Annotated in this window: 54 protein-coding genes (1 of these 54 running past the window's edge); 23 read left to right on the forward strand and 31 right to left on the reverse strand. The window is 62.6% G+C overall.

Annotated features, from left to right (window positions below; genetic code table 11):
• Positions 1-305: 305 nt before the first annotated feature.
• Positions 306-1511 (reverse strand): tyrosine--tRNA ligase, encoded by a 1206-nt coding sequence (tyrS, locus tag ACZ6WW_RS09960; RefSeq protein WP_465274058.1) that lies wholly within the window; start codon positions 1509-1511, stop codon positions 306-308.
• A gap of 185 nt (positions 1512-1696) precedes the next feature.
• On the opposite strand from tyrS, the gene ACZ6WW_RS09965 reads away from it, so the two are divergent.
• A complete protein-coding gene (locus tag ACZ6WW_RS09965) occupies positions 1697-3133 on the forward strand; it encodes an OapA family protein (RefSeq protein WP_281851373.1) in 1437 nt (478 codons plus the stop codon).
• A 10-nt stretch (positions 3134-3143) separates the two neighbouring features.
• A complete protein-coding gene (locus tag ACZ6WW_RS09970) occupies positions 3144-4265 on the forward strand; it encodes an anhydro-N-acetylmuramic acid kinase (protein ID WP_465274059.1) in 1122 nt (373 codons plus the stop codon).
• A 276-nt stretch (positions 4266-4541) separates the two neighbouring features.
• On the opposite strand, the gene ACZ6WW_RS09975 is transcribed toward ACZ6WW_RS09970, so the two are convergent.
• From ACZ6WW_RS09975 to ACZ6WW_RS09985, 3 genes are all read right to left on the reverse strand, one after another.
• Positions 4542-4820, reverse strand: a complete 279-nt coding sequence (locus ACZ6WW_RS09975) for a hypothetical protein (RefSeq protein WP_281851371.1) — start codon at positions 4818-4820, stop codon at positions 4542-4544.
• Positions 4821-4898: 78 nt separating this feature from the next.
• Positions 4899-6191: an AmpG family muropeptide MFS transporter gene (locus tag ACZ6WW_RS09980; protein WP_465274060.1), complete on the reverse strand. Its 1293-nt coding sequence runs from the start codon at positions 6189-6191 to the stop codon at positions 4899-4901.
• On the reverse strand, positions 6181-6951 hold the full coding sequence (locus ACZ6WW_RS09985; protein WP_281851370.1) for an exodeoxyribonuclease III: 771 nt from the start codon (positions 6949-6951) through the stop codon (positions 6181-6183). The genes ACZ6WW_RS09980 and ACZ6WW_RS09985 overlap by 11 nt, the downstream gene beginning before the upstream one ends.
• Before the next feature lie 45 nt (positions 6952-6996).
• On the opposite strand from ACZ6WW_RS09985, the gene ACZ6WW_RS09990 reads away from it, so the two are divergent.
• From ACZ6WW_RS09990 to ACZ6WW_RS10000, 3 genes are all read left to right on the forward strand, one after another.
• Complete coding sequence (locus ACZ6WW_RS09990; protein ID WP_465274061.1) at positions 6997-7494, forward strand: GNAT family N-acetyltransferase; 498 nt, start codon at positions 6997-6999, stop codon at positions 7492-7494.
• Between the two features lie 26 nt (positions 7495-7520).
• On the forward strand, positions 7521-8168 hold the full coding sequence (gene pyrE, locus ACZ6WW_RS09995) for an orotate phosphoribosyltransferase (RefSeq protein ID WP_465274062.1): 648 nt from the start codon (positions 7521-7523) through the stop codon (positions 8166-8168).
• A gap of 96 nt (positions 8169-8264) precedes the next feature.
• Positions 8265-8918: a DUF4124 domain-containing protein gene (locus ACZ6WW_RS10000; protein ID WP_465274063.1), complete on the forward strand. Its 654-nt coding sequence runs from the start codon at positions 8265-8267 to the stop codon at positions 8916-8918.
• A gap of 90 nt (positions 8919-9008) precedes the next feature.
• Here ACZ6WW_RS10000 and ACZ6WW_RS10005 read toward each other — a convergent pair whose 3' ends face one another.
• The 3 genes from ACZ6WW_RS10005 to ACZ6WW_RS10015 all read right to left on the reverse strand — a co-directional run bounded on the left by ACZ6WW_RS10005 (position 9009) and on the right by ACZ6WW_RS10015 (position 12360).
• Positions 9009-11315 (reverse strand): phosphomannomutase/phosphoglucomutase, encoded by a 2307-nt coding sequence (locus ACZ6WW_RS10005; protein WP_465274064.1) that lies wholly within the window; start codon positions 11313-11315, stop codon positions 9009-9011.
• Between the two features lie 70 nt (positions 11316-11385).
• Positions 11386-11874 (reverse strand): dUTP diphosphatase, encoded by a 489-nt coding sequence (gene dut, locus ACZ6WW_RS10010; protein ID WP_465274493.1) that lies wholly within the window; start codon positions 11872-11874, stop codon positions 11386-11388.
• 75 nt (positions 11875-11949) lie between these two features.
• Positions 11950-12360, reverse strand: a complete 411-nt coding sequence (locus ACZ6WW_RS10015) for an SRPBCC family protein (RefSeq protein ID WP_465274065.1) — start codon at positions 12358-12360, stop codon at positions 11950-11952.
• Positions 12361-12651: 291 nt separating this feature from the next.
• Between ACZ6WW_RS10015 and ACZ6WW_RS10020 the strand changes: the two genes are divergently transcribed.
• Positions 12652-14613, forward strand: coding sequence for a sigma-54-dependent Fis family transcriptional regulator (locus ACZ6WW_RS10020; protein ID WP_465274066.1), 1962 nt, complete (start codon positions 12652-12654; stop codon positions 14611-14613).
• A 216-nt stretch (positions 14614-14829) separates the two neighbouring features.
• Here ACZ6WW_RS10020 and ACZ6WW_RS10025 read toward each other — a convergent pair whose 3' ends face one another.
• From ACZ6WW_RS10025 to coaBC, 7 genes are all read right to left on the reverse strand, one after another.
• The gene (locus ACZ6WW_RS10025; RefSeq protein ID WP_465274067.1) at positions 14830-17187 is read right to left on the reverse strand and encodes a TonB-dependent receptor; all 2358 of its coding nucleotides are present in this window, start codon (positions 17185-17187) and stop codon (positions 14830-14832) included.
• A gap of 77 nt (positions 17188-17264) precedes the next feature.
• Positions 17265-17840, reverse strand: a complete 576-nt coding sequence (gene gfa, locus ACZ6WW_RS10030; protein ID WP_465274494.1) for an S-(hydroxymethyl)glutathione synthase — start codon at positions 17838-17840, stop codon at positions 17265-17267.
• A 25-nt stretch (positions 17841-17865) separates the two neighbouring features.
• Complete coding sequence (locus tag ACZ6WW_RS10035; RefSeq protein WP_465274068.1) at positions 17866-18975, reverse strand: S-(hydroxymethyl)glutathione dehydrogenase/class III alcohol dehydrogenase; 1110 nt, start codon at positions 18973-18975, stop codon at positions 17866-17868.
• Positions 18976-18990: 15 nt separating this feature from the next.
• Positions 18991-19764 (reverse strand): c-type cytochrome, encoded by a 774-nt coding sequence (locus tag ACZ6WW_RS10040; protein WP_465274069.1) that lies wholly within the window; start codon positions 19762-19764, stop codon positions 18991-18993.
• Positions 19765-19773: 9 nt separating this feature from the next.
• Entirely contained in the window at positions 19774-20607 is an 834-nt protein-coding gene (locus ACZ6WW_RS10045; RefSeq protein ID WP_465274070.1) for a transporter substrate-binding domain-containing protein, read from the reverse strand.
• A 75-nt stretch (positions 20608-20682) separates the two neighbouring features.
• On the reverse strand, positions 20683-22482 hold the full coding sequence (locus ACZ6WW_RS10050) for a methanol/ethanol family PQQ-dependent dehydrogenase (RefSeq protein ID WP_465274071.1): 1800 nt from the start codon (positions 22480-22482) through the stop codon (positions 20683-20685).
• Positions 22483-22982: 500 nt separating this feature from the next.
• Positions 22983-24188 carry a bifunctional phosphopantothenoylcysteine decarboxylase/phosphopantothenate--cysteine ligase CoaBC gene (gene coaBC / locus ACZ6WW_RS10055; RefSeq protein ID WP_465274072.1) on the reverse strand — a complete coding sequence of 402 codons (1206 nt, stop codon included), beginning with the start codon at positions 24186-24188 and terminating at the stop codon, positions 22983-22985.
• Positions 24189-24367: 179 nt separating this feature from the next.
• On the opposite strand from coaBC, the gene ACZ6WW_RS10060 reads away from it, so the two are divergent.
• Positions 24368-25567 (forward strand): M20/M25/M40 family metallo-hydrolase, encoded by a 1200-nt coding sequence (locus ACZ6WW_RS10060; RefSeq protein WP_465274073.1) that lies wholly within the window; start codon positions 24368-24370, stop codon positions 25565-25567.
• A 78-nt stretch (positions 25568-25645) separates the two neighbouring features.
• On the opposite strand, the gene ACZ6WW_RS10065 is transcribed toward ACZ6WW_RS10060, so the two are convergent.
• Both ACZ6WW_RS10065 and ACZ6WW_RS10070 read right to left on the reverse strand, forming a co-directional pair.
• Complete coding sequence (locus ACZ6WW_RS10065) at positions 25646-26545, reverse strand: SDR family oxidoreductase (protein ID WP_465274074.1); 900 nt, start codon at positions 26543-26545, stop codon at positions 25646-25648.
• Positions 26546-26621: 76 nt separating this feature from the next.
• Positions 26622-27362 (reverse strand): SDR family oxidoreductase, encoded by a 741-nt coding sequence (locus ACZ6WW_RS10070; protein ID WP_465274075.1) that lies wholly within the window; start codon positions 27360-27362, stop codon positions 26622-26624.
• A gap of 122 nt (positions 27363-27484) precedes the next feature.
• Between ACZ6WW_RS10070 and ACZ6WW_RS10075 the strand changes: the two genes are divergently transcribed.
• Entirely contained in the window at positions 27485-28384 is a 900-nt protein-coding gene (locus tag ACZ6WW_RS10075) for a LysR family transcriptional regulator (RefSeq protein ID WP_465274076.1), read from the forward strand.
• Between the two features lie 4 nt (positions 28385-28388).
• Here the strand turns inward: ACZ6WW_RS10075 and ACZ6WW_RS10080 are convergent, their stop codons facing one another.
• The gene (locus tag ACZ6WW_RS10080) at positions 28389-28538 is read right to left on the reverse strand and encodes a hypothetical protein (RefSeq protein WP_465274077.1); all 150 of its coding nucleotides are present in this window, start codon (positions 28536-28538) and stop codon (positions 28389-28391) included.
• A 183-nt stretch (positions 28539-28721) separates the two neighbouring features.
• Here ACZ6WW_RS10080 and radC point away from each other — a divergent pair, with 183 nt between their 5' ends.
• Positions 28722-29393: a RadC family protein gene (radC, locus tag ACZ6WW_RS10085; protein WP_465274078.1), complete on the forward strand. Its 672-nt coding sequence runs from the start codon at positions 28722-28724 to the stop codon at positions 29391-29393.
• A 62-nt stretch (positions 29394-29455) separates the two neighbouring features.
• Positions 29456-30295, forward strand: a complete 840-nt coding sequence (locus tag ACZ6WW_RS10090) for a hypothetical protein (RefSeq protein WP_465274079.1) — start codon at positions 29456-29458, stop codon at positions 30293-30295.
• A gap of 29 nt (positions 30296-30324) precedes the next feature.
• Here ACZ6WW_RS10090 and ACZ6WW_RS10095 read toward each other — a convergent pair whose 3' ends face one another.
• Positions 30325-31044 carry a hypothetical protein gene (locus tag ACZ6WW_RS10095; RefSeq protein ID WP_465274080.1) on the reverse strand — a complete coding sequence of 240 codons (720 nt, stop codon included), beginning with the start codon at positions 31042-31044 and terminating at the stop codon, positions 30325-30327.
• A 10-nt stretch (positions 31045-31054) separates the two neighbouring features.
• Here ACZ6WW_RS10095 and ACZ6WW_RS10100 point away from each other — a divergent pair, with 10 nt between their 5' ends.
• The gene (locus ACZ6WW_RS10100; RefSeq protein ID WP_465274081.1) at positions 31055-31549 is read left to right on the forward strand and encodes a hypothetical protein; all 495 of its coding nucleotides are present in this window, start codon (positions 31055-31057) and stop codon (positions 31547-31549) included.
• Between the two features lie 338 nt (positions 31550-31887).
• On the opposite strand, the gene ACZ6WW_RS10105 is transcribed toward ACZ6WW_RS10100, so the two are convergent.
• A complete protein-coding gene (locus ACZ6WW_RS10105) occupies positions 31888-32691 on the reverse strand; it encodes an SDR family NAD(P)-dependent oxidoreductase (protein WP_465274082.1) in 804 nt (267 codons plus the stop codon).
• Positions 32692-32739: 48 nt separating this feature from the next.
• A complete protein-coding gene (locus ACZ6WW_RS10110; RefSeq protein ID WP_465274083.1) occupies positions 32740-33168 on the reverse strand; it encodes a MarR family winged helix-turn-helix transcriptional regulator in 429 nt (142 codons plus the stop codon).
• Positions 33169-33718: 550 nt separating this feature from the next.
• On the opposite strand from ACZ6WW_RS10110, the gene argS reads away from it, so the two are divergent.
• From argS to ACZ6WW_RS10125, 3 genes are all read left to right on the forward strand, one after another.
• Positions 33719-35422 carry an arginine--tRNA ligase gene (gene argS, locus ACZ6WW_RS10115; RefSeq protein WP_465274084.1) on the forward strand — a complete coding sequence of 568 codons (1704 nt, stop codon included), beginning with the start codon at positions 33719-33721 and terminating at the stop codon, positions 35420-35422.
• Entirely contained in the window at positions 35423-36145 is a 723-nt protein-coding gene (locus tag ACZ6WW_RS10120; protein WP_465274085.1) for an SPOR domain-containing protein, read from the forward strand.
• Positions 36146-36252: 107 nt separating this feature from the next.
• Entirely contained in the window at positions 36253-36711 is a 459-nt protein-coding gene (locus ACZ6WW_RS10125; protein WP_465274086.1) for a hypothetical protein, read from the forward strand.
• A gap of 8 nt (positions 36712-36719) precedes the next feature.
• Here ACZ6WW_RS10125 and ACZ6WW_RS10130 read toward each other — a convergent pair whose 3' ends face one another.
• From ACZ6WW_RS10130 to speA, 4 genes are all read right to left on the reverse strand, one after another.
• Complete coding sequence (locus ACZ6WW_RS10130) at positions 36720-37583, reverse strand: NAD(P)-dependent oxidoreductase (protein WP_465274087.1); 864 nt, start codon at positions 37581-37583, stop codon at positions 36720-36722.
• Positions 37584-37799: 216 nt separating this feature from the next.
• Positions 37800-39005 (reverse strand): DUF3734 domain-containing protein, encoded by a 1206-nt coding sequence (locus ACZ6WW_RS10135; protein WP_465274088.1) that lies wholly within the window; start codon positions 39003-39005, stop codon positions 37800-37802.
• Positions 39006-39009: 4 nt separating this feature from the next.
• A complete protein-coding gene (locus ACZ6WW_RS10140) occupies positions 39010-39795 on the reverse strand; it encodes a 3-hydroxybutyrate dehydrogenase (protein WP_281851338.1) in 786 nt (261 codons plus the stop codon).
• A gap of 218 nt (positions 39796-40013) precedes the next feature.
• Positions 40014-41900: a biosynthetic arginine decarboxylase gene (gene speA, locus ACZ6WW_RS10145; RefSeq protein ID WP_465274089.1), complete on the reverse strand. Its 1887-nt coding sequence runs from the start codon at positions 41898-41900 to the stop codon at positions 40014-40016.
• A gap of 274 nt (positions 41901-42174) precedes the next feature.
• Here speA and speE point away from each other — a divergent pair, with 274 nt between their 5' ends.
• On the forward strand, positions 42175-43026 hold the full coding sequence (gene speE / locus ACZ6WW_RS10150) for a polyamine aminopropyltransferase (RefSeq protein WP_281851335.1): 852 nt from the start codon (positions 42175-42177) through the stop codon (positions 43024-43026).
• Positions 43027-43162: 136 nt separating this feature from the next.
• Here speE and ACZ6WW_RS10155 read toward each other — a convergent pair whose 3' ends face one another.
• Entirely contained in the window at positions 43163-43360 is a 198-nt protein-coding gene (locus tag ACZ6WW_RS10155) for an antitermination protein NusB (protein WP_281851334.1), read from the reverse strand.
• A gap of 208 nt (positions 43361-43568) precedes the next feature.
• Here ACZ6WW_RS10155 and ACZ6WW_RS10160 point away from each other — a divergent pair, with 208 nt between their 5' ends.
• The 5 genes from ACZ6WW_RS10160 (at position 43569) to ACZ6WW_RS10180 (ending at position 48503) form a co-directional block, all read left to right on the forward strand.
• The gene (locus tag ACZ6WW_RS10160; protein WP_281851333.1) at positions 43569-44600 is read left to right on the forward strand and encodes a hypothetical protein; all 1032 of its coding nucleotides are present in this window, start codon (positions 43569-43571) and stop codon (positions 44598-44600) included.
• A gap of 234 nt (positions 44601-44834) precedes the next feature.
• Complete coding sequence (locus tag ACZ6WW_RS10165; RefSeq protein ID WP_465274090.1) at positions 44835-45467, forward strand: nucleotide-binding protein; 633 nt, start codon at positions 44835-44837, stop codon at positions 45465-45467.
• 39 nt (positions 45468-45506) lie between these two features.
• Positions 45507-45980: a SixA phosphatase family protein gene (locus ACZ6WW_RS10170; protein ID WP_281851331.1), complete on the forward strand. Its 474-nt coding sequence runs from the start codon at positions 45507-45509 to the stop codon at positions 45978-45980.
• Between the two features lie 29 nt (positions 45981-46009).
• The gene (locus ACZ6WW_RS10175) at positions 46010-46561 is read left to right on the forward strand and encodes a YceI family protein (protein WP_465274091.1); all 552 of its coding nucleotides are present in this window, start codon (positions 46010-46012) and stop codon (positions 46559-46561) included.
• A 43-nt stretch (positions 46562-46604) separates the two neighbouring features.
• Entirely contained in the window at positions 46605-48503 is a 1899-nt protein-coding gene (locus ACZ6WW_RS10180) for a phospholipase D-like domain-containing protein (protein WP_465274495.1), read from the forward strand.
• Positions 48504-48507: 4 nt separating this feature from the next.
• Here ACZ6WW_RS10180 and ACZ6WW_RS10185 read toward each other — a convergent pair whose 3' ends face one another.
• Positions 48508-49791, reverse strand: a complete 1284-nt coding sequence (locus ACZ6WW_RS10185) for an acetyl-CoA C-acetyltransferase (protein WP_465274092.1) — start codon at positions 49789-49791, stop codon at positions 48508-48510.
• Positions 49792-49909: 118 nt separating this feature from the next.
• Here ACZ6WW_RS10185 and ACZ6WW_RS10190 point away from each other — a divergent pair, with 118 nt between their 5' ends.
• Complete coding sequence (locus ACZ6WW_RS10190; protein WP_465274093.1) at positions 49910-51043, forward strand: hypothetical protein; 1134 nt, start codon at positions 49910-49912, stop codon at positions 51041-51043.
• A 167-nt stretch (positions 51044-51210) separates the two neighbouring features.
• Here ACZ6WW_RS10190 and ACZ6WW_RS10195 read toward each other — a convergent pair whose 3' ends face one another.
• From ACZ6WW_RS10195 to ACZ6WW_RS10205, 3 genes are read right to left on the reverse strand one after another with little or no spacing between them, the layout of a single operon-like run.
• Positions 51211-51675, reverse strand: coding sequence for a GNAT family N-acetyltransferase (locus ACZ6WW_RS10195; protein ID WP_465274094.1), 465 nt, complete (start codon positions 51673-51675; stop codon positions 51211-51213).
• Positions 51676-51687: 12 nt separating this feature from the next.
• A complete protein-coding gene (ntrC, locus tag ACZ6WW_RS10200) occupies positions 51688-53061 on the reverse strand; it encodes a nitrogen regulation protein NR(I) (protein WP_465274095.1) in 1374 nt (457 codons plus the stop codon).
• Between the two features lie 21 nt (positions 53062-53082).
• Positions 53083-54093, reverse strand: a complete 1011-nt coding sequence (locus ACZ6WW_RS10205; protein WP_465274096.1) for a two-component system sensor histidine kinase NtrB — start codon at positions 54091-54093, stop codon at positions 53083-53085.
• 358 nt (positions 54094-54451) lie between these two features.
• On the opposite strand from ACZ6WW_RS10205, the gene ACZ6WW_RS10210 reads away from it, so the two are divergent.
• Together ACZ6WW_RS10210 and ACZ6WW_RS10215 are read left to right on the forward strand one after the other, a co-directional pair.
• A complete protein-coding gene (locus ACZ6WW_RS10210) occupies positions 54452-55204 on the forward strand; it encodes a V4R domain-containing protein (protein WP_465274097.1) in 753 nt (250 codons plus the stop codon).
• Between the two features lie 35 nt (positions 55205-55239).
• Positions 55240-55983: an MHYT domain-containing protein gene (locus ACZ6WW_RS10215; RefSeq protein ID WP_465274098.1), complete on the forward strand. Its 744-nt coding sequence runs from the start codon at positions 55240-55242 to the stop codon at positions 55981-55983.
• A gap of 113 nt (positions 55984-56096) precedes the next feature.
• Here ACZ6WW_RS10215 and pgaD read toward each other — a convergent pair whose 3' ends face one another.
• Positions 56097-56576 carry a poly-beta-1,6-N-acetyl-D-glucosamine biosynthesis protein PgaD gene (gene pgaD / locus ACZ6WW_RS10220; RefSeq protein ID WP_465274099.1) on the reverse strand — a complete coding sequence of 160 codons (480 nt, stop codon included), beginning with the start codon at positions 56574-56576 and terminating at the stop codon, positions 56097-56099.
• A protein-coding gene (pgaC, locus tag ACZ6WW_RS10225; protein WP_465274100.1) for a poly-beta-1,6-N-acetyl-D-glucosamine synthase crosses the window boundary here: on the reverse strand, positions 56573-56834 show its final stretch. Its footprint extends 995 nt past the window's final position; the window shows 262 of its 1257 coding nt (coding positions 996-1257); its start codon lies beyond the right edge, outside the window — the gene reads right to left on this strand; the stop codon is at positions 56573-56575. The genes pgaD and pgaC overlap by 4 nt, the downstream gene beginning before the upstream one ends.

A 56834-nucleotide genomic window follows, 5' to 3' on the forward strand; every position in this document is an offset into this window, starting at 1 on the left:
CTCAATCACTTGCGTCCGATTTCTCGATCCGCTTCGGAACATTTCGTCCCGAGTGAGCCGCCCATATTACATCGTTTTTCCTGTCCGTCAACACCCTGAAGAAGATGAATTTCAGCGGGGGAGTTGCCGTTGCAGGGGATGCTGCGGCGGGAGGCGAATAATAGGGAGGGGCCCCATTTTTGACAAGCGATTTTTCGAAAATTTCTCGAATTTTTTTCACTTGCTTCGCTAAGCGCTTGTTCTCACAAGACACAAGCATCGAAGCGCGCGACACACACGTCGCGCACCCCATGGATCAGTGCTACTTACTTGAGCAACACGCGCGCAAAGTTGCGCTTGCCAACCTGCAGCACCGCTTCGAAACCGGGCACGAATACGCGCTGCGCGTCTTCGACCACTTCCGCATTGATGCGCACGGCGCGCTCTTTGATCTTCTGATTGGCTTCGCTGTTGCTCGACGCCAGACCCGCAGCCTTCAACAGCGCGGCCAGACGCAAGCCTTCCGCGGGCACGGATACTTCGGTAAGCGGCAACAGGCTGGTGTCGCCCTCCCCGCGCACCACTGCGTTCCAGCCGGCAATCGCCTGCTCCGCCGCCGCGGCATCGTGGAAGCGCGTGGCCAGCTCGCGCGCCAGGCGCATCTTGGCGTCGCGCGGATTGAGCGCGCCGCTGGCGATGTCCTGCTTCATCCGAGCCATTTCCTCCAGCGACACGTCAAAGCTGAGCAGCTCGAACCAGCGCCACATCAAGTCGTCGCCGATCTTCATCGTCTTGGTGACGATATCGATCGCCGGCTCGTTGATGCCGATGTAGTTGCCCAGCGACTTGGACATCTTGTTGACGCCATCGAGGCCTTCGAGCAGCGGCATGGTCAGTACGATCTGCGGCGGCTGGCCGTGGTGCTCCTGCAGCGCGCGACCCATCAGCAGGTTGAACTTCTGGTCGGTACCGCCGAGCTCGACGTCGCACTCAAGCGCGACCGAGTCGTAGCCCTGCACCAATGGATAGAGGAACTCATGGATCGCGATCGGTTGCTGCGCGGCGTAGCGCTTGGCGAAATCGTCGCGCTCGAGCATGCGCGCCACGGTGTGCTGCGCGGCCAGCTTGATCATGTCGGCCGCGGTCATCTTGCCGAACCACTCCGAGTTGAAGCGCAGCTCGGTCTTGTCGCGGTCCAGCACCTTGAAGACCTGCTCGGCATAAGTCTCGGCATTGGCCAGGACATCCTCGCGGGTGAGCGGCTTGCGTGTCACGTTCTTGCCGGTCGGGTCGCCGATCATGCCGGTGAAGTCGCCGATCAGGAAAATGACCTGGTGCCCCAGATCCTGGAACTGGCGCATCTTGTTGAGCAGCACGGTGTGGCCCAGGTGCAGATCCGGCGCGGTCGGGTCGAAGCCCGCCTTGATCCGCAACGGCCGGCCACGCTTGAGCCTCTCGACCAGTTCTTCCTGCTTGATGATTTCGTCCGCGCCGCGCGCAATCGTGGCCAGCGCCTGGTCGAGCTCGTTCATGGTGTCCTCTATATGTAACGCGGCGCGCTGGCGGGCGCCGGCGCGATCACGAAGGTGAATAGGGTTAATTGTGCGTTAACCCAAAACATAGCGCAAACCCTTGATCGAAAAGGCGTTGACGCCGTTTGCACAGGGCCGTTATGGTACGCGGCATTACATAATTTGTACCGCGGGGCATACAGGGCATGGGTGAGGGCAGCAAGATCGCGCGCGCGGCGCGAAAAGAAGCCATTCGTCGCAAGGCGCAGCGCCGTCACTCTCACTTTTACGAACGTGTCTCGCATTGGTCTTTCGGTCACCACAGCGAAGAGCCGATCCATTGGCATCGTGAGCGCTGGGTCCTCGCCGGCACGGCCGTGCTGATTACCGCGCTTTCCGGTTTCATCATTCCCGCATGGGCGAGTGCAATGCGCCCGCCGGCCGTTCCGGCCGCCCATTCCCTGCTGCCGTTGGCCCTGCCCAAGGCCGATACGGTGGTGCATCAGACCCCGACCGTCGAAGACTGGCACATCGTGCAGGTGCAGCCTGGCCAGACCCTGTCCGACATCTTCCAGAGCCAGGGCCTGAGCCTGACCGACCTGCAGCACGTGGTGGACCAGGCCGGCGATGCCAAGGCGCTGCACAACATCAAGCCCGGCCAGGAATTCGACTTTCTGCTCGGTAGCGACGGCAGCCTCAGGGGCATTCGTTTCGACAAGGACGAAAGCAGCCGCGCAACGGTCCGTTTCGATGGCGCCAAGCCCACGATGGTCGCGCAGACGCGCGAAGTGGAGCGTCGCGAACATATCGCCCACGGCGTGATCGACAGCTCGCTGTTCGCCGCCGGCTCCAAGGCTGGCATGAGCAACGCCATGGTGCTCAAGCTCGCCGAACTCTTTAAATACGACATCGACTTCGTGCAGGACCTGCGCGAAGGCGACAGCTTTACCCTCGTCTACGACGACGTGTATCGCGACGGCGCCTATCTGCACGAAGGCGACATCGTCGCGGCCGAATTCGTCAACCAGGGCAAGCGCTACACCGCGTATCGCTTCAAGAAGGACGACGGCAACTACGGCTGGTTCAGCGAGGATGGCCGTCCAATCCAGAAGTCGTTCCTGCGTATTCCGGTCGATTTCACGCGTATCTCCTCCACCTTCAGCGCCGCGCGCTTCCACCCGATCCTGGGCAAGATGCGCGCGCACAAGGGCGTGGACTATGCTGCGCCGACCGGCACGCCGATCCATGCCGCGGGCGATGGCGTGATCAAGTTCAAGGGTTGGATGAACGGTTACGGCAACTTCGTGATCATCCAGCACAACGGCAGCATCAGCACCGCCTACGGTCACATGTCGAAGTTCGCCAACGAGAAAGTCGGCCAACGCGTGACCCAGGGTGCGGTGATCGGCTTTGTCGGCATGACCGGCCTGGCCACCGGCCCGCATCTGCATTACGAATTCCGCATCAACAACGAGCAGCGCGACCCGCAGTCGGTCACCTTGCCCAAGCCCGAGCCGATGAGCGGCGTACAGCTGGCGAAGTTCAAGGCGCAGGTCGTGCAGCCGCAGCTGGCTCGCCTGAAGACGCTCGACGCCAACATGAAGATGGCCCGCGTCGGCAGCTCGTCGCGCAACGACGACTAAGCTTAAGCACGTGGATGACGCTTCATCGCTCTATCTTGGGCTGATCTCCGGCACCAGCGCGGACGGTATCGACGCCGCGCTGGTTCGCTTCGAAAACGATCGCCCGCAGCTTGTCGCCGCACTCACCCATCCCTGGCCTGACGATCTGCGCGAACGCATTCTGCGCGTGGCGCAGGATGAAGAGCGGCTGGATCTTGATGCCTATGGACGACTCGATGTCGCTATCGGGCAGCAGTTCGCGCATGCCGCGCTGGCGGTGCTCGGACAAAGCGGCGTGGACGTGGCGACCGTACGGGCCATCGGCTCGCATGGCCAGACCTTGCGTCACCGCCCGACCGGCACGCAGCCCTTTACCCTGCAGGTAGCCGACGCCTCGGTGATCGCCGAGCGCTGCGGCATCGATGTGGTCGCTGATTTCCGCCGTGCCGATGTCGCCGCAGGCGGCCAGGGCGCGCCCTTGTTGCCTGCCGTCCACGCGATGTTGTTGTCGGTGCCGGGACAATGCCGGGTGGTGCTCAATCTGGGCGGTATTGCGAATATCACCGTGCTCGGAGCGCACGGTGAGGTGTTCGGCTTCGACACCGGGCCGGCGAACGGCCTGATGGATGCCTGGCATCTGCGTCATCGCGGCACGGCGTTCGATCGCGATGGCGCGTTCGCGGCAAGCGGGCACGTGGACGCTGCATTGCTCGATGCGTTACTGGCCGATCCGTATTTTGCATTGCCGCCACCCAAGAGCACGGGGCGCGAGCATTTTCATCTGGCCTGGCTGGACACGCATGCACGCGTCGCCGGTTTATCGGTGGCCGATGTCCAGGCCACCTTGCTGGAGCTTTCCGCGCGTAGTGTCGCCGATGCGATCAAACGCCATGCGCCCGATGCGGTGGATGTGCTGGCTTGCGGCGGCGGCGTGCACAACGGTGCGCTGATGCGTCGGCTTGCCGAACTGCTGTCACCCTGCGCGCTGCAAAGCACGGCCGCTTTCGGTGTCGATCCGGATTATCTGGAGGCCACGGCGTTTGCCTGGCTGGCTCGGCAGCGATTGCTGGGATTGCCGGGGAATTTGCCGGTGGTTACCGGGGCGCGTGGGGCGCGGGTGCTTGGCGCTGTTTATCTTGCGCCAAGAGAATAAGCCGCCCTTAGTTTGTAGGAGCGACTTCAGAGAACCTCTAAAAACCTTCCCTATTCGTCATTCCGGCGAAGGCCGGAATCCATTCCTCAGCGCTGATACTTGCCACAGGCTGCCTGACAAGCGGCAACTGAGGAATGGATCCCGGCCTTCGCCGGGATGACTGTAAAAACTGAGGCTTTTCGAGGCTCCCTTCAGTCGCGACCCACGGTTACGTCACGGCTGGTCGCGACTCAAGTCGCTCCTACAAAATAGGTGGTTCATCAGAAGACTTATCGACTACTTCTCCGCCAACGTACTCGACGGCGCCACCGACAATGCCTGCACGGCCTCCTGAAACGCGGCTTTCTCCTCCGCATCCCATTGCCCGCTCAAGATAGTCAGGTCACCCGGATCGAGCATCGTCTCGGCAAACACATTGCCGGCCACGGCCATACCAAGGCCATGCCGCAGCGCGTGCAGCACCACGTCATTGATCGACCACTGACGCTCCTTGGCCAGCTGCTTGATGCGGTCGGCCATCAGGCTGTCGATGTGGCGTATGGTGAGATCCGGCACGACTCTGCCCCGCGTAACTGACTGGGCCCCTGTGGGCAACATGGTGGCACAGGTGGGCGTGGGGTATGCAAGCGCCCTTTAGCCGGTTTTGAGCTTGTCGTCGTAACGCGGCCACAAATAAAGAAACAGCGCGCCGGCCGGCAGCAGCGACAGCACCGTGATGATGAAAAACATGCCGTAGCCGGTGGCCATGGCGATGCCGCCGGCAAAAAAGCCAAGCAGTTTCCCAGGCAAATTGACCATCGAGCTCAACAAGGCGTACTGAGTGGCCGTGTGCTGCTTGTTGACCAGCGACGACAGGAAGGCCACGGTCGGCGGCCCGAGCACACCTAAGGTCAGGTTTTCCCCGGAGATCACCAGGGTCAGCACCACGATATTGCCGGGATGGGCAATCAGGAACAGATACAAGAGGTTACTGGCACCGGCCAGGACGATCGCCGCGCCCAGCGGGCGCCATGCGCCCCAGCGAGCCACCGCCGCGCCGCCGATAAACGTGCCGACGATGCCGATCCAAATGCCGTAGATCTTGGTCACAGTCGCAATCTGGGTCTTGTCGAAACCCATGTCCCGGTAGAACGGGCTCATGACGCCACCGATGGTGGCCTGCTCGGGAATCTTGAACAACAGGATGAAGGCCAGCGTGACCAGGGCCAGCGCCCAGCCGTAACGACGAAAGAAATCGGCAAACGGGGCGACGATGCTCTCGCGCATCGCCTCGCCCCAGCTGCGTGGCGCGGTGCGCAGGACCTTGGGCTCGCGCGCGATCAGGGTAGTGGCGATCGGAATCAGCATCGCCACCGCCATACCGAGATAGACCACACGCCAGGGGAAGTGATCGGCCGCAATCAGGGCAAGCGCGCCGGCTACGATCAGGGCGATGCGATAGCCGAGCGAATACGTCGCCACCAGCGCGCCCTGCGCCTCCAGCGGCGCGATCTCGATACGGTACGCATCCACGGCGATGTCCTGCGTGGCGCCGAAGAACGCCACGACCAGGGTGGCCGCAACAAAGAGCGGAAGCTGGGCCGGCGTAAGCAAGGCCATCGCGATCAGACCGGCGGTGACGCATAGCTGCGCGAACAATAGCCAGCCGCGCCGCTGTCCCAGGCGCGCAAAACCCGGCAACCGCCAATGATCGAGCAACGGCGCCCAGACGAACTTGAACGCGTAAGTCATGCCGGCGCTGGCGATCATCGTGATGTCCTTGAGCACGATGCCGTTTTCTTTCAACCAGTACGCCAGCGTGCCGGCGACCAGCAGGAACGGCAGGCCCGAGGAAAACCCGAGGAACGCCATCGTCCACGCCGAAGGCTGGGTAAACGCCTGCCAGATCGAAGGCTTGCTGGGCTTCGCAGCCGGCTCAGTCGGCATAGTCGACGATATAGGGCGCGTGGTCGGAGAAACGTTCGTCGCGGTAGATCGAGCAGGACTTCAGGCGATCGCGCAAGGAAGGCGTCACCACCTGGTAGTCGATGCGCCAACCCACGTTGTTCGCACGCGCCTGGCCACGATTGGACCACCAGGTGTATTCGACCGCGTCCGGCTTGATCGCACGGAAGCTGTCGACCCAGCCGCGCTGCTGGAACAGCAGATCCAGCCACGCGCGCTCTTCCGGAAGACAGCCGGAGTTCTTCTGGTTGGAGCTCCAGTTCTTGATGTCGTTCTTGGTGTGGACGATGTTCCAGTCGCCGCAGATCACGTAGTCACGGCCGCTCTTGAGCCACTCGTCGAAGATCGGCGTGATCCATTCCATCACCTTGAACTTGAACTGCTGGCGTTCGTCGCCGGACGAACCGGAAGGGACGTAAAGCGATACCACGCTGAGATTGCCGAAGCGCGCCTCGATATAGCGCCCTTCGCTGTCGAACGGCTCCCAGCCCAGTGAGGTACGCACTTCGTCCGGCTCGCGTTTGGCGTAGATCGCCACGCCGCTGTAGCCCTTCTTGCTGCTCGCATCGCGATAGAAACAATGATGTCCATCGGGCCGGAACATCGGATCGCTGAGCTGGTCTTCCTGCGCCTTGGTTTCCTGCAGGCAGACCACGTCGGCCTTCTGCTTGCGCAACCACTCGAACACGCCCTTGGTGCCGGCCGAACGGATGCCGTTGGCGTTGAGGCTGATGATGCGCATGCACGCTCTCCTGCAATCACAAAGGAATGCGTCATCATACCAACCATGTCCAGCCCCCCTGCCATCCGCGTGATGCTCGCCGAACCGCCGTTGCACGCCGAGCTCCTGAAGCTGCGCGTACGGCCGGATCAGGACGAGTTCGTCAGCCCGGTTGCCGTGACCTTGGCCGATTCCCTTGTATGCGAAGGCAGCGAGCCCATGGCGATCCTGCTGGGAGACGAGCCGATCGGCTTCTACCGGCTCGAAGAAAGCGTGCGCAGCATTGCCGGGCACGACATGGACTATCCCGCCTTGGGCCTGCGTTCGTTCTTTATCGACCGGGATTGGCAAGGCCGTGGCTGGGGCCGCGCGGTGATGACCGCGGTGATCGACGACGTGGAAACGCGGCACCCTGCGATCGAGGCACTCGTTCTTACCGTCAATTGCCGCAATGCGACGGCCTTGGCGTTGTACCTGCGCGCGGGCTTTGTCGATACCGGCGAACTGCATCTGGGCGGGCGATCCGGGCCGCAGCACCTGCTAGTGCGTAAACTACGCGCCTGACTATTCCACTTCCGGCGAGACCATCCGTGCACGACTACCAGCGCGACTTCATCGAACTCACCTTGCAGCGCGATGTGCTGCGCTTTGGCGAATTTACGCTCAAATCGGGTCGCCAGAGCCCGTATTTCTTCAATATGGGACGCATCGATTCGGGTGCGGCACTGGCCCAGCTGGGACGTTCCTACGCGGCGGCCGCGGTCAATTCCGGCGTGGCGTTCGACATGTTGTTCGGCCCGGCATACAAAGGTATTGCCCTGGCTGCGGCCACGGCCATCGCGCTGGCCGACGGCCATCAGAAAGATCTGCCCTGGGCCTATAACCGCAAGGAGGCCAAGGATCATGGCGAAGGCGGCGTCCTGGTCGGCGCGCCACTGAAGGGTCGCGTCCTGATCGTCGACGATGTGATGACTGCCGGTACCGCGGTGCGCGAGTCGCTCGCCTTGATCCGTGCCCAGGGCGCCACACCCGCCGGCGTGCTGATCGCGCTGGACCGGCAGGAACGCGGCCAGGGCGAACTGTCCGCCGCACAAGAAGTTACCGCCGAATTCGGCATCCCGGTGATCGCCATTACCGGCCTGGACAATGTCCTGGCCTATGCCGGCGAGCGCCCTGAGCTGGCGGCCGAGCACGTGCGCCTGATGGCCTATCGCGAGCGCTACGGCGTCGCAGGCTGATTTGAACCGCGTCACAAGCCACGGCCGACCGCCAGCGACGAGGTAGGTCGGCCTTCATCCCGATGGCTATACTGGCTGCGATCCAAGGGGACACGCATGCGAACGATCTTTGCCGCCATCACGATTGCCGCCGCCGTGGTCAGTGCGCCGGTGCTCGCTCAGCAAAAACAGAACCAGAGCGCCTATCGCTATCGCTGGACCGACGCGCAAGGCCTGCCGCATTACAGCGACAGCCTCAGCGCGGATGCGATGAAATACGGCTATGACATCGTCAACGACCGCGGCCTGACGGTCGGGCACGTCGATCGCCAGCTCAATCCGCAGGAACGCGCGGCCGCACAGAAAATCGCAGCGCAGAACGCCGCTGCGAAACAAGCGGCCGACGACCAGGCGCGCAGCGACAGCCAGATGCTCGCCGCGTACAGCTCGGAGGCAGCCTATCAAGCCTCTCTGAAGCAGAACCTCGACACCATCGACCAGCAGATCAACACCACCAAGATCAATTTGCATAGTCAGGAAAAAGCGCTGACCGATCTGCTGGCACGCGCGGGCGAAGCCGAACGCGCCAAGCAGCCCGTGCCCAAATCGCTCAACGACAGTATCGCCAAGCAACGCAATGTGGTCGCCGGTCAACGCGATGTCCTGCTCAAGCAGGAAACCACGCGCGATGCCGCCGAAACCAGGATGGTCGAACAGATGGCGCACTACCGCCAGGTAAAGGCCGCCGCGGAAAAAGACCGCGGCGAATAAGTTATCGCCGCGACGCTATCGCGGGATCGCTGACAGGGCAGGTACTTGAGCCGATAGCGGTACCTCTGGATACCGCTATCGGCTTTATGCTCAGAACGGCAACTTCAAATCCTTGTTTACCGCGAGCAGTTGCTCACGATAGACATTCTGGATTCGCTTCAGTGCTGCCGGGTTGTCCGCATCGAAACGCAACACCAGGATCGGCGTGGTGTTGGACGCACGTACCAGACCCCAACCATCCGGCCAGTCCGCGCGCACGCCATCGATGGTAGTCAGCGTGGCGTCGCCGAAGGTGGCGGTCTGACGGAATTTGTCCATGAACTTGTAATGCTCGCCTTCGGCCATCTCGATCTTCAGCTCGGGCGTGGACACGCCCTTGGGCAGCGTCGCGAAGATCGCTTCGGGCGTGCGCTCTTCCAGGTCGCCGGCAAGAATCTCCAGCAGGCGCGCGGCCGCATAGATACCGTCGTCGAAGCCGTACCAGCGCTCCTTGAAGAAGAAATGGCCGCTCATCTCGCCGGCAAGTTCCGCATGGGTCTCGCGCATCTTGGCCTTGATCAGCGAGTGCCCGGTGCGCCACATCATCGGACTACCACCGGCGTCGAGAATCTGACCGCGCAGATGGCCGGTGCACTTGACGTCATAGATGACCGTCGCACCCGGCTGGCGCGACAGCACATCGCGCGCGAACAACATCAACGTGCGATCCGGGAAGATGATCTCGCCATCGCGCGTCACCACGCCTAGACGATCGCCGTCGCCGTCGAAGGCAATGCCCAGGTCGGCACCGGTCTGCTTCACCGCAAGGATCAGGTCCTCCAGATTGTGCGGATCGGACGGGTCCGGGTGATGGTTCGGAAAGCTGCCGTCGACGTCGCAATAGAGCTGGATCACATCGCAACCGATGCCTTCGAGCACCTGCGGCGCCACGGCGCCGGGGATGCCGTTGCCGCAGTCGACGACGATCTTGAGGTTACGCTCGGCCTGGACGTCCGACGTAATGCGCTCGATATAGTCCGGTACCACGTCGATATGACGGATGCCGCCCTGCCCGCCGCTTTCGAGCCGGTTGCCGGCAATGCGCTGATACAGATCCTGGATCGCGCCTTCGGACAGCGTCTCGCCGCCGACCACGATCTTGAACCCGTTGTAGTCCGGCGGATTGTGGCTGCCGGTCACCGCCACGCCGCTACCCGTATTGAAACGGTAGGCGGCGTAGTAGACCACCGGTGTCGGTACGGCACCGATATCGATCACGTCGATACCCGCTTCACGCAAGCCGTCGGCCAGCGCGCCGGCCAGTTCCGGACCGGACAGGCGGCCGTCGCGACCCACCACGATTTCGCGCAGGCCTTTCTCGCGCATCACCGTGCCGATCGACTGGCCGAGCAAGCGCGCCACATCGCGGGTCAGCGATTTGCCGACCACGCCGCGCACGTCGTAGGCGCGGAAAATCGTCGGATCCACCGCTGCCGGCGCAGGCGGCGCCTTGGGTGCGGGGCGAGCAGCAGGCCTGGGCGATTCGGGCTTGTTTTCGACCACGGGGGGCAAAGGCAACTCTTCTGGCTCTTCTGGCGCTATCTCCGGTTCCGGGCGGCTACGCCACCACAGCAGGAAACCGCCGCCAACGATGCCCAACAGCGCCAGCAACCCGGAAAGCAGCGCCGAGCGCGGCAAGACGACATAAGCTTGCGGTACCGCGGCAACCACGCTGAAGGCGCTGCCGGGCACGGGCTTGCCGAGCACTTCGCGTTCCCCGCTGCGGGCTCCGCTTGCCAATAAGGAGCGGTCGATACGGTCGTCTTCCTGATGAAGCTCCAGTCTGCCGTCGGGTACCCGAATGGACTCGAAGCGTTGTTGCAGCCCCGAGAAGGGAAAGGCCAGCCATACCCACGCACGCGGTTTGGCCGGCGCCCCCAGCGGCAACACCAGGGTGAGCTGACGCGCGGAACCGTCGGACACGGTCTGCATCAAGGTCTGGCCATCGGCCGTTTGCGCGGCCAGCAACTGAGCGGCCTTGCCGTAGCCGAACTGGCGATAGTCGGCGTGCACGACTTCGTCGAGGCTGCCGGAATAGATTTCGATCCGTGTCGCTTGCGGCAGTGCCTGATGCAGCTGCGCGATCAGCAGATCGTGGTCGACGGACGGGTCGATACCGGTCAGCGCCTGCTGGATCTTGCCGCGCTCGATCGCGATTTCGCCCTGCAGGCTCTGCACCGCCTCGTTCTGCGCCGCATGCAGGCGCTCCTTGGCGCCGTCCTCGTCGGCGATCAGCCAGGTCTGCCAGGCGCAGAAAAGGCCGAGCAGGATCAACAGCGTGCCGGCCGCCAACGGCAGCAAACCGCGCAAGTCGACATTGGGCGCGCGCATCCGTCTGCTTACCGTGGTTTTCGCCATGCCTCTCCCCCTTTGATTAGCCGGCTTGCCGACCTGTTTTACTGTTGCGAACGCACCCGCACGCGCAAGATTAGCTCACGCCCGTGGATCCGAAGCCGCCCAGCCCCCGCTGGCTCGACGTCGAGAACGATTCCACGACCGTAAACGCCGGGCGCACGATCGGCACGAACAACATTTGAGCGATACGATCCCCCGGCTGAATGGTAATGCTCGCATCCTCGCCCCCGACGCCACTGCGCGGTGGGTTCCGGTTCCACACACTGACAAAGCATTCGGCCATGTAATCGGCATCGATCACCCCGGTGCCGTTGCCCATCACCAGGCCGCGCTTGTGACCCAGGCCCGAGCGCGGCAGCACCAGGGCGCAGAACTCGTGGGTATTCATATGCATGGCCAGCCCGGTAGGAATCAACACCGAGGGCGCCTGGGGGGCCAGTACCAGCGGTTCGTCGATACAGGCGAACAGATCGATACCGGCAGCCTGGTCGCTTTGATAGGTGGGCAGACCCCAGGTGCGCAGACGTTCGTCGAGTATGCGCAGTTCGATGCTAGGCGCGATGTTCAATCCCTATCCTTCCAAGAACGCGCCGGGACGGCGCTGGATTGAGGGATTGTACGGAAAGCTTACCGCGTGTCAGCCATCCAGGGCGGCAGCGAGCGCTGCCAGGCCCTCCATATAGAGGTTGCGTAAGGCGTCTTCGATGACCGATTCGGTGGCCCCTACGGGTTCGAACACGCTAGACCAGATCACCGTGCAGCCCTGCTTGCGCGCGCTGACCTGCAGCGTGGCGCGGCAGTCGAGCATCGGCAGGGCACCGTCGACCAGCGCGTAGACGTAACGACGGCTCGCATCGCTGCGTGTTTCCAGTCGTTCCACCGCGCGGCTGCCGTCGGCGTAATGCAAGGTGCGGATGCGCCCCTCCCAGGAAAGGTCCAATCCGTGGACCAGCGGATGCCAGCGATGCAGACCGCCGAAATCGCCGATCAGCGCCCACACGACGTCGGCCGGATTGGCCAGCCGCTGCGCCACCCGAACCTCCGCCATAGTCTCCCTCCGCGCTACCCAAGGTGTGGAAGCTTTCGGTGCGTTCTTTCAATGCGTTAATGCAGGCAAGAGGCGCGCCAAGTTCAAGCCGCCGAAAAGACGCAAAAACACACGTTCCCGATGTGCAATTTCCGTGAACGCTGTTGCTGTTCCGGGACAGCGCCGGTGACACACCGCGCCATATGCTGCACTGCGGTTTGCTCCATGACTCGTTAAGGACCATCCTCGTCAACGGGTATCACGGATGGCGTCACAGCTGCACCGCCTGCATCCTGACTTCAAGACGCTTCGATGCCGTGGATCACCTTCGCATCCATGGAGCAACGTATGCGCAGTGTGTTGTCCAACACCTCTTCGACCCGCATCGACAGCATGCTGCGTGAGCGGCTGGGCGACGTAAATGTCGCACCACACGTCGCCAAGTCCTGGCTGCGCTGCATCGAGGAATACGGCATAGACGCCGACGCGGCACGCGACACGCCCGTGCTCGATGCCGCCTCGATCAGCGAACGTCAACAGCGTTTTGGCGAGCTGCTGAATGTGGCGCGGGCGGAGATGGAGAATCTTTACGAACAGATTGCCGGCTCGGGTTATGCGGTCATTCTGTGTGATGCCGAAGCGGCCATTCTGGGCGCCATCACCGATCCGTCGCTCAAGCGCGAATTTCGCGGCGCGGGCTTGCGCGTCGGTGCTGTATGGAGCGAGCGTTACGAAGGCACCAACGGTCTGGGCACGTGCATCGCCGAAGGCGGTCCGGTCACCGTCTATCGCGAAGAGCACTTTCGCCACTTCAACATGGATCTGTCGTGCTCCGGCGCGCCAGTGCTCGATACGCAGGGCGAAGTGCTGGGCGTGCTGGACGCGTCTACCGTCAATGCCGCCGACACCCGTCTGATCCAGCGCCATACGATGGCCCTGGTCGCCATGTCGGCCAACCTTATTTCACGCTGCCATTTCCTCGCCGAATGCCGTGACAAATGGATCCTGCGTTTTCACAGCCGACCCGAGTTCGTCGGCCTGTTGCACGAAGCCCTGCTGGCCGTGGACAGCAGCGGCGTCGTGCGGGCGGTCAACGAAAGTGCGCTGACCCAGCTCGGCATGTCGCGCGACAAACTGGTCGGACAGTCGCTGGAGCGAATCTTCCCATTCGATTTCAACACTCTGGAAAAGCGTGCCTTCGCCGACGCAGCGACGCTGTGGCCGGTGCGCGACGCCGCCTACGGCCGCCGCTTCTTCGCGATGGTGCGGCCCCCTTCGGTGATCACTAACGGCGTAACGCTATCGGCGCCCGTGGCCAGTCCGACACCGACACGCCAGCACGTCGGCGGCGATACGCGCATGCAGCACAATATGAATTGCGGCCGCCAGTTGTTCGGCCGCCGCGTACCGCTCTTGCTGCAGGGCGCAACCGGTACCGGCAAGGAAGCCTTTGCCAAGGCGCTGCACCTGGCCAGCAGCTGGGCGGACAAGCCGTTTATCGCGGTCAACTGCGCCGCCATTCCCGAGCCGCTGATCGAAAGCGAGCTGTTCGGCTACACCCGGGGCGCATTTACCGATGCCTCGCGCGATGGCCATCTGGGCAAGATCCGCCAGTCCAGTGGCGGGACGCTGTTTCTCGATGAGATTGGCGATATGCCGTTGCGCCTGCAGACACGATTGCTGCGCGTGCTGGAGGAGCATGAAGTCATGCCTCTGGGTGGCGAGCGCGCAATTCCGGTCGATCTGCACGTCATCAGCGCCACCCATCAGGATCTGCAAAAGATGGTGCAGGCGGGCGAATTTCGCGAAGACCTGTATTACCGGCTCAATGGCATCACGCTGCAATTGCCGGCGCTGCGGGAGCGCACGGATAAACTGGATCTGATAGACACGCTGCTGGCGGAGGAATCGCAAGGGCTGGCGCGGCCAAGGCTGTGCGACGATGCGCTGCGTCTGCTGCTCAATTATGCGTGGCCGGGCAATATCCGCCAGTTACGCAATACGCTTCGCACGGCCGCGGCGCTTTGTTCCGATAGCGTGATTCGGCCATGCAACCTGCCGCAGGAAATCACCGGTTACAGTGCTGCCGAACCCGCCAACGCATCCGTCGCGGGCAATGGCGATGCGCCGTTGCGTACCGCCGAACGCGAGGCCTTGTTGCGTGAGCTCGAACAGATGCATTGGAATATCAGTCGTACTGCCAGCGCATTGGGGATCAGTCGCAATACGTTGTATCGCAAGCTGCACAAGCATGGGATTGTGTTGCCGGATTGAGTTGCAGCGACATTGGAGAGCTCCTCACAACCCCCTACTCGTCATCCCGGCGTAGGCCGGGACCCAGTGGCTTTGCGGTGGGTTGTCGCGAGAGTCATCAAGCATTTGCTCTACCGCGAAAACTGGAAACCGAAGTCACTGGATCCCGGCCTACGCCGGGATGACGAGTAGGAGGCGGAGCTTCAACATTTGGTGAGGCTGCACGCACAACGCTTCTTAGAAATGCAAGCGCACCCCCACCGTAAACAACCGCGGCGCACCGGGCGCCACGAACAAGGTCGACATCTCCTCCCCCGGCGCCACCTGCGGCCGGATCAGGTGGCCGTCCGGCAACGCATCGTCGGCAATCGCACCATAGGTCTCATAACGACGGTCGAAGGCATTGTCCACGCGCGCGTAGAACTGCAAGGCATCGTTCCATGCAAAGACCGCACGCAGATTGACCAGCGCGTAGCCACGGGTACCCCAGTTGGCGCGCACATCGGGATCATCGTCGCTGATGCGCCCGTCTTCGTTGCCATTGCTGACGCTGCCGGAGAAAGCCAACAGATCCGCGCCCAGCGTCAGGCGCGAAGTGGCATTCCAGTCCACGGTGAATTTTGCACTGTGTCGCGGCAGGCCCGCGATACGGGTTCCCGGCCGCGTGTCGATCGTGCGTTCGCCGGCAAGCAATTGGCCATACGATTGATACGTAGCCAGCAGCAGGTTGTAGCCCAGGTGCCAGGACCACGCGCCTTGCTGGCCGCCGACGTCCAGGTCCGCCCCCTGATAGCGCGTACGCCCGACGTTGGCGAAGTAGCCCTGCTGCGTATTGGGTGCGCGCAGAAACAAGATATCGTCGCGGTTGTCGGTGCGGAACAATGAAGCGCTTGCGTTGAGACCGCCTTCGTTCTTCCAGCGCGCACCCAGCTGCCACGCACGCGATACGACCTGACGCAGCGGCGGATCGGCCTGCAGCCCCGTGGGCAGGCGACAGGGCTCGGTCGGATCGGCACAGCCCAGTTCGATCACCGACGGCGCGCGGTTGCTTTGCGACGCGTTGGCGAACATCACCCACGACCCCAACGCCTGGGTCACGCCCAGCGACGGATTGAGCTTGCGATAGGTATTGTGCTGACCGGGCTGTACGCCGTCGTCCGCACTGGACAGCACGCTCAACAAACGCAGATCGTTCCAGCGCAAGGAGCCGGTCACATGCGTGGTGTCGGTCACCGCCCAGGTATCGGTAGCGTATACACCCCAGGAGCGGCTGGTGCCGTTGACACCGGAGAAGAATTCCACCGGCGCGGCCGGATCGACGATCGTGTCGCGACTGCCCTCATCCAGCGTGGCATCCTGCGTGTATTGCGCATAGCGCACGCTGCTGCGATCGAACGTAGCGCCGAACGCGAGTTGATGGTCGCCCGCATGCGTGCTGAAGCTCAGGCCACCGCCCTGCCCTTGCTGGCGTGTATAGGTACTGTTGAGCACACCGGTAGCCAGCGCATCGGCCTGGGCACGGGAGACATCGCAATCGCCTTCCAGCGGCTCGCCATCGGCACCGTAGCCGGCGCCGCAGGCGTCGATGAAATCATCGTAGTCGTCGTTGATGTCGCCGTTAACCGTGTCGCGCCGCGTATGTCTCGTATAGAGCAAGGCAGTCAGCTGCGTGTCCGCATCAAAGCGATGCGTGTAGTGCGTCGTCAGCTGGGTGGTTTGCGTGTGTGTTACATCGGGTGCGGTATAGATCGCACGACGGTCCTGTTGGTACAAGCCGGGCTCGAATACCTGGGCGTCATCATCGTAACGCGTGCCGGGCAGCAGGCCGTTGCCGACCAGCCGGCTGCTGCCATGCATCACTTCGATGTCCCAATCGTCAGCTGCTGTATGTCGACCGAACTTCAAGAAGCCATTGCGCATGATGCCCGGCGAATCGCGGCGCCAGCCGTTCTCGTCGAAGTATGTCCCGGCAACGAAGAGATGCCAGCCCTGTGCATTGCTGATGCCATACGACAGGTCGGTCCGGCGGCGCGCGTAGCTACCATAGGAAACATCCGCATCGAAACCCGGCGATGTCAGTCCCGACTTGGTCGTCAGCACCAGCGCGCCACCGAGTGTATTGGGACCGAACACCGGGTTGGCGCCAGGCAGCAAGGTGATCGACTCCAGCGCAAATTCCGGAATCATGTCCCAGCTGACAATATCGCCGAAGGGCTCATTGACACGCACGCCATCGAGGTACACCGAAATGCCTTGGGCGGCGCCCAGTGTCGGCGAGGCGCGAAAGCCATGAAAGGTCACGTCGACCTGGAACGGGCTGCCCTGAACGTCATTGATGTTCACGCCGGTCAGGCGATTGTTCATGACGCCGACGAGATTGGCACCGGCGACATCGCGCTGCACATCATAGCGAAGGCTCTGCACGGCGTATGGCAAGCTGGCCGCATCAATGCCCATGCCCGGTAACGGTGTCGGCACAACAATGATCGGCGCAAGATTGGTAACAATCGATGGTGCATCGGCAGCATGCAAATGGCACGCGAACAGCAGGATCGCCCATGGCGCACCACCGCCTCGAATGCGCCATCCCGCCATATGCCCTCCACTTCATCGCGCAAACGGCTCCGATCGCGTTCAGCTGCGATCGGAGCCACCCCAACGCCACCCAAGGTTCAAGCCTTCAGCACACCCGATGCCTGAGCGATCTTGGTTGCCATGAAGTCCATCAATGGCGGCGACAGACAGTCGTACGGCGGCAGGCCCAGTTCGTTCAAACGCGCGCGCACGGCATCCTGGTTATTCGGATCGGCACCCGATTCGATGATCGACGACACGAACGCAGCGAATCCCGGCGCCGACCAGCCGGTTTCGGACGAAAGCTCGGTGTGGATGAAATCCAGCCCATAGAACGGATGGCCCTTGTTCTCGATGCGTCCATACATGTGCACGCCGCAACCCGTGCAGGCATGCCGCTGGATCGCCGCTTTCTCGTCGACAATCTTCAGCTTGTCCGCGTTCTGGGTCACCTCGACCTGTTCGCGCGGCACCACCGCGATCATCGCGAACAGCGAGCCATCCGGCTTCCAGCATTTCGTGCAGCCGCATACATGGTTGTGCGCCGACTGCGTGCCGACGCTGACCTTGACCGGCTTGTCCTTGCAATGACAAACCAGCGTGCCGCCGGAGAAGTTCTCGGCGCCCGGCTTGACGCCTTTGTCGACCGATGGGTGAATGGCAACAGTCATGATGTGCTCCTCAGCATACGGTGGAGATTCAATAGACGATGACCGAACGAATGCTCTTGCCTTCGTGCATCAGGTCGAAGGCATGATTGATCTCGTCCAATCCGAGGGTGTACGTAATGAAGGGATCGATCTTGATCTCGCCGGACATGTAACGGTCGACATAACCCGGCAGCTGGCTGCGGCCTTTCACGCCACCAAATGCCGTGCCACGCCACACCCGCCCGGTCACCAGCTGGAACGGTCGCGTGCTGATCTCCTGCCCGGCGCCGGCCACGCCGATGATGATCGACTCGCCCCAACCGCGATGACAGCATTCGAGGGCCGCACGCATCACGTTGACATTGCCGATGCACTCGAATGAGTAATCCACGCCACCGGTCAGTTCGACGATGACCTGCTGGATCGGGGTATCCGGATAGGCCTTCGGATTGATGCAGTCGGTGGCGCCCATCTGCTTGGCCATCTCGAACTTGTCCGGGTTGGTGTCGATCACCACGATGCGCCCGGCCTTGGCCATGACCGCACCCTGCACCACGGAAAGGCCGATGCCGCCCAGGCCAAATACCGCCACGGACGAACCCGGCTCCACCTTTGCCGTATTGAGCACGGCACCGATGCCCGTGGTGATGCCGCAGCCGAGCAGGCATACCTTCTCCAGCGGTGCGGCCTTGTTGATCTTCGCCAGCGCGATTTCCGGCAGCACGGTGTAGTTGCTGAAGGTGCTGCAGCCCATGTAGTGCAGCAGCGGCTTGCCGTTCAACGAGAAGCGCGAGGTGCCATCGGGCATCAGGCCCTTGCCCTGCGTGGCGCGAATCTTTACGCAGAGATTGGTTTTCTTCGAAAGGCAGTACTCGCACTCGCCGCATTCGGGCGTGTAGAGCGGAATCACGTGGTCGCCGGGTTTGAGCGTGGTCACGCCCGGGCCGACTTCTTCCACTACACCACCGCCCTCGTGTCCCAGGATCACCGGAAACTCCCCCTCCGGGTCGGCCCCGGACAAGGTAAAGGCATCGGTGTGGCAGACGCCGGTGGCGACGATGCGCACCAGTACTTCGCCGGCCTTCGGGCCGGCCACATCCACTTCTTCGATCGATAAAGGTTTGCCCGCTGCAAAAGCGACGGCTGCGCGTGACTTCATGACATGTCCTCGTGATCAGTCCTGGCTCGATGGCGGGCGCCCGGGTTGCACCAGATCCAGCTGACGCGCCTTGACGTAGTCGTAGATGGCGCGCAAATCGTTCTCTTCGAAAAAGCCCGCCCAGGAAGGCATGCCTTTCTCGGGCCGACCGGCCATCGCCGTGCTGAGAAAGGTGTCCCAGGTCATACCCATCTTCAGCGAGTTGCGCAGGTCCGGTGCGAGATCGCCGCCGACCGCATCGCCACCGTGGCAGCGGAAGCAGTACGAGTTGTAGTTTTCGTAGCCCTTGAAAACATCGTCGGTAACCTTGGGCGGCTTGTCGTTGAGATAGACCTGAAAGTCGGTCGTGACCGACTGGCCGCCGGCGGTCTTGTAGGTGTGGGTTGCACCGGCCGCCGCTGTACTCTTCGCTGGCGCACCACCACCGGTCTGCGACAACACATAGTCCACCGCGGCATGCAGATCGGCATCGCTCAACTGCGGATGCGGCGTCATCGGTATCTGACCCCATACGCCGCTGCCGCCTTCCTTTACCTTCTTCATCAAGGTGGCAACGATCTGCGGTTGCTGTGAGGCGTATTTCTTCGCAATGTCCTGGTACGCCGGACCCACCACTTTGTGATCTATCGCGTGGCAGGACAGGCAATCGCTGCCTTTGACTACGGTTGCGCCCTTGCTCGTATCCGGAGCGATGGCGGCCCATAGCGGCATCGTGATGAAACATAGCGACGCCGACATCGCGACCCGCCACAAACCCGTCAAAACCTGCTCCGATACGTTTCTACGCATGACGCCTCCTTACAGATTGGCCATCTGACTGGCCGATGCGCTATCGCCATCGCCGAACAGCTGCACGCCATGCTGGTGCAGCACGCCGGTCAAGGCGGACTTCTGTTGCTTGATGACGTTATTGAGCTTGTTGCGCAACGCGTCGTCGCCTTTGCGCACCGCCATCGACATCGGGAAGGAATACATTTCAGGCGAGCCCGTGGCGCGCGTATTGGGCAAGGCCACCGTGGTCAGCTCGGGATAGTCGTGTAGAAATGCACCGACGGCCGGTTGCCAGGTGATCATCACGTCGATCTGTCCGGTCTGTACCGCATCGAGCGTGCTGCGCGGCGACTCGCCGGAGGACCCGCTGATATCGAACGACCTGGCCGACGTCACCAGGCCGCGCAGCTGCAGGCCCGCCTCTACCGGCGTGTCGCCTTCGAAGCCCAGCTTGAGCTTGCGCAGGTCGGGCGAATTCATGTTCTCTATGGTGTAGCCCTTGTCCTTCTTGAACACGAAGACATAGGACGACACGTAGTACGGATCGGTGGTCAGCTCCTCGTCGTTGCCGTAAGGCATGCTCATCACCACGTCGCATTTGCCGCTATCGAGATTGCGCGAGAGATACTCGGGAAAGCCGCCGTGCCCGCGCATGTCGGCCCAGACATATTCGAGCTTCGCGCCCATGGCCTTGGCGACCGTTTCGGCGACCGCGTTTTCGAAACCCTGGCCGGCGCGGTTGGAGTACGGCAGGTAGTCGGGATCCGCGCAGACTTTCAGCGTGCCCGCCGCATGGGCGGGCAAGGCGCCAGCGAGAGCGATCAACAGACAAGTCGCGGTCAACGTGTACAGCTTGCTCATGGCATGAGGTCCTATGCGATGAAGACGCCAGAACGCATCCGCGGCGCCATCAATGCGCCGCGGACGTCCGTTCGATCAGTCGAGTGCGAACACCAGCAAGGTGCCGCCGAGGTTGGTGTAGTCGCTCAGGCTTGCGGTCGCACCCACTGCGCCCAGACCTTCGGTCGCCTTGGTGAGGTTTTCAGCCAGACCGATCGCCGCCCAGCCGCCGACGCCGCTGAGAATCGCCACGTACTGCTTACCTTCGTACGTATAGGTGATCGGGTTGCCGATGATTCCCGACGGTGCCTTGAACTTCCACAACACCTTGCCGCTCTTGATATCGACGGCGCGGAATTCACCCGTCAACGTGCCGTAGAACACCAGCCCGCCACCGGTGGTCAGCGCACCGCCCCAGTCCTGGAAGCGATCGTCGATAGCCCACTTGGTCTGACCGCTGACCGGGTCGAAGGCGATAAAGCGCCCGCCGACGTCGCCGTGATTGGCCGGATACATATTCACCAGCGCACCGACATACGGGAAACCGGCTTTGTACTTCACGTTGAATGCCTGGTAATCCATGCACACGTGATTGGTCGGCACATAGAACAGCTTGGTGTTCGGATCGTAGGCAGCTGGCTGTTGGTCCTTGCTACCTTGCGACGACGGGCAGATGCCTTTTACGTTTTCGCCTTCCTTGGTCATCATCGCCGGGTTGAGCACAGGTTTGCCGGTGGCCATGTCGATGTGATCGGCCCAGTTCACCACCGCGTCGAACTTCTTGGCCGACACCAGTTTTCCGGTACGACGGTCCAGCACGTAAGCAAAGCCGTTGCGATCGAAATGCGTCAGCGTCGGAATGCTTTTCCCGTCGACCGTACTATCGGTGAGAATATTTTCGTTGACGCCGTCGTAGTCCCAGCCATCGTGCGGCGTCATCTGGAACACCCACGCCGCCTTACCCGTTTCCGGATTCCGCGCGATGATCGACATCGAGTATTTGTTGTCGCCCGGTCGTTGCGTCGGGTTCCAGGTGCCGGGGTTGCCGGTGCCGTAATAGAGCAGGTTCAACTTCGGATCGTAGGTGTACCAGCCCCAGGTAGTGCCACCGCCGAGTTTCCATTGTTCGCCTTGCCACGACGACAGGCTGGAATCCTTGCCGACCGGTTTGCCGGTGGCTCCGTCGATGGTCTTGTTCGGATCGAACAACAGCTGGTCGTCGGGTCCGGTGCTGAACGCACGCCAGACCTGCTTGCCGGTCGCCGCATCGTTCGCGGTGACATAACCATGGACGCCGTATTCCGCGCCCGATACGCCGGTAATGACCACGTTCTTGATCACCAGCGGCGCCATCGTCTGCGTCTGGCCCAGCTTGGGATCGGCGTTCTGGACCTTCCACTTCACGCTGCCGTCCTTGGCGTTCAGTGCATAGAGAAAACCGTCGAGTGCATTGGCGTAGATGACGCCATTGCTATAGGCCACGCCGCGATTGACGACATCGCAGCACGCCACGGAGGGCGCGAACTTGTCCTGCTGCGGCGCGAACTTCCACAGAATGCGGCCTGGCTCCTTGAGCGACACCGCATACACGTAATTGGGAAACGAGCTTTCGAAAAACATCGTGTCGCCGACCACCAGCGGCTGGCCTTCGTGGCCGCGCAGCGAGCCGGTGGACATGGTCCAGGCGACATGCAGATTCTTTACGTTGTCGGGCGTGATCTGATTCAGGCCGCTGTAGCGATGCCCAGCGTAATTGCCCGCCGGGATGACCCACTGGTTGTGATCTTGCGACAGCTTGTCCAACTGCTCGTTGGCTGCGGCAATACCCGGCAGCAGCAGAGCCAGACAGGCAACGTGTGCTGCGGGTCGCCAGAAACGTACGGATGGTTTGAACATGGATGGACTCTCCCCGGATGCTGAAGGCTTACGTGCCATCGGCGACGCACGGCGCGTGCCGGTGCAACATCGGTTGCATCAGGGAGATAGCAGGGGCTGTGCCACTTCTCGCGTCACGGGTGAAACTGTCGGTCAATCATTGACCTAGCCGGGTTTGGCTCGGCTGCGGTTGGTTGCGTTGGAGGCGTAGTGTCTCTGTATCGCCACAGTGCTTGATGCAGAAGTGGGGCAGCCTGGGATAATGCGGCTTTGCAGCATGCGGTGTGGTTGGCACGTTTGCGTGGGCTTTCTCTGACCAAACCCGACTAGCTTGTAGGAGCGACTTCAGGAAACCTCGAATGACCCCTCCTACTCGTCATCCCGGCCTGCGCCGGGATGACGATCATCAAAACCGAGGCTTTTCGAGGCTCCCTTCAGTTGCCAGCGGCCGTACCTCGCGCTGCACGGTCGCGACTGAAGTCGCTCCTACAAGCTCAGGTGATTTTTCGAGATCCGGCAGATCACCCGCGCTGCGCGCGATACCGCTCGGCAAGCTTCACGATCAACTGCTGCGCCAACATGCGCTTGGATGCGCGCGGCAAGGCCTCTTCACCGCCAGGCCAGAACAGGCTCAAGGCATTGTCTTCCGCTTCGAAGCCAAGGCCGCCACCCACCTGATTGGCGGCGATCATGTCCAGACCCTTGCGCTTCAGCTTGTCCTGCGCGTACACCGCAACGTCGTGCGTCTCGGCGGCAAAGCCAAGCAGGAACGGTTTGGGCGTGCGCTGGGAAAGGTCGGCCAGAATGTCTGGGTTTTCGCTGAGTTCCAGCGTCAGGCCTTTGCCGTCGTGCTTTTTCAGCTTCTGCCCGGCAACCGTGGCCGGGCGGTAGTCGCCCACCGCGGCAGCGCCGATATAGATGTCGGCCTGTGCCGTGGCTTCGAGCACTGCATCGTGCATCTGCGCGGCACTGCGCACGTCGATGCGCCGCGCCACGCGCGGCGGTGTGGCCAGGCCGACGGGACCGGCGATCAAGGTGACCTCGGCGCCGGCATAAGCGGCCGCCTCGGCCACGGCAAAGCCCATCTTGCCGGAGCTGCGGTTGCCGATAAAACGCACCGGGTCGATATCTTCATAGGTCGGGCCGGCGGTGACGACGACTTTCAGGCCACGCAGGCGCTCGTCGACAAAGGACGCCACCATCGCCTCGCGCAGTTCCAGCGCTTCGAGCATGCGCCCCGAGCCGATATCGCCGCAGGCCTGGTCGCCAGAATCGGGGCCGAGCTGGATGACGCCGCGCCGACGCAAGGTCTCCATGTTCGCCTGTACTGCCGGATGCGCCCACATCTGCTGATTCATCGCCGGCGCCACATAAACCGGCGCGGCACTGGCCAGGCAGACGGTGCTGAGCAGGTCATTGGCGAAACCCTGGGCCAGGCGCGCGATGGTGTCGGCCGACGCCGGCGCAATCAGAATGCGCTCGGCCCATTTCGCCAGCTCGATGTGCCCCATGGCCGCTTCGCCATGCTCGTCCCACAAGCTGATGCGTACCGGCTCGCCGGACAGTGCCTGGAACGTGGTCGCGGTGACGAAATGCGTAGCGCCCTCGGTCATCACCACCCGCACATGGGCATCCAGGTCGCGCAAGCGCCGCACCAGTTCACACGCCTTGTAGGCAGCGATGCCTCCGGTGACGGCTAACAGGATGCGACGTTGGGCAAGACTCATAGCTACAGACCGATGATTTAAAACAGTAATAGCTTACAGGATTCGCCTTCGGCCGCCTCTCTCGGGGGCGATCCACGCCAGGCATGCTTTGAACGAGCCCAGCCGGGTTTTCGCACCTACCTTTTGCCAGCCTCATTCCGCCCCGGTCACCGTCGTAACCCAAGACAAGGAAGTCAGCCATGTCCAAGAAGAAAGCTGCCCTGGCAGCCGCCCTGCTTTGCCTCGTGACGACAGTCCACGCCGCCGAGCCACCCGAACTGGTCTGGATCTCGCTCGCGCAAGATGCCAGCCTCACCGAAGACCTGCGCTTCGGGCAACGCTTGTCCGTGCAAAAGGGCAGCCCGCATGATTCGCTCGCGCTCCTGGTCGAACACGATCAACTCGATACCCTCGCCGAACAATTTCGTAGCGAGTCCCGGCATGGCGCGGGGTTCATCGTGCACTCCTCGCTCGAGGACGCCTTGTCCGTTCAGGCGGTCCAGCGCCGGCCCGGCTACGACATCAACCAGCACGAAACCGTGCGCGGATTGATCGGGCAGATCGACGAAACCCGCCTGATCCAGGTCATCGAGCAACTAAGCCGGTACCAGGACCGTCGACACGGGTCCGAGACCGGCGCGCAGGCTTCCCTGGCCATCCGGGACTTATGGCAGTCCTGGGCCGGCAACCGCGCCGACGTGAAGGTGGCTCAGGTCACGCATGCCAGAACGCCGCAGAAATCCGTAGTGCTCACCATGACGGGCAGCGAAAAACCGGATGAGGTCATTGTGCTGGGCGGCCATCTCGATAGCACATCGAACGCGCTGAAAGCACCCGGTGCCGATGACAATGCGTCGGGTATTGCCAGCCTTTCCGAGGTTGTCCGCGTACTGCTGCAGAACAACTACCGGCCCAAGCGCACCCTGCAATTCATGGCTTATGCCGCCGAGGAGGTCGGCCTGGTGGGTTCGGGCGAGATCGCCCAACGCTACCGCAACGACGGCATCGATGTTCTCGGCGCGCTGCAGTTGGACATGACCAACTACAAGGGTTCTTCGGGCGATATCTACATCTACGAGGACTACACCGACCGCATGCAGAATGATTTCCTGCGTCGGTTGATCACCACGTATCAGCCCGATCTCCAGATCGGCACGTCGCGTTGCGGCTATGGATGTTCCGATCATGCAAGCTGGAACAGGTACGGCTACGCGGCTTCGCTCCCATTCGAGGCACGCTTCGATCAGGCCAACCCGTCCATACATACGGCCAACGACACGCTCGAAAAGAGTGGTGGCAACGCTACACACACGGCCAAGTTCGCGCGGCTGGCGTTGAGCTACGCCATCGAACTGGGCAACGGTACACGCGTGGTTTCATCGGCGGCGAATCAGGAGTGATGGTTCATCCGCGCCGCACAGCCGATCAGCCCGAGCTGACGCGCTCGGGCTGATCGGCCACCTGGATGCCGTGATCGCTTAACCGATCACGCGCGGCTTGAGGATGTCTTCCAGTCCGATCCGGCGCAGCAGTTCGGCACGCACGCGGTCGGCCACGCCATTGACGATCTCCGCACCATCCTCGGACGGATCGATATGCACACGGAAGGGGCGCTTGCCGAACGGCTTGTCCACTACCTCGACGATGGCATCGGCGACAGCCTGCGGGTCAGCATCGGCTGGTTCCAGATCGGCCAGGCCCTTGAAGGCCACTTCGGAGAAATCCGCGGTCGGGCCATTGGCATATTCCTCGGCGCGTTGCTTGTCGGCCGGGCTACCCGAATGGGCGAAGTGATTGGTGCCCTTGGTGAACGCGCCCGGCACCACGATCGACGTCTCGATGCCCCAGCGCGCCAGCTCACCGGCGTAGCTCACCGCCAACGCGTCCATGCCTGCCTTGGCGGCGAAATAAGGCGCGAGGTACGGCGGTGTACCGCCACGCGAGCTGCTGGAGGACACCCACACCAGCAAGCCACGGCCCTGCTTGCGCAGCTGCGGAAGGGCGGCACGATTGACGCGCTGCGTGCCCAGCACGTTGATGTCGTAGAGCTGCGCGAATTGCTCCGGCGTAAAGGCCTCAGCCGGGCCATACGACATGTGTCCGGCGTTGTGCACCACGACGTCCAAATGGCCATGGGCTTGCACGACGGCAGCGATCGCGGCGGCGGCCGATGACTCGGACTGCACATCCAGTTCGACGGTGCGCAGATCGACGCCGTTCGCCTTGGCATAGTCGGCGATGCTGGCGACCTGGGCCGCATTCTTTCCCGCGACGTCACGCATGCTTGCATAGACGGTATGACCGGCATGCGCCAGCGCCTTGGCAGTCATCAAGCCAAAACCACTCGATGCGCCGGTAACGATGATCACGTATTTCATGATGGGTTCTCCAAAGCAAATTAGTTGTAGCGGGGATGAGCGGCGCCAATGCGCCATGTCGCAGACAAAAGAAGGTTCAGACCATGCCGCCGTTGGCGCGCAGTACCTGGCCGTTGATCCAGCCGCCCTCGGGGCCGGCCAGGAAGGACACGGTCTTGGCGATGTCTTCCGGTGAACCCAGGCGCTCGAGCGGGTTGAGCTTGGCCAGCTGCTGCACCAACTCGTCCGACTTGCCGTCCAGGAACAGATCGGTTGCCGTCGGGCCGGGCGCCACTGCGTTCACGCTGATCTGGCGACCGCGCATTTCACGCGCCATCACCCGGGTCATCGCTTCCACAGCGCCCTTGGTGGCGGCGTAGATGCCGTAGGTAGGCTGATAGACACCGACGACGCTGGTGGAAAAATTGATCACCCGGCCGCCGTTACGCAGGCGCTTTGCGGCCTCGCGCATGGTGTTGAAGCTGCCTTTCAGGTTGACGTTGATCAGGCGGTCGAACAGCTCGTCGCTGGAATCGGCCAGCGTGGCCAGACCCATCACGCCGGCGTTGTTGACCAGCACATCGACGCCGCCAAAGGCCGTTTCCGCGGCATCGAACATGCGCTTCACCGCGGCCGGATCGCTCACGTCAGCCTGAGCCGTCAGAGCCCGCCCGCCGGCGGCTTCGATCTTGCGGGCCACCGCTTCGGCCGGTTCGGCGTTGCCGGCGTAATTGACGACGACGGTAAAACCGTCCTTGGCCAGCCGTTCGGCGATGGCGGCGCCGATACCGCGCGAGGCGCCGGTAACGATGGCGACCTGGTTGTTCTGCTTGCTCATGACGTACTCCTCGGGAGGGAAAGATCCGACCGATGTGTCGGTGAGGCGTACTTTGGACTTTTCTTGGCTGGGGATAATCGGGTTTAATCCGACAACATTATTCGGATAATGGGAACAATATCGTGGACCGATTCGACGCCATGCGCCTGTTTGCCCGGATCGTCGAGCGCCGCAGCTTCACCCTCGCGGCGCAGGATCTGGACCTGCCCCGCTCGACCGTCACCGAAGGGGTCAAGCAGATGGAGGCGCGGTTGGGCGTGCGCCTGCTTCAGCGCACAACGCGCCAGGTAAGCCCGACGCTGGACGGCGAGGCCTACTACCGCCGCTGTCTTGCCATCCTGGCGGACATCGAGGAAGCCGAAGCAGCATTCAGCGGCGCCAAACCCAGCGGCATGCTGCGCGTGGACCTGCATGGCACGCTGGCACGGCACTTCGTATTGCCCGGTTTGCCCGACTTTCTGGATCGCTATCCGGATATCCAACTACACATTGGCGAAGGCGATCGCTTCGTCGATCTGGTGCGCGAAGGTGTGGATTGTGTCCTGCGTGTAGGCAAGCCGCCGGATAGCAGCATGGTGGGCAGGCACATCGCCACACTGGAGGAAGGCACCTTCGCCAGTCCTGCCTACCTGCAACGCTACGGTACGCCCCGAACCCCGGATGAGCTCGATGGACACCGCATGGTCGCCTTCGCGTCCTCGGCCACCGGCGGTCTGTTGGCGCTCGAATTCACTGTCAATGGACAGCTACGCGAAATCACCCTGCCCGCCACCGTCTCCGTCACCGGCGCCGAGACCAATGTCGCCATCGCCAAACTCGGGCTGGGCCTGATCCAGGTACCACGATATCGACTTGGCGACGCGCTCGCACGTGGCGAGCTGGTCGAAATCCTGCGCGACTTTCCACCCTCGCCATCCCCCGTCTATGTGCTCTATCCACATAGCCGTCAGTTGTCGCCGCGTGTACGCGTATTTATCGATTGGTTGTCGACGCAATTCGCTTCGCAGAACACAGCCGGGTGACTGACTAGTTCGGCTGTTGCGCCGATGCCGATCCTGCAGGTGCCGTCGCTGGCCGCGCCTCTTCATGCATCACGGCGCGATAGAAACCTAACGCCAGAATCACCAGAAGCGCCACGATGAAAGCGATCAAGGCCATGCGACGCGAGAATTTCATAGTCTTGTCGGCCATCCTGAGAGTCGGCGAAAGCCTGACCCATCCGCCGTATTCACATGGTCGACGTCATCGACACTGACGATCACACCAGGCAAATGACTAGACGCATTCCCGGCGAACGCCCGAGTGCTTCAACGATCATCCCCGCTGATGTACCGGCATCGGTCACGGCAAGCTCTCCCCATGAGCATCCGTGACTGGCCCACATTGGAACGACCGCGAGAAAGGCTATTGCAACGCGGTCCGTCCGCGCTTTCCGACGCCGAGCTGATCGCCACCCTGATCGGTCATGGCTCTCGCGGCAAGGACGCTATCAGCCTGGGCCGAGAACTGATCACCACCAGTGGCGGCCTGCATCGCTTACTGTCGGATGGAACATCGCTATCGAAGGTTTCGGGCATCGGCCCAGCCAAGCGCGCGCGACTACTGGCCGCCTTCGAACTCGCTCGCCGCGCCATGGGCGAACAACTGATGGCACTGCCCAAGCTGAGTAACCCACGCGACAGCGGCGAGTATCTGAGCGCACGCCTGCGTCATCTCCCGCATGAAGTCTTCGCATGCCTCTACCTCGACAACCATCATCGCGTCATCGCCTTCGAAGAACTGTTTCGCGGTACGGTAAACAGCGCCAGCGTGCATCCGCGCGAAGTAGTCCGCGCCTGCCTGGAACACAATGCCTGCGCGGTAATCCTGGCGCACAACCACCCCTCCGGGGTCGCCGAACCCAGCGCCGCTGATCGCGCGATCACTCAGCAGTTACGCGACGTACTCGATGTCGTTGGCGTACGTGTACTCGATCACCTGGTGATCGGCGCGGGCGATCCCGTGTCGATGGCGGAGCGAGGCCTCATCTGAAGCATCACTCGTTCGCGTGTTATAAGCCAAGCTTGCGTATGTTCTGCAACCGGGGGGATGCGATGGATACAAACGACGTATTTGACGATGTGCTCTTCATCAGAGAGCTGAGCAAGACCGACGTTATCGACTTCAAGAAAACGCCTTATCTACGCAACCACCATGGGCGAGCCGCTTTCGATGAAGAACGCCGGGGCAACCTGATCGAAGTCTTGCCAGAAGATGCCACGCTCGACCTGGGACAGAAGTACGCGGACATACGCGCGTGGCCTGAGCGCGTTCCGGCCGGTTATGAGATCACCGAGTTCGACTTCGGCGCGAAGGAGGTCCGTTACGCACCGCTGGCAGCGACACGCGATAGTGTGCGTGCGTTCGGCATGAACTTGCTCAGGCCCGGCGAATGCGTACACATGGACGATGAAGCGCTGATTCCGCCCGGTTGCGGGCCGCTTGTTTGCGCCACCTACCAATACGGCAAATGGGCCGGGCATTGGTCGCCCTACCGCTCGTTGCCGCATACCCGGCAGCTGATCACCTTCAATCCCACCGATCTGGAATATCACGACTTTCCACATGTGTTCTTCTCGATGGATGACGTGCCGCTGGTGATCAGCGTCGCGCGTTGGCGTCCCTATGCAAACGAGATCGCACTCGCCGATCTATGGGTGGCCCCAGGCGACGCCATCATCCTCCCGCCTAAGCGTTTCCCAACGCCTCCCGAGGGCGGCGATACCTGGCACAAGGTGATCGACCTGCACGGCAACCGCAATTCCGCGTTGGCCACCTGGCACGACAAAAATCGGCCGGGCATCATGACGCAAACCCTGCTGGTCGATCCCGCCAACGGCATTCACTACCACGAGGAAGTCGCACCGACTTTCCATGCGACTTTCGCACCTTGAACGGCACAGGTGCCGCGCCTGGCGGCGCTTTACTTTCCGCCCTTTCCTGGCGGGGGATGCGTCCCTGGGGGCATAGTAGATGTCGTAGTAGTGGACGTGGTGGATGTGCTCGACGCCGCCGAGGAAGAGGAACTGGTGGCCGAAGACGATGAAGCTGCTGAATCCAGACGCCGTTGATAAGTCACGTTCTGCGTTTTCCAGCCGGTGCCGTCCTTGGTCGGGCGAGCAGCCCACAGCGTCGAGTGGGTTGGCGTGTCGTGGCGATAGATGAATCCGCCTGGCCGCTTGGCGACGAAACGCTCCATGTTCGTATCGGCCACCTGATTGGCTTGCGTCGGCACATTGACCGTGTTGCCGGGCTGGCCGGTGAACTGAAAGGGATTCTGGTGTGCGTTCTCGCTGCGGATTTCCGGCTTCAATGCCGTGCCGGTGCTTTCCGGCTTCGGACTCTGCGGTCGCGGCGTGTCGCTTGCCGTGCGCGTGCCTGCGTGCGAAGCCCCGGTGTTCTCGGTATAGGTGTGATCTTCGCCGCTGGTGAAACTATCTGCCGCCGAACGCGTGGAAAACCTGTGCATCGAAACGCCGAGCTTCTGCGCCTGGGTGCGCAGGACCTGCGCTTCTGCCGGGATATTTGACGATTTGAGGTCGGCGAATGTTTTCCGTGTCGACTTGATATCGGCATTGATGTCTCTACGTGCTTCGGGCCCCGTGTAAAGGCGTCCATCGCCGCCCGCGGTAAGCGGCTTCAAGAAATGCGTTGTGACATCCTTGGCTGTTCCGGTTGAGGTAAGACCAAGAGCGGCAGCCTCTTTACTGAGTTCCGCGCCTTTAGCCCTGGCCATCGCGCTCACTCGGCTGGACATTCGCCGACCAGGAGCCGATGCCGATGCCGATGCCGACGGCATGCTTGTGCCGGTACCACTCGGCGCCGCATGCGTGCTTACCGGGGGCGACAGCGGCGACGTCGATGGCAAGCTGGAAAATGCGCTCGTGTGCGAACTGGTCGATCCCGAGGACCCGCTGCCTGATGTGGCGAGTGTCGGAGATAGCGTGCTTGCGCTTCCCATGCCGCCCGGCGATGCATGCGTTGACGGCACCGAGAAAGCACTCGATGACGTCAGACTCGATGATCCGCCACCACTACTTGCCGGATGTCCCAATATCGTGATCGGCGTGGCAATCGCGACGTGCGGTGAATGGAACAAAGGCGTGGCCGTGCCGTGTGTCGATGACGAAGTGGCTGACGACGGATGATGCAGCGATGAGCCTGGACTGATCGCAGCCCTATCCCTTGGCTTCTTGTTCGGATCCGTGGCGGTCTTCGGCAAAGGGCCGCCGGGGCGCTTTCTATCGCTGCCGCCACCACCGCCGCTTCCGCTTCCACTGCCGCCGCTGCTGCCTCCGGCCTTGAACATGGCGCCCCCTGGTGCACCCGAATCTAAGGATGCGGAGGAAAACTCTAGCACCAGGTTTTCAGGCCACGCCAGTGAATGTGCGGCATTTAAAACTTTCGAAAATTCAGACCACCTTACTCACATCGCCCCGGCGACATACCGGGGCGATGTGACGAGGCGCTTATCGCAAACTGCAACTCAGTTCACACCGTAGCGCTGCGCCGGCTTGGTGTGCGACAGGTTCGGGCCAAGCGCCAGGCGCGCGCCTTCGAACGTCTGCCAGTCGGCTGCCTGCGGCAACGACGGAATCGTGGCGAACTCGCCCTGGTCAAAACCGGCCAGTGCAGCATCGACCATATCTTCGGCCGACATCACGATGGCGCTGGGCAAATGCTCGACCGGCATGCCGGCGATGCCCCAGAATTCCGTCGCGGTGGCGCCAGGCAGCACGGCTTGTACACGCACTCCCTTGTCACCCAGCTCATGCTTGAGCGACTGGCTGAAGGCAAGCACATACGCCTTGCTGGCTCCGTACACGCCATTGAGCAACTCCGGTGCTACCGCAACGATCGAGGCGATATTGATGATGGCGCCCTGCTTGCGCGCCACGAAAGCCGGAGCGGCGGCATAGGTCAATCGCGTCAGCACATTCACGTTGAGGTTCAACATCTCTTCCATCTTGCCGATGTCCGCCTGCAGCAACGGTGCCGTCGCGCCGACGCCGGCATTGTTGACCAGCATCGAAATCGACGTGTCGTCGCGCAGCAAGGCTTCGACCTTGGCCATGTCGCCTGCAGCAGTGAGATCGGCGGCCACCGTTTTCACGCTGCGGCCGGTCTGCGCTTGCAGCCGGGTAGCGAGTTGTTGCAGGCGGTCCTGGTTGCGGGCGACCAGGATCAGGTCGTATCCGCGACGGGCGAGCCGGTCAGCGTAGACCGCACCGATACCTGACGATGCGCCGGTGATGAGTGCGGTACCTGGATGGTTGGTGGTGGTGCTCATGGTGTTCTCCTAAGTGTGTGTATGCACATATGTGCGCAAAAAAATGCCTCAGCCGGATTGGCCGATTTTCAAAAGCAGCTTGCGGGTTTCCTCGGCGGGCTCGTGGCCGAACTCGCCCTCGAATTCGTGTTGCGCCTGTTGCCACAGCGGCAGCGCCTGCTCGAGCCGCTGGCGACCGGCCGCGGTGAGCGACATCACGTTCTGACGGGCGTCCGTCGCACTGGCGGCGATCTCGATCAAGCCGTCGCGTTGCATTGGCTTGAGCGCGCGCACCAGACTGGTGCGATCCATCACCATCGCTTCGGACAGTTCGCGCATGGGAATCCCCGGCTCCTCATCCAGCAGCAGCAGGATGGTGAATTGCGTGCTGGTCAACTCCACCGGCGCCAGATGCCGCTCGTACAGGCGCGTCAGATAGCGCGCTGCCTGCCGGGAGGCGAAGCAATTGCACATGTTGGCGCGGCTGGATGAGTTCATGTCGCGCAATCTAATGTGTATATACACACATGTCAATAGCGGCAATAGCCAAAGCGACGGGATCGGCAGAAAAAACAACGGCGCGGAAGGAATCCGCGCCGTTAGAACCGTTTTTTGGGGAGGATTGAGAGGTACGGTTTCTCAATACTCCGGTCCGACGGGGAGGGTGTCGGTGGAGTACGCAGAGAAGTTTCCCATCAGGCCATGACAGGCAAGTGACGTGGAGTATGACGATACGTGACTTATGCCCACGCCAAATACTTATGCACATAAGCCGTCTGGCGGTGCTTTCCGGGCAGGACATTTCGGCTACATGAGGTTGACGCTCCAATCAATTGATTTAAATCAATTTTTTTCATTTCATGCAGGTTTCGACGTTTTGCACCCCAGCAAAAGGCTGTCATGCGCCAATCTTCCCCACAGAGTTATCCACAGCACTATCCCCCGTTTTGTGGATACAAACGGCCCCGCATGCGCCAGCGCATGGGGCGTAAGCGAAAGGCCCCGGTCTGCTAGGATTGCCGGTTCCATCGAAAGCCGATCCCTTACCGTGAAAGAACAGCTGCGCGAACTGCTGCTGCAGGCCATCCGTACCCTGCAGAACAACTCCACCCTGCCCGCCGAGCTCGAAGTACCCGCCTTCGTGATCGAGCGCACGCGCAACCGGGATCACGGCGACTTCGCAGCGAATGCAGCCATGTTGCTGGCCAAGCCGGCCGGCGCCAAGCCGCGCGAGGTAGCCCAGAAGCTGGTCGAGGCGCTCTCGCCCGAGTTGATGCAGCAGTTGCGCGTCGATCGGGTCGAGATTGCCGGCCCCGGCTTTATCAATTTCTATCTCGGCGCCGGCATGGCGGCGGTGATCGCCGAGCGCATCTTCAAGGAAGGCGGCGCCTACGGCCGGAGCCAGACCGGCGCCGGCAAGACTGTCGGCGTCGAATACGTGTCGGCCAACCCGACCGGCCCGCTGCATGTCGGCCATGGCCGCGCGGCGGCGATCGGCGATTGCCTGGGCCGCGTGCTCGAAGCGACCGGCTGGCAGCTCAAGCGTGAGTTCTATTACAACGACGCGGGCGTGCAGATTAACAATCTGGCGATTTCCACCCAGGCCCGCGCGCGCGGCATCGCCCCCGACCAGCCCGGCTGGCCTGAAGACGGCTATCGCGGCGACTACATCGCCGACGTGGCACGCGCCTATCTGGCCGGCGAGACGGTCGTCGCCGACGGCCACGCGGTCGTCGGGGCCAAGGACGTCGAGAACCTCGATGCGATCCGCCAGTTCGCGGTGGCCTCGCTGCGCCATGAGCAGGATCTGGACCTGAAGGCGTTTGGCGTCAGCTTCGATACCTATTTCCTCGAATCCTCGCTGTACAGCGACGGCAAGGTGGACGAAACCGTGCGCGAGCTGATCGCACACGACCACACCTACGAGGAAGGCGGCGCGCTGTGGCTGCGTTCGACCGATTTCGGCGACGACAAAGACCGCGTGATGCGCAAGTCCGACGGCACCTACACCTATTTCGTGCCGGACGTGGCCTACCACCTCAGCAAGTGGCAGCGTGGCTATGAGCGCGCGATCACCGAGCTGGGGTCGGATCATCACGGCAGCCTGGCACGTGTACGTGCCGGCTTGCAGGCGCTCGATTGCGGCATTCCCAAGGGCTGGCCGGAATACGTGCTGCACCAGATGGTGACGGTGATGCGCGGCGGCGAGGAAGTGAAGATTTCCAAGCGCGCCGGCAGCTACGTCACCCTGCGCGACCTGATCGAGGAAGCCGGCCGCGACGCGACCCGCTACTTCCTGATCGCGCGCAAGGCCGATTCGCAGCTGGTGTTCGATATCGATCTGGCGCGTTCGCAGACCAACGACAACCCGGTCTACTACATCCAGTACGCCCACGCCCGCGTCTGCCGCGTGCTGGAAGAACTGGCCGAGCGCGGCCTGCCCGCCGTCGATACGCAAGCAGGCATCGAACAGCTCGCGGGGCTCGACAGCGAGCACGAGCAGATCCTGCTGACCGAACTGTCGCGCTACCCGGAAATCGTCGAGGCGGCGGCAACCAATCTGGAACCGCACCTGATCGCGCAATATCTGCGCGAACTCGCCGGCGCCCTGCACAGTTACTATCACGAGCACAAATGGATCGTGGACGACGCCCAGTTGCGCAACGCGCGCATCACGCTCGCCGTCGCCACGCGCCAGGTCATCCGTAACGGTTTGGAATTGCTGGGACTCAGTGCCCCGGAGAAGATGTAAATGGCAGCACGCAAGGGTAAAGGCCGGCAGGCCGTGCGCAACAACAGTGGCGGCATGCCGGGCTGGGGTTGGGCAATCATTGGCATCCTGATCGGCGTGGTGCTGATGTTCCTTGCGCGTGGGCACCTGCCCATGGGTGGCAAGTCGGCCGACGTCCCGCAGCCCAACCCGCAGGCCACCGCGCAGCGCGGCGGCGACGCCGGAGCCGAGCCGCCGCCGGCCGCCGACGCCAGCGCGCCGAAGAAGCCGCAGTACGATTTCTATTCGGTGCTGTCGGAGAAAGAAGTCCGCATTCCGGATGCGGTGATCAGCGCCCAGGCCAAGGCCGAACAGCAGCAGAAGCAGCAGGCCGCCCAGCAAGCCGCAGCCGCGGCTCAGCAGCAGGCTGCCGCGCAGCCGAAGCCGCCGGCCAACGCACCCGCCGCCGAAACGCAGACCATTACCGCCGCACCCGCGGCAGCCACGCAACCGGCCGCCGCCAGCGGTGGTAACGGCTATCTGCTGCAGGTCGGCGCCTTCCCGAACGCCGCCGACGCGGAAAGCCTGAAGGCCAAGCTGGCGCTGCAGGGTTTCATTGCCAATGTCGCCACGGTCAACGTCAATGGCCAGGCTTATAACCGCGTACGCCTCGGACCGTTCCGCTCCGCCACCGAGCTGGAATCGGCGCAACAGCGTTTGCGTTCGGCCGGTATCAATGCGATTGCGTTGAAAGAAGGCAAGTAGGCCTGCCCTACCGCACTTCGGAAAAGGCGCCTCAGGGCGCCTTTTTTTGTGTCAGCATCCGTGCGTTCACCCCGCTGATCGCCACCATGGACACGGAACTCCGACAGATGTCGAACGAGGGCAGACGCACCAGATGGCAAGTGATCGCTGCCGGCCTGCTGGCTCCGCTGGCCGCCCCGCTTCTAAGCGCGATCATCCTGGAGGCGGGATGGTTCCTGCCCGACCACGAACGTTGGTTGCGAGCAGGCGACCTGGCCTTGCTCTATGTATGGGAGTTCGCGCTTACCCTCGTGCCAACCTGGCTGTTTGGCTATCCGATCTTCCGCTCCGCTCGCCGCAATCAACATGCATCCGGCGTGGGGATGTGCATGGCCGGCGCCATGGTCGGCGCATGCCTGTACACGCTTTTGTCTATCCTTGTCTTCGGGCAGGACTGGCTAAGCGCCGTGCTCCTGGGTATCGGAATGGGCGGCCTGAAGGGCTTCGCCGTCGGAGCGTTGTTTTCGCGCCTGGCCGGGCTTCCGCCCATCTCGACACGCCCCGAGCCACTTCAGGACAAAGCTTGATCGCCTGATCAGCTCCTGCGCTTCAGCCGGATCAATCCCGAGATATCGTCGTCGCCATAACCCTGGCTCATCAGCTGCGCATAGTCGGCCAGCGAGCGTTCGATGACGTTGCGATTGGTGCCGGCCTGCTCGGCGATACCGCGCACGATTTCCAGGTCCTTGTGCAGCAAGGCCAGCTTGAAGCCGACGGAGAACTCATTGCGCAACATGGTGGCGCCGCGCTTCTCCAGGAACCAATTGCCGGCGGCGCCAGCACCCAGCGTGGGAATCAGGCGTTCGGGATCGAGGCCGAGGGCTTCACCGAGGGCCAGGCCTTCGCAGACCGCTTGTGCGATACCAGCGACGACAACCTGGTTCACCGCCTTGGTGGCCTGACCGGCGCCGACATCGCCCAGATGGGTGATGCGCAAGGCATAGGCTTCGAGCACGGGGCGCGCGCGTTCGAGATCGGCGGCATCGCCGCCGACCATCACCGACAACTTGCCGTTCTTTGCGCCTTCGACACCGCCGGAGACCGGTGCATCGATGAAATGCGCGCCGGCTTCACGCAGCTTGGCGGCAGCCTTTTTCGCAGTATCGGGCGATACCGTGGAGTGATCGATCACGATGCTGCCTGGCTTGAGGCCCGGCAACAGTTGATCGATGGTGTTCAGGACATCGGCGTCGGCGGTCACGCATAGCGCGATGACATCGCACGCAGCAGCCAGCTCGGCCAGTGACTCGGGCGCGCTGACGCCGAGCTTTTCGGCCAGCGCCTGCGCCTTGGCATGCGTACGGTTGGACACCGCGTGCAGCAGGCCTTTGTCCTTGAGATGGCCTGCCATCGGCGCACCCATGGCGCCGAGTCCGATAAAGGCTGCTTTGAGGGTCATGGAGATTCCGGGAGGTCGGGGATGGAAGAGAAGAAGTCCATTCTAGAACGCACGCGGCGAAACCGCGCCAGGAAAACAGACTTCTAAACATCCTTTCCTACTCGTCATCCCGGCGCAGGCCGGGACCCAGTGACTTTGTGGTCGGTTATCGCGAAAGCCGGGAATCGAAGCCACTGGATCCCGGCCTTCGCCGGGATGACGATGGAAACTTAGGTCTTAGACGGATTCGGACCGATGCGCATCATGCGTCACGAACGGATGCTCGGTATCGGGGATATCCAGCCAATGCGGATGGGCGAGCGTGCTTTGCATATCCGCCACGCCACTTTCCCAATGCTCATGCATCGTCGCCGCGCTGAACTCGTAATCCTTGTAGTGCCCTTCGTACGGCTTGTCGCGATAGATCAGGTGGATCAGATTGGTCACGGCACCGCTGGCACGTTGCTCGGCGCGCTTGTAGGCCGGCTTGTTGTGCATCTCCGGCGGCACCAGCGCCATCAGGTCGTGCAGCATGCGCCGCTGCTCCTGATCCATCTTCATGTACTCGGTAATCATGCGCGTGCGGCTGGAGTACTGAATCTCTTTCGACCGCTCGGCCACGCCGCTCATATCGCGCGGCAATTCGCCTTGCGCGTTCCATAGGTCGACCTGGAACACCAGCGCGTCGTGACAGGGGCGCTCGGCCAGCACCTTGTAGAGCGGCGTATTGGAGACCATGCCGCCGTCCCAATAGAACTCGCCGTCGATTTCCACGGCGGGGAATCCAGGCGGCAGGGCACCCGATGCCATGAAATGCTCGGGCCGAAGCTTGCCGTGGGTATTCTCGAAATACGCGAAGTTGCCGGTGCGCACATTGACCGCGCCCACCGACACGCGCATCTCGCGCGGATCGTTGATGCGATCGAAATCGGCCAGGCGCTCCAGCGTGGCGCGCAGCGGCGCGGTGTCGTACCAGCTGGTGGTGGCCGGCGATTTGTGGCTTTGCAGGAACGGCGGTGGCAGACGCGGCACGAAGAAACCGAGCTGCCCTTCGATCAGCGTGCGCCACGCGGCCATCGCACTCACGCCGTTCTGCCATGACAACGGCCAGTTGGCTGGATCGAACGGGGAGGACGACAACGACGGCACCGAAGGCAGCGGCGTCTGGCAGATCGAGCGCCAGAATTCGTTGAGCTTCTCGACGCGCTTTTCCGGCGGATTGCCCGCGATGATCGCCGCGTTCAACGCGCCGATGGAAATGCCGGCGATCCAGTTGGGCCGCAATGCGGCTTCTTCCAGCGCCTGATACACGCCGGCCTGGTAAGCGCCGAGCGCGCCGCCGCCCTGAAGAACCAGGGCGACGGTGCCATAGTTGCGGGCGACCGAGTCGCCCACTGCTGCTGCGACTGAAGCGCGCAGTTGGCTACTCTTATCGTGGCTCATGGCGTTACTGCATGTACCAGCCGTGGCTGACCACGATCGACTGACCGGTCAGCGCAGCGGATGGGAAAGCGGCCAGGTACAACGCCGTCTCGGCAATGTCTTCGACCGTGGTGAAGACGCCATCGACGGTGTCCTTGAGCATCACGTTCTTGATCACCTCGTCTTCGCTGATCCCCAGTTCTTTCGCCTGCTCGGGAATCTGCTTCTCCACCAGCGGCGTGCGCACAAAGCCCGGGCAGATCACATGCGAGCGCACATTGTGGGCCGCGCCTTCTTTGGCCAGCGTGCGGGCCAGGCCCAGCAGGCCATGCTTGGCGGTGACATAGGCGGACTTGAGCTTGGATGCTTCATGCGAATGCACCGAACCCATGTAGATGACCACACCGCCGCGGTCATCCTTGTACATGTGCTTGAGCGCCGCCTTGGTGGTGAGAAAACCGCCATCGAGGTGGATCGCGAGCATCTTCTTCCAATCGGCGAAGGCGAACTGGTCGATCGGGTTGATGATCTGCACGCCGGCGTTGGAAATCAGGATATCCAGGTGGCCGAATGCAGCGACCACTTTCTCGGTACCCGCATTGACCGCCGCCTCGTCGGTGACGTCCATCGCGATGCCGATCGCCTTGCCACCGGCAGCGACGATTTCCGCTGCCGTCGCATCGGCCGCCTGCTGGTTGATATCGGCAATCGCCACGGCCGCGCCATTCTTGGCATAAAGCTCGGCAATCGCCTTGCCCAGACCGCTGGCTGCGCCGGTAATCAGCGCGACTTTACCTTCGAGACTCGCCATAAACACTCCTTCGTATGCCTGAGGGGGAAGCTGTGGGTTTCTTGTGGGAGCGACTTCAGAAGACCTTTTAAAACCTTTCCTATCCGTCGTCCCGGCGAACGCCGGGACCCAGTGCCTTGCGTTTCAACGTGCTGAAGACGCTGGGCCCCGGCGTTCGCCGGGGCGACGATGAAAACCGAGGTTGCTCAAGTTCTCTGAAGTCGCTCCTACAAATGCTGCTAAGCCTTATCGGAAAGATACGTGTAGCCCGTCAGGCCCTGATTCAATGTGGCATATAACTTGTCGGCCGCTTCGCCCTGCACACCGGCTGTCGCGATCCGTTCGCGATAGCTGCTGCGCATGGCTTCCAGATCGTAGCCGACATAGTCGAGCATCAGATCGGTGGTATCGCCGCTGCGCTTATGCGCAAATACGTACGAATCGCCGTCGACGCGCACGTTCACCGCATCGGTATCGCCAAACAGGTTATGGATGTCGCCCAGGGTTTCCTGATACGCGCCGACCATGAAGATGCCCAGCTGATAGCTTTCGCCATCGCGCAGTGCATGCAACGGCAAGCTCACGTCCACGCCTTCGGCATCCACATAGTGATCGATGCGGCCGTCCGAATCGCAGGTCAGGTCGACGATCACGCCACGCCGGGTCGGCTCTTCGTCCAGCCGGGCGATCGGCGCGATCGGGAAGATCTGTTCGATCGCCCAGATGTCCGGCACCGATTCGAACACCGAGAAATTCAGGAAGTACTTGTCGACCAGCTTCTCGTCGAGTTCGTCCAGCGCCTGGCGATGGGCACGCTCGGCCGGCAGCAGGCGCAGGCGTACCGCATTGGCGATGGCGTAGTAGAGATCGTCCAGGTGGGCACGGTCGTCCAGCGACAACTGACCGAGCGCATACAGCGACTGGCCTTCGGCAAGGTGATGCTGCGCTTCATGAAACAGCTCCAGCGTCGGCCGTTGATCGAGTTCACCGTAAGTTTCGCGCAGGCGACGCAAGACGGCAGGCTCGTCGGCGTGCGGCGGCTCGATCTTGCCAGCGGAGACTTCTTCCACCTCGGTCACGTTGGCGATCAACACCGCGTGATGCGCGGTCATCGCGCGGCCGGCCTCGGTGATGATGTGCGGCGCGTCCAGACCTTCTTCGGCACACACCTCGGCAAGCGCCTGCACGATGGTCGCCGCGTACTGCTCCAGCGAATAGTTGATCGAGTTGCTGCTGCGCGAACGCGAGCCTTCGTAATCGACGCCCAGGCCGCCACCCACGTCGACGATCTCCAGCGGGATGCCCTTGCGACGCAACTCCACGAAGTAACGGCTCGCCTCGCGCATGCCCGCGGCGATGTCGCGCACGTTGGACATCTGCGAACCCATATGAAAATGCTGCAGCTTCAGCGTATGGGTGAGACCGGCACGGTCGAGGCGTTCGATCAAGGTCAGCACCTGGCTGGGCGACAGACCGAACTTGCCCTTGTCGCCGCCGGTGTTCTGCCACTTGCCGGCGCCGAGCGTGGCCAGGCGCACGCGCACGCCAAGCAGGGGCTCGACAGCCAGCGCCTTGGCCTCGCTGAGTACGTGTTCGAGCTCGGAAAGCTTTTCGATCACGATATGCACGCGCAGGCCGAGCTTGCGGCCGATCAGCGCGAGACGAATGTATTCGCGGTCCTTGTAGCCATTGCAGATCACGATGCTGCCCGGCCGCGCCATCGCCAGTACGGCCATCAGCTCGGGCTTGGAACCGGCTTCCAGGCCGAAGCCTTCGGTACCGGCGGCCACCAGCTCGCCGGCGACGCCGCGCTGCTGGTTGACCTTGATCGGATAGACGGCCGTATAGCCACCCGAATAGCTCCACTCGTCGATCGCCTTGGCAAAAGCGTTCTTGAGCCGGGCCAGGCGGTCGGCCAGGATGTCCGGGAAGCGCACCATCAACGGCAGCCGCAGGCCCTCGGCACGCGCGCGCTCGACGATGGCCGGCAGCGACAGGGCCGGGCCGTTGGCGCCACGCGGGCGCATGACAATGTGGCCGGCGTCGTTGACGTCGACGTAGCCGTCGCCCCAATGGGCGATCGCATAGGTGTGACGGGATGCGGCGGAATTCCAGGGGTTCGCCATAAGACTGAGATCTCCTTGTACCAACGGACGATGACGTCGCAGCGGCGAGCCTTGACGGAACAACGAGCCCTCGACCGGAAGCCTCGCACGCCGCGGGGCCGATGGGCTTGTCCGGCCGACGAGCGGGGTTCGCTGGGCGGCCGAACCGCTATTGTAATAGGCCAAGCGTGACAATGTGGCTGCGGCGCTCTTGACGGCGGCGCGTGCGGGCCGCCTTTCCCGCTACAATAGTCGTTCTTTACCGTTCCTTTACCGTACGCCAGGACTCCTTGTCATGTCGCAGCTCAGCTGGTTCACCGAAGCCCACCAGGCTTCCGGCTCTTCCATCGGTTATCGCGTGGAGAAGCTGCTTCATGCGGAGAAGACCGCGTTTCAAACCATCGAGATCTATCAGACCACCGACTGGGGCAATCTGATGGTGATCGACGGCTGCGTCATGCTGACCAGCCGCGACAACTTTCTGTATCACGAGATGATGACCCACCCAGCGCTGTTCACCCATGCCCGCGCCAAGCGCGTGGTGGTGATCGGCGGCGGCGATTGCGGCACGCTGCGCGAAGTGTTGAAGCACGAAGAAGTCGAGCACGCCGTGCAGGTGGAAATTGACGAGCGCGTGACGCGCCTGGCCGAGCAGTATTTCCCGGAACTGTGCGAAGCCAACAACGACCCGCGCGCCGAGCTGCTGTTTATCGACGGCATCAAGTACATGGCCGAAGCCGAACCCGATTCGCTCGACCTGATCATCGTCGACTCGACCGACCCGGTGGGCCCGGCCGAAGGCCTGTTCAACGCCGCTTTTTACAGTAGCTGTCACAAGGCCCTGCGCCACGGCGGCATCCTGGTGCAGCAGAGCGAATCGCCGATCGCCCACATCGAACTGATCAAGTCGATGCGCGCGGCGATGCGCACCGCCGGCTTCAATGCGGTCAAGACGCTGCCGTTCCCGCAGCCGTGCTACCCCACCGGCTGGTGGAGCTGCACGATGGCACGCAAGGGCGGCGACCTTTCCGGTTTCCGCGAGCGCGGCGCCGCCAGCAAGAACTTCCCGACCCGTTATTACAACGCGGATATTCACCGCGGCGCACTGGCGCAGCCGGAGTTCATGCGCGAGCAGTTGGGCGATTGAGCCAGAGCGTAAAGTCGCTCGCTTTGCTCGCTGTCAATGGTCAATAGTAAACAGGAAGAGCCAGCCCTCACCCGGCTGGCTTTTTCCGTTTACCGTTGACCATTTACATGGCCGCGCAGCGGCCGGACTCCTCGCCTCAAAACAGCGTCGGCCTCACCTTCGGCATCAACACCAATGCCAACGTCGCCAGTGGGCCGAAGAAAATCGACAACAGAAACCAGATTAACCCGCTGCGGTTCTTGCCTTGTGCCAGACCGGCGTTGAGCAATGCCAGGGTCCCCCAACCGACGAACCAGGGCGCTCGCCCGTCAGCGAACATGGAAAGCTGATCCACTTTTTGTCTCCTGCAGCTACGGCGGGCCCGGGAGCCTCGCGAAAGGGCCATGCTAACAAGCCTGATCGCCGACGTTCGCTGTCGATCGACCCTTGAATCAGGCGAGCTTAAGGATGACCGGGGTTGAGGGATATCCCGTTCAGAACATCCTCAATTCTGGCCGGCTATGCTGGCGCCTTTGTGACAGCCCGATTTCATGGAGAACCCTATGCGTGGACTGCGCCCTCTGGCCCTGACCCTGGCCTGTGCGCTGCTGGCTTTGCCCGCTCTGGCGGCAAAATCGCCGGACAAAACGGACAAAAAGCAGGCTACGGCCCATGCCCAGGCCATGATCGCCTTCCAGCGCGACCTGGTCAGCGTAGTGGCTCCCCGGGCCGATGCCGCACCCTTGCTGGGTGCCGCGTTGCTGGCGCGTCCCCTGCCCAGCCAGCCCAAGTACAACGATTTCCACACCCTGATCGACCGCGCGGCAGCCGCCGACGGCGCCAGCGCGGCGGTGAGCTGGGTCCGGCTGAGCGATTGCGACGCCAAGGGTGATGCCTGCCCGAACGCCGATGCGGTCGCCAAGCTGCGTGAACAGGCTGCGGACAATGCGGCCGTTTGGATGCTGCAGCTTGGCATCGACCAGCACGACGGCAAGGACAAGGAAGCGCGGGCCGACCTGGCCAAGGCAGCCGCCGCCAAGCTTTACGACGATTACACCGGCGCCAGCCTCAAGGCCATCGCCGACGTGGTCAGCGTCCTGCCGCCCCCGGCCGATACGGTCGATTCGGCGATGTCGGCCGGCCCCAACGGGGTCCAGATGCTGATCGTCTATAGCGTCATCAGCACCCAGCCGCAGCCTGGCCTGCAGGCCACGGCCAAGCTGTGCGAAGGCGCCGCCAACGATGACGCCCTCAAGCAGGACTGCCTCAAACTGGGCCGCACCCTCGAGTGGGGCTCCAGCCCGCTGGCCCGCTCGCTCGGACTGCATATCCGCGAAGTGCTGAGTGGCGACGACGCCCAGCAGGCCGATGCCAAGCGCCAGCGCCGCAACCTGATCTGGCAGGTACAGAACTTCTCCCAGCTCTCGACCCGGGCGCCGACCGACAAGGCCATGTCGCAGCATTTGCTGGCGCTGGCCCGCAATGGCGGTACCGAGATGAGCATCGTGCTGGCGGCGCTGCGCGACTATTCGATCCCGTTGGAGGCGCCGAAAGAAGATGCGGCGGCTCCGGCGCCGGCTGGCTCTACGCACTAAGGCGTAAAGTCGGCCACGCTGTGGCCTGTAAATGGTAAACAGTAAACGGGAAGAGCCGGCGCATCGGGCGATGCTTTTTGCTCTTCCTGTTTACCGTTTACTGTTTACAGCGCCAATGGCGCGGCTTTACCACCCACAACGTGGCCGGCTTGACTAGGCGCACAAATTGCCCGTTCCCCATTCGGTCAAGCCTGTGTACCCTTCCCCCTAACCTTCCAGAAGGCGGAGCGGCGCATGCTTAACGTGCTGGTGGCAAGCAGCAAGGGTGGTTGCGGCAAGAGCACGCTGGTCACCCAGCTGGCCTCGCACTGGGCTCAGGACGGCAAGCACACGGCTATCGTCGATGTGGATCGCCAACAGTCCAGCTTCCGTTGGGCCGCACGCAGGCCGGAGAACGTACCCGGTGTATTGGGCGTCGAAGGCAGCCGCAAGGCGGTCGAAAAACTCCCCGAAGACACCCAGCGTGTACTGATCGACACGCCCGCCGGCTCGCACGAGCGCGAACTGGAGCCGTATATCGAGCACGCCAGCGTACTGCTGGTACCGGTGCTGCCCTCGCCGTTCGACCTGGACGCCACGCTCGACTTCCTCACGCACCTGAAGGAAATCAGCCGCATCAAGCGCGGCAAGCTGCCGGTCGGGTTGATCGCCAACCGGCTCAAGCCGTGGACCCGTGCCAGCCAGGACGCGGTCGAGCAACTCAAGGAACAATCGCCTTTTCCGGTCGTTGCGCAATTGCGCGACAGCCAGGCTTACGTGCTGCTCACCGCGCTGGGCAAAGGCATCTTCGACTACAACTCCGAACAGGTACGCGGCCACCAGGAAGACTGGAAGCCGATCCTGCGCTGGATCAAACGCCAACAATAAAAATCATCCGGCAGCGGTTGCCGGTCACGGAGTTAGCTTATGCACGAACTGATCCTGTTGCGTCACGCCGAAGCCCAGCCGGCCAAAACCGGCGGCGAAGATCAAGGGCGACGATTGAGCGGCCGTGGCGAACAGGAAGCCAAGGCAGCCGGTGCCTGGCTGTTGTCGCATGGCGTCAAACCCGACCGCGTGCTGTGCTCGCCTTCCGAGCGCACCCGCGCCACCGCCACGCTGGCCCTGGCGGCCATGAGCAACGCGCCCGAGTCGCAAATTGCCGACGAAATCTACGACGCGACGCCGGGCGAGTTGCTCGCGCTACTCGACCAGCACGACGATGCGGGAACTGTCATGCTGGTCGGCCACAATCCCGGCATCGAACGCTTGGTAGCCCTGCTTGTGGAAGGACGTTCCGACGAATTTCGCGGTATGCCGCCGGCCGGCCTGGCCGTATTGCATCTGCATGGATCGCTCGAGCCGGGCAGTGCCCGACTGGACGCCTTCTGGTCGCCGTAACACGTCAAGGCACTCTCCTTCGTAGCCTGATGCTGGCGGGTGTGCTCTGCACTGGTGCGGCATCCAGGGTACAGGCCGCGGATTTCCGTATCGACAGCCAACGTTCGCACGCGGAATTCGGCGTGCGATTGCTCTGGGTGCGCCAGATCTCGGGCCGCTTCGACCAGATCGGCGGAGAAGTCACCCTCAATACCCAGCGCGACGTCGCCACCGTGGATGCACGCATCGACGTCAACAGCGTGCAGATGGGTTCGGACCGTTTCCGCCGCTGGGTACTGGCGCCGGAGTTTTTCGATGCTGAGCATTACCCGACCATTCGCTTCGTCTCCGCCCCCGTCGCGGTCAGCAAGCTCGAAGAAGGCGGCGACCTCAACGGCTGGCTGACCTTGCGCGGGATTACCCAGCCGGCGGTGTTTCAGATGCTGCCTGCGCACTGCAAGCTCGACTCCGAACATAGCTGCGCGATCGAACTGCGCGGCAGCATCCAGCGCAGCGACTTCAACATGAGCGGCCATCGCACCGCCGTATCGGACCGGGTCGACCTTGGCTTGCTGATCGAACTCGATCGGGAAAGCTCATAGCCCCCGCGCGGGTTTCACGGGCAAAGCCTCTATCATGACGCCCATGCGACAGCGTCACCTTTTTTTCTTCGCCCTGCTTGCCGCCATCAGCCTGCTATCGGGCTGCAGTTTGTCGCGTGCGCGCGTGATCAAGGCCAACGCGATCGTCACCGCCGATGTCGACCGCACCGTGTCCTGCGATCGGCCCGATCATTGTGCCGCGCCGTCGTCCCTGCTGGACGCAGCGATGGCCGCGATGGCCGAATCCACCGACGCCCAGCCCATGAACGTGGTCGCCCTGCTCGGCGACAGCGAACCGGCGATGGTGGCGCGCCTCAATCTGATTCGCGGCGCCAGGCAATCGATCGACATACAGACCTATATCTGGGACCAGGACGATGCGGGCCAGCTAGTGCTCGACGAACTGGTAAAGGCCGCTCGGCGCGGCGTCAAGGTCCGCATCCTGGCCGACCAGCTGTCCTCGTTCAACGACCTGGACCTGCTCAGTCGCCTGGCCCGCGTGCACAGCGATTTCGAAGTGCGGATGTACAACCCGACCTTCCACAAGGCGCAGACGCCGCCGTGGGAATTTGCTGCCAGCATCGTGTGCTGCTTTCTCAAGTTCAACCAGCGCATGCACAATAAGCTGATCCTGATCGACGGCAGCATCGGCATCACCGGTGGACGCAATTATCAGGATCGCTATTTCAACTGGGACAACGACTTCAACTACCTCGACCGCGACGTGCTGGTCGGCGGTGCCGCCGCCAAGGCCATGGCGCAGAGTTTCGACCTGTTCTGGCAACACAAGCGTTCCAAGCCGCTGACCCAGCTGCGCGACGTCAACCGGCGCATTCTCGACACGCCCGGCCCGGTCACCTGGCCCACGCCACACTATGAGCACCCTTCGCGGGTAGCACGCGTGCTGGACGAGGCCGGCGACAACGACTGGATCGAAGACAATATTCTCGCCGACAGCCTGCGCACCGGGCAGGTGGAGTACTTCAGCGACCTGCCGGCCAAGACCCAGCAACCGCAAAAGCGTGATGCGCGGGAATTTACCGCGCGCGTCATGCGCCTGGTCAGCGGCGCGCAACACGAGGTGGTGTTGCAGACGCCGTATCTGGTCATGAGTAAGCGCGCGCAGAATATCTTCAAGCGCCTGCACGAAAGCGCGGCGCCGCCACGCATCGTGGTGTCGACCAATTCGCTCGCGTCGACCGATGCCTTTGCCGTTTATGCGTTGTCGTACAAGCATCGCAAGCCCTATCTGAAGAGCTACGGTTTCGAGATCTACGAAATGAAGCCGCATGCCGAGAGCGCCGTCGAAGCCAACGCCGACGCCAGCAGCGACGATGGTGCGTTACCGCCAGAACAACAAACCGGCAACGGCAAAAGCGGGAGCCGTCGACGCTCTGCGCTGATCCGCAACACCGAAAGCCGCGCCCTGCTCGGCAGTGCACGCAGCAACCGTCCCGCGCCGATCTCCAGCGAAGGCCGCCGCTTCGGCCTGCATGCCAAGTCCATCGTGGTCGACGACAACTTCGCGATGGTCGGCTCGCACAACTTCGACCCACGCTCGGATCACTACAACACCGAAGCCGGCGTCATCGTCTACGACCGCCGTTTCGCCGACCAACTGCGCAGCGACATCATGAGCAATACGCGACCGGAAAATGCGTGGGTGATCGCGCCGCGCAGGCCGACCATTCCCGTATTGGGCAAGATCAACGAGTTCATGAGCGATATCTCCGAGAGCTTGCCGCTGTTCGATCTGTGGCCCTATCGCTACGCCACCAGCTACGACCTCAAGGCGGGATGCACGCCGATGCGCCCCAGCGACCCGGGGTTCTTCGCCTGCTATGAACCGGTGGGCGACTTTCCCGATGTCGCGCTATCGGGAAAGTTGATCTATACGCGGGTGATTACGGCGTTTGGTGCGGGCGTGCAGGGCGTGCTCTGAGTCGTTACCGCTCGAGAATCGCCGTCACACCCATACCGCCAGCCGTACAGATCGAGATCAACCCGCGCCCCGAGCCCTTCTGCTCCAGCATCTTGGCCAGGGTGGCAACGATGCGTGCGCCGGTGGCAGCGAACGGATGGCCGACAGCAAGGCTGGAGCCATACACGTTGAGCTTGGCCGGATCGATCGAACCGAGCGGCGCATCCAGGCCCAGACGGTTCTTGCAGTAATCGGCCGATTCCCAGGCGCGCAGCGTGCACAGCACCTGCGCGGCGAAGGCCTCGTGGATCTCGTAGAAGTCGAAGTCCTGCAGGCTCAGACCATGGCGCTTGAGCATGCGCGGCACGGCGATGGTCGGCGCCATCAGCAGGCCCTCGCCATGCACGAAATCGACCGCCGCGACCTCGGCATCGCGCAGGTAGGCCTGAATCTTCAGGCCGCGCGACGACGCCCAGGCTTCGGAGCCGAGCAGAACGGCCGCGGCACCATCGGACAAGCCGGTGGAATTGCCGGCCGTGAGCGTGCCCTGGCCCGAGCTCTTGTCGAACGCGGGGCGCAGCGTGGCCAATTTTTCCATGGTCGAGTCGGGACGCAGAAAGCCGTCGCGCTTCAGGCCGCGGAACGGGACCACCAGGTCCTCGAAGAAGCCGGCGTCATAGGCCGCCGCCAGCTTGTGATGACTGTCGAGCGCCAACTGGTCCTGCGCCTGGCGGCTGATGTGCCATTCGCGCGCCATCAGCTCGCAATGATCGCCCATCGACTTGCCGGTACGCGGCTCGGCCACGCCCGGGAAGGACGGCTTCAATTCCTTGAACGAAAACCCGCGCGTGGCGGCGCGCAGCTTGTCCTGGAAGGACTTGGCACGGTTGAGCGCCAACAGGCGCTTGCGCAGGCGTTCGCTGAAAACGATCGGTACGTCGCTGGTGGTGTCCGAGCCACCGGCAATGCCGGCCTCGATCTGCCCGGCGGCGATCTTGTTGGCGATGATGATGGCGTTGTCCAACGAGGTGCCGCAGGCGCGCGCGGTGGTAATACCGGGCGTGGTCGGGGCCAATCCCGAGGAAAGCAGCGCCTCGCGGGCCAGGTTCCACTCGGAGGAGTGCTTGATCACCGCCCCCATCGCGACCTCGCCCAACTCGACGCCATGCAGGCCGAAACGTTCGACCAGGGCACCCAACACCTTGACCGACATGCCGAAATTTCCGACGTCGGCATAGGCCGTGTTATTGCGGCAGAACGGAATGCGTACACCACCGATCACACCGACGCGCTTTTGCGTGTTTTCCATGTACGGAGCGGTCCGACGAAGCGTTGCTGATCGTTAAGGCTAACCCGCTAAGGCGCGCGGCGGAAGCCCAAAACGCACAGATGTTAGAATTCTGGTTCTTTACCGTTCGGAAACCTCCTTGGAAGCGCAAACGCTGGTTGCCCTGCCCATCGTGCTGGCGGTCGAGATATCGACCGGCGAAACACCCGCGCGCCTCAGCCTGAGCCGCGACGAGGCTGCCGAACTGGCTGCGCACGTGGCCGAGGATCTCCACAAGCTGGTGCCGCAAGTGGCCCAGGCGCGACTGGCCCTGGCCGGCGCCTTGTTCGATGCGGTGGAGCTGCTGCGCCCGGGCTTTCCGGTATGGGCCACGCTGGACGAGCTGGCACGGCGCGTGCCGCGCGGCCATCTGGAGAACGTGGTGGCCTTCGGCAGCCACGAGGGCCGCATGCCGGCGCAGCCGCTGGAACCGGACCCCACCTACGCCGACGGCCCGATGCGCTTCCTGCCGCTGAGCCTGCTGGTGCCCGAGACCCTCGCCGAGTCGCTGAGCGAGCAGCTCGAAGTGGAACTGGTCGGTCGCGGCGAGGCGGGCCAGCGCACCAGCGACGCCTTGATCCGCCAGCTCGGCATCCCGCTGGAACACGTGCGCTATTTCAGCCGTAACGATGTCCTGGCACTGACCTGCGTGCAGTACGAGCACGTGAATCTGGCGCCGCTGTGGATCCTGCTCGAAGCCGCGCTGCTCACGCCGTATCGCGAAGAATCGACGATGAGCGCCCGCGGCCTGCCGCTGCGCTACGCCGAAGGCAAGGTCCACGCGCAGTCGCCCGATGCGTGGTTGCGGAGCCAGACTTCGGAGTCCGCGCAGCGCGCGCATGATCTGGCCGGCATCGTGTTCGAGCTGCGCCAGTACGCCGCCCTGCTCGATGCGCATGGCGTGCCGCTGCGGCTTGAAGGCAACAACGTCGAGGCGATCGAAGGCGGTTTGATCGAGCATCTGGCCGAGGTCGACCCGGGTTTCGACCCGCCCGCCCTGTTCGCGCACGAAGCCCCGGGCCTGGGCGTGGTGGCACTGACTGTTGCCCAACGCGGTGAGGGTGGTGCGGCGCGCGCGCTGGCACATGGTTATCCGCTGGCTTCGCAGTCGCTGGGTGCGTTGGCGACCTTGTTGGCGGAGCGCTACGGAACCGCTGCCGACCTGCATGCGTTGGGGCGAGTGGTGCTGGATGGGCAAGGGCGGCTGAGTGCGCCGGCGACGCCGCTACACTGATTCCACAAAGCCACGACGCGCCCTTCCTATCCGTCATCCCGGCGAAGGCCGGGATCCAGTGGCTTTGCGATCGGTTGTCGCGAGAATCATCAAGCATTGGCTCTACGGCGAAAACCGAAAACTGGAGCCACTGGATCCCGGCCTTCGCCGGGATGACGCGACAGTAATTACGATTGCAACGGAAATTCCGTTTCGTACATGAAGTAATGGCAGCGCTTCATACCCAGCCCGCCATAGGTTGCCTGCGCCCGCTCGTTCTCGGTCTCCACATACAACCGCAAACCAACCGCATGCGCCGCTTTCGCGCGCCTGGCGACGTCCTCATAAAGCGCACGAAACACCCCCAGCCGGCGCGCGGACTCGACCACATACACACTCTGGATCCACCAGAAATCCCCGCAGCGCCAGTCGCTCCATTCATAGGTCACCATCAGGCAACCCACCGGCCGGCCTTCATGCTCGGCAACCAGATAGAACCCACGGCGCGGCTCGTCGAAGATCGCCAGCACACCGCGTTCCAAGGTCTCCGGATCCAGCCGCTTCGCTTCGGTTTCCCAGGCCATCGCCGCATTCCACGCAGCAATATGGGCCTGATCGGTGCGCGTGGCGGCGCGGACGATGATCTTGCTCATGACGTAGGTTCCTTACGAACGACGCGTACGCGACGCGCCGAGTTTGCGAGTGAGTGTGTTGCGACCGACACCGAGCGCGGCGGCCGCATGCTGGCGATGCCCGTCATGCGCGGCCAGGGCCGCTTCCAGCAAGGTCTTGTCCAGGGCTTCGCGCGCACGGCCGTGGATGTCGTGTTCGCCTGCGGCCAGCGCCTGCTCGACCCAATCGCGCAGACCATCGGTCCAGTCGTTGCGGATGGGCGCCGTCGAATCGGCAAGATCGGCCGGCAGTATCTCCGAGCCCGGCGCGATGACCGCGAGACGGCGGCAGAGATTTTCCAGCTCGCGCACATTGCCCGGAAAATCACGCTGCTCGATCGCTTTCAGTGCCGCGCGCGAAAAACGCTTGGGCGGCAGGCCCAGCTGCTTGGCCGCCACCTGGATAAAGTGGCGCGCCAGCAGCGGGATATCGCTGCGACGCGAACGCAAGGTCGGCAACGTGATGCGTACCACATCGAGACGATGCTTCAAGTCCGCGCGAAACTGGCCTGCCGATACACGCGCATCCAGGTCCTGATGCGTGGCCGCGACAATGCGCACATTGCAGCGGATCAGCTCACGCCCGCCAACACGATAGAACTCACCGCCGGCCAGCACCCGCAGCAGGCGTGTCTGCAAGGCCAGTGGCATGTCGCCGATTTCATCAAGAAACAACGTGCCGCCTTCGGCCTGCTCGAACCGGCCGGCATGACGCCGCGCCGCGCCGGTAAATGCACCGGCTTCGTGGCCGAACAGCTCGCTCTCCAGCAACTCGCTGGGGATTGCCGCGGTATTGAGCGCAACGAAAGGACGATCGCGCCGCGCACTCTCTTCGTGCAATGCACGCGCCACCAGTTCCTTGCCGGTACCGGTTTCGCCGGTGATCAACACATTCAAGTCACTGGCGGCAATGCGGCCGATCAGGCGAAACACCTCGCGCATCGCTGCGCTTTCGCCAAGCAGCGCATGCGCTGGCACCGGCTCTTGCGCCAGCACCGGCAACGGCGGCGTCTGCGCCAGTGCACGTTGTACGGCAACCACCGCCTGGTCCAGATCGAACGGCTTGGCCAGATAGTCCACCGCACCGGCACGATAGGCAGCCGCGGTCGTCGCCACATCGGTAAACGCGCTCATCACGATGACCGGCCCGATGCCTTGCGTCTGCAGCGAGGCCAACAAGCCCAGGCCGTCTTCGCCAGGCATACGGACATCGGTAATCAACAACGCAGGGCGCGACTCGCCGAGCGCTGCGCGTACCGAAGCCACGTCGCTGAATTCGCGCACGCTGTGCCCGGCATCGCGCAATGCCTCGGCGAGCACAAAACGCACACCGCGGTCGTCGTCGGCGATCCAGATATCGTTGCTCATCATGTCCATCCTGGTACGCGGTCAGTCATGCGTACGCTCCAGCGGTAGATAAAGACTGAACACGGTTTCGCCCGGGCGACTGACAAAGCGCAGTTCGCCGCCATGATCGCGGGCAATTTCGCGCGACAGCGCCAACCCCAATCCACTACCGTCGCTACGGCCGGAGACCAGTGGCTCAAACAAGGTGTCGCGCAGCGCCGGTGGAATGCCTGGGCCATCGTCGATCACATCGACGCGCAACGCCGTGCGCAAGGTACGTTCGCTCAGGCGAATGCCGTGTTCGACACGCGTGCGCAGACCGAGCGTGGTTGCGCCCGCTTCGATCGCGTTGCGCGCCAGGTTCAACAACAGCTGCTGGATGCGATCGGCATCGCCGACCACATCGGGCAGGCTGGGATCGTAATCGTGCCGCAAACGGATCGGCTTCGGCTCGGCTTGTAACAGATCGCTCAGCCGTTCCAGCCGTTCGTGGATATTGACCGGCGCGAGATGCGGCGCGCCATCGTGATTCAACAGACGGTTGGCAAGCACCGTCAACCGATCCGCTTCGGCAATCACCAGCCCGGCCAACGATTGCAGGTCCTCGTCGTGAACACGCCGATGCAGCAACTGTGCGGCACCACGCAAACCGGCGAGCGGATTTTTCACCTCATGCGCAAAGCCACGCAGGGTCGCCGACAAGGGCGAGGCCGCTGCCGCCACCGGCGCCAGCGCATGGACTTCGATCGATATCCGTTCCGGACCGAGCGCCTGCAGGCTCAGATCAGCCAACGCCTCGCTGCCGCGCGCGGAGATCAGCGCAACACCGCGTAACTGCACCCCTCCCTGCTCGGCCAGCACTTTCTCGGCATGATCCAGCCAGGAGGGTTCGCGCAACAGCAGACCCAGGGGCTGACCGATAGCACTGCGCGGACCGATATCGAGCAGTTCGGCCAGCGCTGGATTGATCCACTCCACCCGCAACTGCGCGTCGACCAGGGCCAGGCCCGTGGTCATCTGTTCCGCCCAGTTGCGCCAGGTTGCGATATCCATGCCCCAATAATGGGCAATGCGCCGGAGTGGTGCAATGGCTTTGCTCGACCAGTCGATACGGCATTCCCTGCAACTCTCACGATCAGATATAACAAAAATAAAATGTGATCTGCTTCACTTTTCTGCATATTTGCACTTGTATACAGCTACAATCCGTTCAACCAACAAAACAAGCGGCATAGGGATCGATGTACCGCAAGCGACGGCGCCTGCAATGGGCCGGACCGTACTTGGCGTGATGTATGGCGCCTGCGGCTCGTCGAAAGAAGACAGGGGAACAGCACATGCGTTATGGAATCAAACGGTCGCCGTGGGCGATCCGTGTCGCGTGCGCGTCGGCTCATGGGGATCACACGCCATGATCGACGTCGAATTCAGGATTACTGCCGAGCGTCGCGAAGGCCTGTTGCTCGAACTCGGGCGCATCGTCATGAATTGCGGCTACACGCTGTTGCGTCCGCGCACGGCACACACCGATGAAGGCGTGTTGCTGACGTTGGCGGTGCGTGGGCCGGAGCGAAACCTTTCTACCTTGAGCGAACGCCTGAGTGCGCACCCGCTGGCGCAAAGCTTCGAATCGTCGATGCTCGGCGGCAAGGCGATTGCGCCGCCGGCGGCACCCGTGCAAAAGCCCAGACAGGCAGCGCGGGCCGACGACGCCTATATCCGCGAAGTCGAGGCCTTGCTGCCCGAGCTCGCGCGCCATTTCCCCAAAGTGCTGCCGCTGGTGGTGGGTTTCGAACGCGAGATCTCACCCGAACATCTCGATGAGGCGTCTCGCTATGCGGGCACACGCCTGGGCGCCTGGATGTTCAAGCGGGACTACGCGCTGGGCGCGCGCATGAATCTTGCCGATTCCGTCAAGCAGATCGCTTTGCCGGCGATGCGCAGCCTGCGTTCGTGCGAACTCGTCGAAGGCACGCTTGTGGTCAAGGACAGTCCGTTCTGCGGTACCGGCCTGCATCACGGCGCCAGTTGCCACTTTCTGCGCGGTTGTCTCGAAGGCCTGCTCAACGAGCCAGGTCATCTGGGCAAGATCGACGTCGAAGAAACCGCCTGCCGCAACCTCGGCGCGGCGCGATGCACGTTTACGTTTACGCCGGTCGACTGACCGTACGCGATATCACCAGGTCTTCAGGGGGACCTATGAACGAACACATGATTCATTGCGAACTCGATCCGCTGCTTGCCGCGTTATCTTACGTCGTCTCGGTGCTCGGGTCGTTCACCGCACTGCAGTTGGCCATTGCCATTCCTGCAGCGCCTACGGGAAGTGCGCGCAACAAAGCCGTCCTTGCCGCCGGCGCGGCGATGGGTGGCGGGGCGATCTGGGCGATGCATTTCATCGCCATGCTTGCCTGCAAGATGCCGATGGCGGTGTCTTATGACGTCGGCCTTACCGCGCTTTCGGCCATCATCGCGATCGGCTCGTGCATGGCCGGACTGGCGATCGTCGGCAATGGCGTCTTTACGTCGTTGAAGCTGGTCGGCGGTGGCTTGCTGATGGGTGTCGGCGTGGCGGGCATGCATTACACCGGCATGGCCGCCATGCAGATGCCTGCAACGATTCACTACGACACGAACATCGTTGCGATCTCGGTCGGCATCGCGGTGATCGCCTCGATTGCTGCCTTGTGGCTGGCATTCAAGATGCGCGGGACGCTGCCCATGCTGGCCAGCGCGTTGATCATGGGCGTGGCGGTCAGCGGCATGCATTACACCGGTATGGAGGCCGCGCAGATTCAGCACGATGGCAGCCAGGTCTTGGCTACTGGGATCGAAGGCGGGGATTTTGGTCTCGCGATCTTTCTGATCGTGGCGTTGTTACTGGGTGTGGTGCTGATGATTACCTTGAAGCGGCAGCAGCAGCGGGCGCAGATCGAAATCTGATATTTTTGAGATTGGCGCAAGTGCGCCCCCTCACCCCCGGATCAAGTCCTGGGCAGGTTCCAACCCTCTCCTCCGGCGAAGCCAGGGGAGAGGGAGCTGACTGAGGCAAGCCTTCAACCTTGTGCGCTTTGCTCACTCTTCACTGGAGTAAGGTGGGCTTTCGTCACCGACATGAAGCCATTCTCGGTGAATTGCACAACCGAACGCCGCTGGGCCTGCATGATCAGCGCCGTGTCCAGCGACGCGCCGATCGCTTTGGCCGTCTCGGCCGTGCTCACCGGGTTATTGCCGCGGCGCTTCTGCTTGCCGGAAAAACGCAGATGGTTATAGGCGGACCACGAGCAGAAGATCACCACGCAGATCACGGCCGCATAAAGCACGATGTCCAGGTCACCGCCGCTTTGCAGCGGGTGGCCGAGATTGAGCTGTACATAGATGTCGCCCAACCCGATCGCCCAGGCCAGCGCCGTCAGCAGCGGCAGCCATAGCGATGCCCAGATCACCCAGGCAATCACCGTGATGAAACCGAACAGTACGCGTTGCACCGGGCGCTGCCGCTCCGGGCGTTGAATGACGATGGCTTCGGCTTTCATCGAACACCTCGATCGGGACTGACCCAGACGGCCCGCGTGCCCTTGCGCTTGAGCAAGGCCTTGGGCAACGCCACGATCGAAGTCGCCGTGTTGAGCATCCAGTAGACCAGCGGGTACCAGATCATCCAGTAGTAGTTGCGGCCGATGCGTGTTTCGTAGCGGCGGTCGACCAACAGGCTGATCAGGAACTGCAGCAGACAGATCACCCCAAGCACGACGCCATGCCATTCGGGCAACAGGGTATCGACGCGCAAGGCC

The organism is Dyella sp. NPDC103356, assembly GCF_055584465.1.

Excerpts from the sequence above, each read along its gene's own strand:
- ACZ6WW_RS10005 (WP_465274064.1), bottom strand. The coding sequence starts at position 11,315 with ATGGCGAAAACCACGGTAAGCAGACGGATGCGCGCGCCCAATGTCGAC.
- ACZ6WW_RS10130 (WP_465274087.1), bottom strand. The coding sequence starts at position 37,583 with ATGACCCTCAAAGCAGCCTTTATCGGACTCGGCGCCATGGGTGCGCCG.
- tyrS (WP_465274058.1), bottom strand. The coding sequence starts at position 1,511 with ATGAACGAGCTCGACCAGGCGCTGGCCACGATTGCGCGCGGCGCGGAC.
- ACZ6WW_RS10165 (WP_465274090.1), top strand. The coding sequence starts at position 44,835 with ATGCTTAACGTGCTGGTGGCAAGCAGCAAGGGTGGTTGCGGCAAGAGC.
- ACZ6WW_RS10170 (WP_281851331.1), top strand. The coding sequence starts at position 45,507 with ATGCACGAACTGATCCTGTTGCGTCACGCCGAAGCCCAGCCGGCCAAA.
- ACZ6WW_RS10195 (WP_465274094.1), bottom strand. The coding sequence starts at position 51,675 with ATGAGCAAGATCATCGTCCGCGCCGCCACGCGCACCGATCAGGCCCAT.
- pgaD (WP_465274099.1), bottom strand. The coding sequence starts at position 56,576 with ATGAAAGCCGAAGCCATCGTCATTCAACGCCCGGAGCGGCAGCGCCCG.
- ACZ6WW_RS10175 (WP_465274091.1), top strand. The coding sequence starts at position 46,010 with ATGCTGGCGGGTGTGCTCTGCACTGGTGCGGCATCCAGGGTACAGGCC.
- ACZ6WW_RS09990 (WP_465274061.1), top strand. The coding sequence starts at position 6,997 with ATGTCCAGCCCCCCTGCCATCCGCGTGATGCTCGCCGAACCGCCGTTG.
- ACZ6WW_RS10110 (WP_465274083.1), bottom strand. The coding sequence starts at position 33,168 with ATGAACTCATCCAGCCGCGCCAACATGTGCAATTGCTTCGCCTCCCGG.
- ACZ6WW_RS09965 (WP_281851373.1), top strand. The coding sequence starts at position 1,697 with ATGGGTGAGGGCAGCAAGATCGCGCGCGCGGCGCGAAAAGAAGCCATT.
- speA (WP_465274089.1), bottom strand. The coding sequence starts at position 41,900 with ATGGCGAACCCCTGGAATTCCGCCGCATCCCGTCACACCTATGCGATC.
- ACZ6WW_RS10015 (WP_465274065.1), bottom strand. The coding sequence starts at position 12,360 with ATGGCGGAGGTTCGGGTGGCGCAGCGGCTGGCCAATCCGGCCGACGTC.
- ACZ6WW_RS10070 (WP_465274075.1), bottom strand. The coding sequence starts at position 27,362 with ATGAGCAAGCAGAACAACCAGGTCGCCATCGTTACCGGCGCCTCGCGC.
- speE (WP_281851335.1), top strand. The coding sequence starts at position 42,175 with ATGTCGCAGCTCAGCTGGTTCACCGAAGCCCACCAGGCTTCCGGCTCT.
- ACZ6WW_RS10125 (WP_465274086.1), top strand. The coding sequence starts at position 36,253 with ATGTCGAACGAGGGCAGACGCACCAGATGGCAAGTGATCGCTGCCGGC.
- ntrC (WP_465274095.1), bottom strand. The coding sequence starts at position 53,061 with ATGAGCAACGATATCTGGATCGCCGACGACGACCGCGGTGTGCGTTTT.
- ACZ6WW_RS10025 (WP_465274067.1), bottom strand. The coding sequence starts at position 17,187 with ATGGCGGGATGGCGCATTCGAGGCGGTGGTGCGCCATGGGCGATCCTG.
- ACZ6WW_RS10035 (WP_465274068.1), bottom strand. The coding sequence starts at position 18,975 with ATGAAGTCACGCGCAGCCGTCGCTTTTGCAGCGGGCAAACCTTTATCG.
- ACZ6WW_RS10160 (WP_281851333.1), top strand. The coding sequence starts at position 43,569 with ATGCGTGGACTGCGCCCTCTGGCCCTGACCCTGGCCTGTGCGCTGCTG.
- ACZ6WW_RS10140 (WP_281851338.1), bottom strand. The coding sequence starts at position 39,795 with ATGGCGAGTCTCGAAGGTAAAGTCGCGCTGATTACCGGCGCAGCCAGC.
- ACZ6WW_RS10000 (WP_465274063.1), top strand. The coding sequence starts at position 8,265 with ATGCGAACGATCTTTGCCGCCATCACGATTGCCGCCGCCGTGGTCAGT.
- ACZ6WW_RS10205 (WP_465274096.1), bottom strand. The coding sequence starts at position 54,093 with ATGGATATCGCAACCTGGCGCAACTGGGCGGAACAGATGACCACGGGC.
- radC (WP_465274078.1), top strand. The coding sequence starts at position 28,722 with ATGAGCATCCGTGACTGGCCCACATTGGAACGACCGCGAGAAAGGCTA.
- ACZ6WW_RS10215 (WP_465274098.1), top strand. The coding sequence starts at position 55,240 with ATGAACGAACACATGATTCATTGCGAACTCGATCCGCTGCTTGCCGCG.
- ACZ6WW_RS10210 (WP_465274097.1), top strand. The coding sequence starts at position 54,452 with ATGATCGACGTCGAATTCAGGATTACTGCCGAGCGTCGCGAAGGCCTG.
- ACZ6WW_RS10020 (WP_465274066.1), top strand. The coding sequence starts at position 12,652 with ATGCCGTGGATCACCTTCGCATCCATGGAGCAACGTATGCGCAGTGTG.
- ACZ6WW_RS10105 (WP_465274082.1), bottom strand. The coding sequence starts at position 32,691 with ATGAGCACCACCACCAACCATCCAGGTACCGCACTCATCACCGGCGCA.
- ACZ6WW_RS10120 (WP_465274085.1), top strand. The coding sequence starts at position 35,423 with ATGGCAGCACGCAAGGGTAAAGGCCGGCAGGCCGTGCGCAACAACAGT.
- ACZ6WW_RS10045 (WP_465274070.1), bottom strand. The coding sequence starts at position 20,607 with ATGAGCAAGCTGTACACGTTGACCGCGACTTGTCTGTTGATCGCTCTC.
- ACZ6WW_RS10090 (WP_465274079.1), top strand. The coding sequence starts at position 29,456 with ATGGATACAAACGACGTATTTGACGATGTGCTCTTCATCAGAGAGCTG.
- ACZ6WW_RS10185 (WP_465274092.1), bottom strand. The coding sequence starts at position 49,791 with ATGGAAAACACGCAAAAGCGCGTCGGTGTGATCGGTGGTGTACGCATT.
- ACZ6WW_RS10050 (WP_465274071.1), bottom strand. The coding sequence starts at position 22,482 with ATGTTCAAACCATCCGTACGTTTCTGGCGACCCGCAGCACACGTTGCC.
- ACZ6WW_RS10040 (WP_465274069.1), bottom strand. The coding sequence starts at position 19,764 with ATGCGTAGAAACGTATCGGAGCAGGTTTTGACGGGTTTGTGGCGGGTC.
- ACZ6WW_RS09980 (WP_465274060.1), bottom strand. The coding sequence starts at position 6,191 with ATGCCGACTGAGCCGGCTGCGAAGCCCAGCAAGCCTTCGATCTGGCAG.
- coaBC (WP_465274072.1), bottom strand. The coding sequence starts at position 24,188 with ATGAGTCTTGCCCAACGTCGCATCCTGTTAGCCGTCACCGGAGGCATC.
- ACZ6WW_RS09985 (WP_281851370.1), bottom strand. The coding sequence starts at position 6,951 with ATGCGCATCATCAGCCTCAACGCCAACGGCATCCGTTCGGCCGGCACC.
- ACZ6WW_RS10060 (WP_465274073.1), top strand. The coding sequence starts at position 24,368 with ATGTCCAAGAAGAAAGCTGCCCTGGCAGCCGCCCTGCTTTGCCTCGTG.
- ACZ6WW_RS10180 (WP_465274495.1), top strand. The coding sequence starts at position 46,605 with ATGCGACAGCGTCACCTTTTTTTCTTCGCCCTGCTTGCCGCCATCAGC.
- ACZ6WW_RS10080 (WP_465274077.1), bottom strand. The coding sequence starts at position 28,538 with ATGAAATTCTCGCGTCGCATGGCCTTGATCGCTTTCATCGTGGCGCTT.
- ACZ6WW_RS10065 (WP_465274074.1), bottom strand. The coding sequence starts at position 26,545 with ATGAAATACGTGATCATCGTTACCGGCGCATCGAGTGGTTTTGGCTTG.
- ACZ6WW_RS10135 (WP_465274088.1), bottom strand. The coding sequence starts at position 39,005 with ATGAGCCACGATAAGAGTAGCCAACTGCGCGCTTCAGTCGCAGCAGCA.